Origin of the sequence: Nocardioides sediminis, assembly GCF_003047295.1 — a bacterium.
GTDB lineage: Bacteria > Actinomycetota > Actinomycetes > Propionibacteriales > Nocardioidaceae > Nocardioides > Nocardioides sediminis.
Genome location: NZ_PZYZ01000002.1, coordinates 793,677 through 848,331, shown reverse-complemented (window position 1 = coordinate 848,331; position 54,655 = coordinate 793,677). Strand labels below are relative to the sequence as shown.

The following is a 54,655-nucleotide window of genomic DNA, read 5'->3' as shown; positions in this document are numbered from 1 at the left end:
GGCATCTCCTCGGCCAGCAGCGCCGCGTCGGCCGCCGGGTGGATCGGGTCGGCGGGGTGCCCGACGACCAGCGCGGGTGCCTGGATCGTCCGTCGCTGGGCGGTCGACGGAGCGACCCGGCCGAAGAAGATCCCGTGCACCGCGGCGGCCATCGGAGCGGCGCGCTGGTTGCAGGTGTCGAGGCCGATCCCGACCCAGAACGGCACCAGCCCGCGCGGAACGACCTTGGTGACGCACCGCAGGGCCGAGACGGTCACCGGGAGGAAACGCGCGGCGAAGAGGAGCGGCGCGAAGGCCATGATCCCGGCCTCGAGCGCGTTGTCGAGGACCGGCATCTCCAGCAGCAGCCCGCGGACCCGCTCGGGCGCGAGGACGGCGACCTCGAGCGAGACGTTGGCCCCCAGCGACGTGCCGCCGATGATCGCCTGCTCGGCACCGAGGTGGTCGAGCAGCGCGACGACCTGCTCCGCGAAGGCGGTCATCGAGTAGGCCGTCGGGTCGGCCGGTCGGTCGGAGCGGCCGTGCCCGAGCAGGTCGAGGGTCACCACGTGCAGGCCCTCGGCCGCGAGGGCCCGGGCGAGCGGCTGGTGCATCCGGCGCGGCATGAGCTGGCCGTGCAGGAGCACCACCCAGGCGTCGCCCGAGCCGTACTCGGTGTACTCGAGGCGGTCCCGGCCCCCCGCGTGCTCGAGGAAGAACTGGCCGATCCGCTCGCTGACCAACATGGCGGCCAACCTAGGGCATCCCGGGGACGTCAGCGGCGGTTGACCGCGGAGATGACCGCCTTGAGGGAGGCCGTGACGATGTTGGCGTCGAGGCCCACGCCCCACAGCACCTTCTCGCCCACCGCGCACTCGACGTACGCCGCCGCGATGGCGTCGCCGCCGGAGGACAGCGCGTGCTCGTGGTAGTCGAGCACCCGGACGTCGAAGTCGTGGGGCAGGCCGTTGACGGCGTCGACGAAGGCCGCGATCGGGCCGTTGCCCTCGCCGGTGAGGGTGGTCGGCTCGCCGTCGACGTACACGTTGACGCTGAGCTGGTCCTTCTCCCCTGCGGCGCTGCTGGTGTGCACGGAGTCGAGCCACAGCGGCCGCTCGCGGTCGAGGTACTCGCGGCGGAAGGCCTCCCAGATGGCCGCCGGCGCGACCTCGCCGCCCTCGGCGTCGGTCTGCTGCTGGATGACCCGGCTGAACTCGATCTGCGCACGGCGCGGCAGGTCGAGCTTGTGCTCGTGCTTGAGGATGTAGGCCACCCCGCCCTTGCCGGACTGGCTGTTGACCCGGATGACCGCCTCGTAGCTGCGGCCGACGTCCTTGGGGTCGATCGGCAGGTAGGGCACCGCCCACTCGTGGTCGTCCACGGGTACGCCGGCACGCTGGGCGTCGCGCTCGAGCGCCTCGAAGCCCTTCTTGATCGCGTCCTGGTGCGAGCCGGAGAAGGCCGTGTAGACGAGGTCGCCGCCGTAGGGATGGCGCTCGTGGACCGGCAGCTGGTTGCAGTACTCGACCGTGCGGCGTACGTCGTCGATGACGGAGAAGTCGATCTGCGGGTCGATGCCCTGGGTCAGCAGGTTGAGGCCCAGCGTCACGAGGCAGACGTTGCCGGTGCGCTCGCCGTTGCCGAACAGGCAGCCCTCGATCCGGTCGGCGCCGGCCAGGTAGCCGAGCTCGGCGGCCGCGACCGCCGTACCCCGGTCGTTGTGGGGGTGCAGGGAGAGGACGACGTGCTCGCGGTGGTGCAGGTGGCGGCCCATCCACTCGATGGAGTCGGCGTAGACGTTGGGCGTGGCCATCTCGACCGTCGCCGGGAGGTTGATGATCACCGGGCGCTCGGCCGTGGGGCCGAAGACGTCGAGGACCGCGTTGCAGATCCGGACGGCGAACTCCAGCTCGGTGCCGGTGTAGGACTCGGGTGAGTACTCGTAGAAGACGTCGGTGCCGGGGACGAGCTCCTCGTACTTCTTGCAGATCTCCGCCCCGCGGACGGCGATGTCCAGGATCCCGTCCTCGTCGAGGCCGAAGACCACGCGGCGCTGCAGCGTCGAGGTGGAGTTGTAGAGGTGCACGATCGCCTGCTTGGCGCCGCGCAGCGACTCGTAGGTGCGTTCGATGAGCTCCTCTCGCGCCTGGGTCAGGACCTGGATCACCACGTCGTCGGGGATCAGGTCCTCCTCGATGAGCATCCGCACGAAGTCGAAGTCGGTCTGCGACGCGGCGGGGAAGCCGACCTCGATCTCCTTGTAGCCCATCCGCACCAGGAGCTGGAACATCTCCTTCTTGCGGGCCGGGCTCATCGGGTCGATCAGGGCCTGGTTGCCGTCACGGAGGTCGACCGCGCACCAGCGGGGCGCCTGCGTCATCCGCTTGGTGGGCCAGGTGCGGTCGGTCAGGTCGACCGGGAGGAACGGCACGTAGCGCTCGTGCTTCATGCCGCTGGGCTGCTGGGGGTTGCGCTCGTGGGGCGGGGTGCTGCTGATCATGAGGTCCTCGATCTCGCTGGTGACGGGCGCCGGTGCACAGCACGCTCTCCGCAGCGAGGAGGCCGGCGGTGTCTAGGCCTCGCTGCGGCAGCGAAGAAGGAGGCTGCGCGTCATGATGCGTCCAGCGTAGACCCGTGGGCCCGGGACCGCCTCCCGGTCCCCGGTCCGTGAGACGCGGGCACCTGGTCCTGTACGACGCTCAGGCGCGGCCGCGGGCGGCGAAGGCGACCGCGGTGAGGTCGAAGGGGCCGTCCCCGAGCCGCTCGCGGCAGGTGGCCCGCACCTGCTCGCGGCGGACGGCGTCGAGCGCCGCGACGGCCTCGCCGACGGGACCCACGCCGTGCAGGTAGGGCTCCCACCACTCCTCGAAGCTCGGGTGCGTCACGGTGACGGCCATCTCCGTGCCCTCCACGTCGTGGAGGCCGGCCCGCTCCAGGATCTCGACCAGCTGGCCCTCGGCCCCACCTGGCAGGTCACGCTCCCCGGGGTGGTCGGGGTCCACCCCCTCCAACGCGGTCCACATCGGCGCCATCGGCTCGCGACGGCCGCGCAGGTCCCAGACCGTCGCCCCCACCAGGCCACCGGGCCGGGTCACGCGCGCCATCTCGGCGAGGCCGGCGACGGGGTCCTGCATGAAGTGCACGACCAGGCAGGTCCCGGCGAGGTCGAAGGAGTCGTCGTCGTGGGGCAGCGCCTCGGCGGCGGCCAGCCGGACGTCGACGCCGGGGAACCGGGAGCGGCACGCCTCGACGAACGGGGGCGACGGGTCGACGGCCGAGACGTGCCCGGCGCCGAGGCGGTCGACGAGGTGTCCGGTGAAGGCCCCGGGGCCGCACCCGACGTCGAGGGCGCGGTGCCCGTCGGACGCCTCCAGCCAGTCGACCAGGCGCCCGGCGAGGGGGCGCGAGTAGCGGCCCATGAACCTGTCGTAGGCCTCCGCCGCCACCTCGAAGCTCATGACTGCGGACGCTACTCCTCGGTGGGCCGCTCGTCGTCCCACGGCCGCGTTAGCCTCGCCCCATGGCCCGCCTGCTCGTCGTCCACCACTCCCCCACCCCGGTGGTGCGGGGGCTGACCGACGCGGTGCTCGCGGGTGCCCGCGACGACGCGGTCACGGGCGTGGAGGTCGTGGAGCGCGAGGCCCTGGCGGCGACGGCGGCAGACGTCCTGTCCGCGGACGGCTACCTGCTCGGCACGACGGCCAACTTCGGCTACATGTCGGGGGCGCTCAAGCACTTCTTCGACACGATCTTCCTCGAGGCCGGCGGGGCGCTGACCGAGGACGGGTCGGCGTCGGGCGGCTCGGGGGGCAAGCGACCCTTCGGGCTGTGGGTGCACGGCCGCTACGACACGACCGGCGCGGTCCGCTCCGTCGAGTCCATCGTCGGCGCGCTGCCCTGGCGGCAGTCCGCGCCGGTCCTCGAGGTGCTGGGCGAGGTCGGCGACCGCGAGCGCGAGGCGGCGTACGAGCTCGGCGGCACGATCGCCGCCTTGCTGAGCGAGTGATGCCCTCGTGATGCTCCGCCTGCTCGCGGTCCTCGTCCCCGCGCTGCTCCTCGCGGGGTGCACGGACGACGGGTCCTCGCCGTCGCCGTCGTCCTCTCCCTCCTCGCCGCCCCCTGCCTCCTCGCCGTCACCGACCGCCGTGGTGTCGCCGGAGCGTCCGGAGAAGAGTGGCTGCCACCGCCTGTCGTACGACGAGGCGATCGCGCCGGTCGTCGTCGGCACCGACGTCCCCTGCCGCCAGCGGCACACCTCCCAGACCTTCGAGGTCGGCCGTCTCGACCTCGTCAGCGACGGACACCTCCTTGCGGTCGACTCTCCCGACGTCCAGGACCGGGTCGCCCGCCGGTGCACGTCCCGGCTCGGACGGCATGTCGGCGGCACGGCGGAGGAGGTCAGGTTGAGCATGGTGCAGGCCGTGTGGTTCACCCCCTCGGTGGAGGAGGCCGCGTCGGGCGCGGACTGGTACCGCTGCGACGTCGTCGCCCTCGCGGGTGAGGGCGAGCTGCTGGCGCTGCCGCGGTCCTCGCGCGGCATGCTGGCCTCGTCGGACCGCTTCGCGATGTGCGGCACCGCCGCGCCTCGCGCCGCGTCGTTCGAGCGGGTCCCCTGCGGCGTCGGTGACCCCTCGTGGCGGGCGGTCGCGACCGTCGACCTGCCGGGGTCGGCGTACCCGACGGCCGCGCAGGCCGGCTCGCGGATGGAGTCCGCCTGCCGCGCCGCGGCCCGCAGCCGGGCGGACGACCCGCTGGACTTCACGTGGTCGGAGGAGCGTCCGACGCGGGCGCAGTGGAACGCCGGTCAGCGGTACGGGATCTGCTGGGCGCCGGACTGATCCGCGGGTCGGGAGGTCGAGGGACGAGCGTCAGCGAGCCCCGAAACCCCCGACACCACCGTCCACAGGGGCCGTTCTGCGCCGGCGCGATGTCGGTGGGCCCTGCTTGAGTAGGACCTATGAAGACGCCGACCGCTCCCGCTCTACCGGATACCCCGGCCGAGCTGCTGCGCGCGGTGCGCGAACGCAAGCAGGCCGCCGATCGCAACGACGTGGAGATGATGCGGCTCGGGGTGCACTGGGCCGACCTGCACCTGGCCGACCCGGAGCACGCGGAGGCGTGCTTCACCTCCCCGAAGACCTTCGCGGGTGAGGGGTCCCCGTCGATCGATGAGTTCTGCGTCCCGGAGTTCGCGACCATGCTCGGTCGCACGTGCGACAGCGCGGGGCGGTTCCTGACCGAGTGCGTGGAGGTGGCCTACCGGCTCCCGCAGCTGTGGGGCGCAGTCCAGGCCGGACTCGTCGCGGGGTGGCGGGCCCGGGTGATCGCGCAGACCACCCTCGACCTCACCCTCGAGGCCGCCACCTATGTGGACGAGCAGACCTTCTGGTGCGCCAACCGCCTCACCCCCTCCGCCCTGGGCAGGGTGGTCGACGAGGCCCGGGTCAGGTTCATGCCCGAAGAGGTCGAGAAGGCGCTGGAGAAGTCGGCGGACAAGCGCAACGTCACCTTCGACACCCAGCAGGTCTCCTTCGACGGCACCATGCACCTCGAGGCCGACCTGGAGATCCCCGGCGCCCTCGCCCTGCGCGAGGCGGTCGCATCGGGCGCGGAACACCTCGCGAAGCTGGGGTCCACCGACACCGTCGACGGGCGTCGGGCCACGGCGCTGGGTGACCTCGCCCTGCGGCAGCTGACCATCGGCTTCGACACCGACGAAGATCACCGCGATCCATCGGCGGTCGAGGAGCTCGCGCAGCGAGCCTCGAAACCAGCCGCTCCCGTGACGCAGGTCGTCATCTACGCCCACTTGTCCGCCGACGCGATCACCAGCCCGCTCGGGAACGGGTCCGGCACCGGCGAGGTGTTGTGTGCGCGAGTCGAGCAGGCCGGCCAGCGCCTGCTGTCGGTGGAGCAGGTCCGCGCGTGGTGCGGCCGCCCCGACGCCGCGGTGGTCGTCAAGCCGGTCATCGACCTCCGTGAACGGCTCGAGACCAAGGGCTACATGCCCACCGCGAGGATGCGGGAGTACGTGATCGTCCGCGACGGGACGTGCGTCTTCCCGTGGTGCGGCCGCAACGCCCGCCACGGCGACATCGACCACATCGTCCCCTACGACCACGACCACCCCGACCGCGGCGGACCCACGTCCACGGACAACCTCGCCGCGCTCTGCAGGCGGCACCATCGGCTCAAGACCAAGGGCCGCTGGCGGTACGTGATGACCGAGCCGGGTGTGTTCGAGTGGACCAGTCCGCTGGGTTGGACCTACCGCTGCGACCACACCGGCAGCCGGTGCACCGGACGCGCCTGGCCCGAATCCGGCCCTGCTCTCGGGGACGATCAGCCCGGGATGCCGGACCTGCACCCGCCCGACCAGTAGCCACCACGCCCCGCACCCCGCCACCAGCACCATCGGCGGGGCCACAGGCGCGTCCGGGCGGGCTGAGGTGGACTCAGCGCGGACCGCCATGTCCGGAGCACGTCCTCCGCGCACGTTCCCTAGGGTGCGTCCCGTGCCTACTCCTGTCGCCATCGCCGTCGCGGCCCTGGTTCGCGACGGGCGCGTGCTGATGGCCCACAGGAGTCCCGAGCGACGGTGGTACCCCGACTGCTGGGACCTCGTCGGCGGCCACGTCGAGCCGGGCGAATCTCCGGTGCAAGCCGTGGTCCGGGAGTGCCGCGAGGAGATCGGAGTCCGCGTTCTCGACCCACGACCGATCCCGATGGCGTTCACTGATCCCGGTATCGACATGCACGCATTCGTGGTCGAGCACTGGGAGGGCGAGCCGGTCAACGCCGCGCCCGACGAGCACGACCAGCTCCGGTGGTTCGGCGCAGCCGAGCTGTCGAGGCTGAAGCTCGCCGACCCTGCGAGTCTCACCGACATCGTGAGGGTGATCCGCTCGAGGCAGTCCGGCGGGCACCCCCGCCAGGATTCCTGATCCGCGGCCGACGGGCGCACCGATGGGCGCCACGTGCAGGACAAATGGGTTCGCCGTACGGCCGCGACCCTGGAAGGGTCGACCCATGGCGACGATCGCGCGGCTCGGGCCCCACGACTGGCAGGAGTTCCGCGAGATCAGGTTGCGCGCCCTGGCCGACGCCCCCACGGCGTTCAGCATGACGCTGGCCGACGTCGAGCAGCAGCACGACGACACGTGGCGCGACCGCCTGGAGCAGGGCGACCCGATCCTCGGCGTGCGCGACGACGACCACGAGGGCCTCGCCGCCATGGGCGCCGGCTGGCACCCGCCGGAGCACCCCGGGCGGATGATGGTCTGGGGGATGTGGACCGCTCCCGAGGCGCGCGGCCGCGGGCACGCGCGGTCGCTCCTCGAGTGGCTGGTCGACCACGCCCACGGTCGCGGTGTCACGACCGTCGAGCTGCACGTGACCGAGGGCAACGAGGTCGCTCGACGGCTCTACGAGCAGTGCGGGTTCATGGCCACCGGCGAGTGGGAGCCGCTGCGCGAGGGATCCGCGTTGCAGATCGAGCTGATGCGCCGCGACCTCGACCCCGCACGGTCCTGAGCCACCGGGCCACGGCAGGATCGCGGCCCATGTGGACCCATGAGCCGCCCGGCTACGACTGCCCGTTCTGCCGGATCCAGCGGGGAGTCCACGACGACCGCAACCAGCCCGGGGACGTGGTCGCGGTGACCGAGCTGGCCTACGCGCGCATCGCCCCGAAGTGGTGGCCGGGCAACGCGGGTGCCGCCCTGGTCATCCCCCGCGACCACCACGAGAACCTCTACGCGATGCCGCGCGACGCCGGACACGCCGTCTGGGACCTCACCCAGGAGGTCGCGACCGCGATCAGGACGACGTACGGCTGCGACGGCGTCTCCACCCGGCAGCACAACGAGCCGGTGGGCAACCAGGACGTCTGGCACCTGCACGTCCACGTGTTCCCGCGGCACGACGACGACCGGCTCTACGTCCGCCATCGCGAGGCGGCGTACGTCGATGCTGCGGCCCGCGCGCCGTACGTCGACCTGCTCGCCGGCGAGCTGGACCTCCCCCGCACCTTCGACTGACGCCGGACGGCCGGGCGTCAGAAGCCCAGCTTGCGCAGCTGCCGCGGGTCCCGCTGCCAGTCCTTGGCGATCTTGACGTGCAGGTCGAGGTAGACGGGCGTGCCGAGCAGCTTCTCGATCTGGGTCCGGGCGGCGGTGCCGACCGAGCGGAGGCGCGAGCCCTTGTGGCCGATGACGATGCCCTTCTGGGAGTCCCGCTCGACGTAGAGGTTGGCGTGGATGTCGAGCAGCGGCTTGTCGGCGGGGCGGCCCTCGCGCAGGTTCATCTCCTCGACCACGACGGCGATCGAGTGCGGCAGCTCGTCGCGGACGCCCTCGAGGGCCGCCTCGCGGATGAGCTCGGCGACCAGGATCTCCTCGGGTGCGTCGGTGAGCTCGCCGTCCGGGTAGAGCGGCGGCCCCTCGGGCAGCAGGCCCAGCAGCAGGTCGGCGACGAGGTCGACCTGGGAGCCGGACACCGCGCTCACCGGCACGATCTCCGCCCACTCGGTGCCGGTCTCCTCCCCCAGTGCCTGGATCGCGAGGAGGTGCTCGCCCAGCTGCTCGGGGGTCGCGAGGTCGGTCTTGGTGGCGACGGCGATCTTGGTCGTGCGCCGCACCTTGGCCAGCTCGTTGACGATGAACCGGTCGCCGGGACCGATCTTCTCGTTGGCCGGGAAGCAGACCGCGACGACGTCGACCTCCGCCCAGGTCGTCTTCACGATGTCGTTGAGCCGCTCGCCGAGCAGCGTGCGCGGACGGTGCAGGCCCGGGGTGTCGATGAGGATCAGCTGCCCGTCGGGGCGGTGGACGATCCCGCGCACGGCGGTCCGGGTGGTCTGCGGCTTGGACGAGGTGATGGCGACCTTGGAGCCGACGAGCGCGTTGGTCAGGGTCGACTTGCCCGCGTTGGGTCGGCCGACGAAGCTCGCGAAGCCGCTCCGGAACCCCTCGGGCCGGGTGCCGTAGATCGGACCCGCGGGGGCGACGCCGCTGACGTCGAAGTCCTTGTCGTGCTCGCTCATGGCGTCTTCTCCCGCGCTGCGTCGTAGTCGGCCCAGATCTCCTGGTCACTCTTCCCTGCCGCCTTGCCGGCGCGCCAGATGGGCCCCGGGTCGACGGCGCGCGGCTGGCGCTTCTGGCCGCCGCCGCGCCAGTAGCCCATCACGTCGTACGCCGCCGACGGCAGCGCGCGCTCGCGCATCAGGTGCTTGCGGATCGCCCGCATCTGGGCGGACTCGCCGGCCATCCAGAAGTAGCCCTCGCCCTCCGGCCAGTCGATGGCGGTGACGACGTCGGCGGTCGCGGTCTCGACGCCCTCGGGAGGCGTCGTCCACGTGACGTCCCCGGAGACGTAGTCGCGGATCGGCTCGTCGGGCGTCTCCACCCAGGCCGTGACCGGGACGGCGACCGACTCCATGATCCGGGCGATCGCAGGCAGCGCGGTGAGGTCGCCGACGAGCAGCAGCCAGGACGCGTCGGCCGGCATGTCGAAGGACCCCTTGGGCTCGCTCACCGTGACGGTGTCGCCCACGCAGTCCGTGGTCGCCCACTCGGTGACAAGCCCCGTCTCGTGGACCACGACGTCGAGGACGAGCTCCCCGTCGGCCCACGAGCGCACCGTGTAGTAGCGGGTCTGGAACTGCCCCGGCACGGTCAGCGCCACCCACTCGTCCGGGACGCCGGTCGAGGCGAAGCCCGCCAGGCCCGGCCCGCCGAGGACGAGGCGCACGAAGTGGGACGAGAGCTGCTCGCGGCGCAGGACCTGCGCGTCGTACCGGGCGGCTCGGGTGCTCATCCCGACAGGCTATCGGCGGGCCGCCGGCGTCATGGAATCGCCCGGTCGGCCTCCTCCAGCGCGACGGAACCGCCCGGTCACCAGTCGGGGCGCACCGGGAAGTCCGAGCGGCCGTCGGCGTGGTTGCGGGTCGCGAGGACGTGGTGGAGCTCGATCTCGTCGCGCTCGAACGCGACCCGGGACCCGGCCATGTAGATGCCCCAGACCCGCGCCGTGCCCTGACCCACCTCGGCGACGCACTCGTCCCAGTGCTCGGCCAGGTTGCGGTTCCAGTCGGCGAGCGTCCGGGCGTAGTGCATGCGCAGGTTCTCGGCGTGCTGGACCTCGAGGCCGGAGTCCTGCGCGGCCGCGATGATCCGGCCGGCGCCGATCAGCTCCCCGTCCGGGAACACGTAGCGGTCGATGAACGCACCCGTCTCCTGCCGCTTGTTGTGGTTGCGGGTGATGCAGTGGTTGAGCAGCCGGCCGCCGGGCCGCAGGCGTCCGCGGAGGTGGGCGAAGTACGCCGGGAGGTTGCGGACGCCGATGTGCTCGGTCAGGCCGATCGAGCTGACCGCGTCGAAGCCGGTCTCCATGACGTCGCGGTAGTCGAGGTGGCGCACCTCGGCGAGGTCGCCGAGCCCCTCCCGGTCGATCGCCTCCTTGGCCCACTGGGCCTGCTCGAGCGACAGCGTCACGCCGAGCGCCCGGACGCCGTGCTCCCGCGCGGCGTGCCGCACCATCCCGCCCCAGCCGCAGCCGACGTCGAGCAGCCGCTGCCCGGGCCGCAGCGCGAGCTTGCGGCAGACCAGCTCGAACTTCGCCGCCTGCGCCTCCTCCAGCGTGGTGTCCGGCTCCTCGTAGAGTGCGCACGTGTAGGTCATCGACGGCCCCAGCACCCGCTCGTAGAAGCGGTTGGAGACGTCGTAGTGGTGCGCGATCACCTCCGCGTCGCGGGCCATCGAGTGCCGCAGCCCCTCGACCGCTCGACGCCAGCGCGGCAGGTGCTCCTGCGGGGGCGGCGGTGGCGGCCGGAGGTGCGTCAGCCCCAGCCCGCGGGCGATCTCGACCGCCTCCGTCGGTGGCGGCACCCGGAACCGCGTGCGGTCCTTGAGCAGCACCAGCAGGTCGTAGGGGTCGCCCGGATGGACCCCCGTGACGTCGAGGTCCCCGCTCACGTAGGCGCGCGCCAGACCGAGGTCCCCGGGCGCGGTCATCAGGTGCGCCAGCCCCCGCTCGTTGCGCAGGTGCAGGCCCATCGTCGCGTCGGGCGGGCCCGCGCTGCTCCCGTCGTACGCCGTGAACCGCACCGGCATCCCGTCCCGCATCAGCCTGCCCACCGCGTCCCCGATGGCCATCCTCCGTCGAACGCCGCGCTGACTTCCCCGTTGGCTGCTCATCGTCCTCCCACCACCTTCTCGAAGAGATCCGTCATCCGACCGTCCGGGTCGTGCGCCGCCCGGACGCGCGCGAGGTTGGCCCCGTCGTAGAGCCGGTCGAAGTCGGCCCGCGCGTAGAACGCCTCGGAGTAGAGGCTCTTGTGACCGCCGAGCTCGTCGACCTTCGCCTCGATCGCGCGGTTGCGCGGCGCCGACGGCGCCTCGGGCCCGACCGGGACGTTGCCCCAGAACCCGACGTTGACGTACGTCGTGCCGCAGGTCAGCGGGTACGTCGGCCAGGGCCGCTCGGCGTCGTCGCGTCTCAGCGCGAGCGGGCACAGCCACACGGGCCGCATCCCCACCTCGTCGTCGAACCACGCGAGGAACTCCGCCAGCCGGTCGACCGGCACCTCGACGTCCTGGACGACCCGCTCCGCCTGCGGCCGCCCGGCCCGTCGGTCGAGCCGGTCCCCGACGTGCCAGCGCCGGTCGAGGGCGACCAGCCGCCAGTAGACGTCGGAGCGGCGCAGCCGACGCGGCCAGAGACGGCGTACGACGGGGTGCTGGGCGCCGAACGCCGCCGAGCACCAGAACCAGTCGGTGTCCCACCGCCACAGGTAGTCGTGCACCGTGAGCCGGTCCGTCGTCCGTCGCCGGAGCGATCGGTAGAAGACCTCCTGGCCCGTGTAGTCGCTGGTCGGCCCCGGCTCGTCGGTCCACCGGGCGAGCGTCAGGTAGAGCTCGTCGGGCGCGAAAGCCACCCCGTCCAGGCCGTCGACGCGCTCGCCGTCCCAGACCCGGTGCTCCACGATCGTCGACACCGCGGCGGCGAGGGCGTCGGCGCCGTCGAACCGGACGTGCCGCAACGCGACGTACTCCGGGACGCGCTCGAGCTCGATGCGCAGCCGGCTGGCGTAGCCCAGCGAGCCGTAGGAGTTGGGGAAGGCGTCGAAGAGCGCGTCGCCCGGCTTGGTGGTCACGACGTCGCCGGACCCGGTCAGCACGTCCATCTCCAGGACGGACTCGTGGGGCAGCCCGTTGCGGAAGCTGGTGGACTCGATGCCCAGCCCGGTGACCGCCCCGCCGAGCGTGATGGTGCGCAGCTGCGGGACCACGAGCGGGATCCGGCCGTGCCTGAGGGTGACCTCGACCAGGTGCTCGTAGGTGCACATGCCCTGCACCTCGGCAACGTCGCCGTCCACCTCGATCACGCCGGTGAGGCCGGAGACGTCGAGCCCGGGCCCGGCGCCGGCCCGGCCGCGGAAGAGGTTGGACGTCCGCTTGGCCAGCCGCACGGGCGCACCCGGCGGCAGCGCGGCGAAGGACTCCCTCAGCCTCGCCACGCCGACGGAGTGCTGCTCCCAGCCCACTGCCGTGCGCACGCCTCCACGGTATCCACCCGCACGGGCGGTGGAGCATCCCCCGGTTGGGGTGAGGTCAGGTGTGCAGCGGGGTGCCCAGGGTGCCCCGCGGGTCCCCGACGTGGACGACGACGCCGGGTCCGGCGAACTCGCGCACCGCCGCCAGGTCTGGCGCCTCGTCGCCGGTCCTCAGCACCACCGCCGCCTCCAGGCCGCGCGAGCCCGAGGCGATGGCCATCGCGACGCAGACCTCGAGCGCGGTGAGGGACAGCGACTCCAGGGCCACGCTCGCCGCGGCGTAGGTGCGCCCGTCGAGGTCGCGGACGGCGGCCCCCTCGGCGGCCCCCGTGCGGGCCCGCGTGGCGCGCGCGAGGGTGACGAGCTTGGCGTCCTCCGCGGACAGGTCGGCGTCAGTCATCGGTCGCGGTCTCCTCGTGCTCGGTGTCGTCCTCGCGGTCCTGGGCCAGGCCCACCAGCACGGTCCCGATCTTGTTGCGCCGGCCCGAGAGCCGCTCGGCCTCGAAGCGCAGGCCGTGGGCCTCCACGACCGAGCCGGGGATCGGGACCCGCCCCAGCTCCTTGGCCATCAGGCCGCCCACGCTGTCGACGTCCTCGTCGTGGACGGAGATCCCGACGAGCTCGTCGAGGTCGTCGACGGGGTAGCGCGAGGAGACCCGGAAGGTGCCGTCCTCGAGGTACTCGACGTCGGCCTCCTCCTCGTCGTACTCGTCGGTGATCTCTCCGACGATCTCCTCGAGCACGTCCTCGATGGTGATGAGGCCGGCCGTGCCGCCGTACTCGTCGACGACGACTGCGATGTGCTGGCGGCGCGCCTGGAGCTCGCTGAGCAAGGCGTCGACCGGCTTGGACTCCGGCACGTAGTGGACGGGACGCATCACCTCGTCGACCCGCTGGGTGAACTCGACGTCGGGCTGCTCGAAGTCGCGGCGGACGATGTCCTTGAGGTAGGCGATGCCGACGATGTCGTCGAGGTTCTCCCCCACCACCGGGACCCGGGAGAAGCCGCTGCGCAGGAAGAGCGACATGGTCTGGCGCAGGTTCTTGTGCCGCTCGATGTAGACGACGTCGGTGCGGGGCACCATCACCTCGCGGGCGATGGTGTCGCCGAGCTCGAAGACCGAGTGGATCATCTTGCGCTCGCCGGACTCGATGACCGAGGACGCCTCGGCGAGGTCGACGAGCTCGCGCAGCTCGGTCTCGGTGGAGAACGGCCCCTCGCGGAAGCCCTTGCCGGGCGTGATCGCGTTGCCCAGCAGGATCAGCCCCTGCGGCAGCGGCCCGAGCACGGTGGTGATCAGCGACAACGGACCCGCCGACAGGGTGGCGACCTTGCGGTCGTGCTGGCGCCCCACGGTGCGCGGCGCGACGCCGATGACGACGAACGAGACGACCAGCATGGCAGCGACGGCGGTGGCGTACGCCGGCCAGAAGTCGCCGCCGTAGAGGTCGTGGACCCACAGGGCGACCAGCACGATGGCCGCGATCTCGCACAGGAGGCGCAGCAGCAGCGCGGTGTTGAGGTAGCGCGCGGGGTCGTCGAGGATCGTCAGCAGCCGCTTGGAGCCCGACGCGCCCTCCGCGACGAGCTCCTCGGCACGCGCACGGGAGAAACCGCTGAGCGCCGCGTCGGCGGCCGAGAAGAGGCCGGCCGCCACGACCAGCACGGCTGCCACGACGAGCAGCCAGACGTCACCGCTCACCGGGTCGGACCAGGGGCGGACGCCCGCCACTCCTCCAGGAGCCGGGCCTGCAGGCCGAACATCTCCTCGTGCTCCTCCGGCTCGGCGTGGTCGTAGCCGAGGAGGTGCAGGATGCCGTGCACGGTCAGCAGCTCGATCTCCGCGACGGTGCCGTGGCCGGCTTCGGCGCCCTGCCGCTCAGCGACGGCGGGGCACAGCACCAGGTCGCCGAGGACGCCCTCCTCGGGCTCCTCGTTGACCTTGCCGGGTCGCAGCTCGTCCATCGGGAACGCCAGCACGTCGGTCGGCCCCTCCTTGTCCATCCACTGCGCGTTGAGCAGCGCGATGGTGTCCTCGTCGACGGCCTTGATGCACAGCTCCGCAAGCGGGTGCACGCGCATGCGGTCCATGACGAAGCGCGAGAGCGTCGAGAGGCGGCGTACGTCGAGCTCCTGCTCGGACTCGTTGAGGACCTCGATGCTCACCGGGTGGTCCCCCGCGGCCGCGAGTCGCGCTGGGCCGGAGTCGTCGGCTGCTGGGCGTCGAAGGCGTCGTACGCCGCGACGATGCGGCCCACGAGCCGGTGCCGGACGACGTCGTGGGACGTCAGCCGGTTGAACACGACGTCCTCCACGCCGTCGAGGATGCCCTCGACCACGCGCAGGCCCGACTGGACGCCACCGGGGAGGTCGACCTGGGTGACGTCACCGGTGACGACGATCTTGGAGCCGAACCCGAGCCGGGTGAGGAACATCTTCATCTGCTCGGGCGAGGTGTTCTGCGCCTCGTCGAGGATGATGAACGCGTCGTTGAGCGTGCGGCCGCGCATGTAGGCCAGCGGGGCGACCTCGATGGTGCCGGCCGCCAGGAGCTTGGGGATCGTCTCCGGGTCGAGCATGTCGTGCAACGCGTCGTACAGCGGCCTCAGGTAGGGGTCGATCTTCTCCGACAGCGTGCCGGGCAGGAAGCCGAGCCGCTCCCCCGCCTCGACGGCCGGGCGGGTGAGGATGATCCGGCTGATGTCCTTGGCCTGGAGGGCCTGCACGGCCTTGGCCATCGCCAGGTAGGTCTTGCCGGTGCCGGCCGGGCCGATGCCGAAGGTGATCGTGTGCTTGTCGATCGAGTCGACGTAGCGCTTCTGGTTGAGCGTCTTGGGGCGGATGGTGCGGCCCCGGTTGCTCAGGATGTTGAGGGACAGCACGTCGGCCGGACGCTCGGTGCTCTCGGCACGCATCATCGAGATGATCCGCTCGACGGTCTCGGACGTGACGCCCTGGCCGGTGCGGATGATGGTGACGATCTCGTCGAGGAGCCGCTCGGCCAGCGCCACCTCGGCGGGCTCGCCGGTGAGCGTGATCCGGTTGCCGCGGACGTGGACGTCGGCGTCGAAGGCGCGCTCGATGAGGCCGAGGTGCTCGTCGCCGGGGCCGAGGACGCTGACCATGTCGATGCTGTTGGGCACGACGACGGTGTGGGAGGGATGCGGAGTCTCAGTCATATGTGACTCCATGCTAGCGAGCGCGGCGGGGACGGCCCACCGGGTTCGCCGTACCGGGCGGACCGCGGACGTACCGTGTCCCCATGCCGGGTGCCGACCACGACGTCCACGAGTGGTACGACGAGGACCCCGACGACCACGACGACGACACCGAGCCGCAGTGGTTCCCCGGCCAGCACCTCCCCGAGGACGCCCGCCGGATGGGGCTGACCCACCACACGGTCGAGGGCGCCCTGCTCGACTTCGGCGGCCGCCTCGACTCCTCCAAGCCCTGGCACCGGATCACCGCCTGGGCCATGCTCGTCGTCTTCGGCCTGCCGGTGCTCTTCGCGGTGCTCCGGCTGCGCTACCTCTTCTGAGCCCCCTTCGGCGGCGGTCTACGGCTTGCTGACCTGCAGCATCCCCAGGCACATCTCGTCGGTGGTGCCCTCACCCCAGACGACGTAGCGGTCGGGCTGTCCCTCGAACGCGGGCAGCTGGTCGCGCAGCCACTGCACGTGCTTGCAGGTGACCTCCACGGTGTCGCCCGGCTGGAGCGACACGGGCTCGATGTCGCGAGCGCCCTGGTCGTCGAAGTCCCACACCGGGATGTCCAGCACGGTCTGCTCCCGGTCGGTGCCGGGGTTGGTGACCACCCGGATCTCCCGCCCGAGCAGGTGCATGTGCCCGCCCGCCGCGTGGATCGTCATCGGCTCGCGCACGGTCCGGGTGCAGCTCTGCACCTGTCCGGGGCGCGGCTCGCCGCCGCACAGCAGGTAGAGGACGTTGGCGGTGCGCGACCCCTCGGCGCCGAAGCGCTGCATGACGTCGAGCATCGAGCTGTCGCGGTCGCACAGCGGGCCGTCGTCGTACGCCGCGCGGCACGGCAGCTCGACGGGTGCCGGGAGCAGCATGGTGTGCAGCTCCTCGAGGTCGCGGGTGCCGGGCGCGAGCCGCAGCTGGGCGGCGGAGGTGTCGGGTTGCGTGCCGGCGAGCAGGTTGTAGTGCACCTGCATGACGATGCGGCTGCCCTTGGCCAGCCTGACCCCGTAGCCCGGCTTGCGCACCGACTCCTCGCCGCCCGGGGCCCAGGCCCCGATCCAGGAGGCGTCGTCGACGTCCTGGAACGTGTCGAGCCCGGTGCCGCCGAAGCACGTCCAGCCCTCGCCGTCCTCGGCCGCATCCTTCTCCTCGGCCACGGCGACCTGGGCGGCCGGCACCTGGAAGAGGATCACGTGGTGGACCACGTCCGGGTTGCCCGGCTGCACCGTCGTGCCGGTGAGCCAGGTGTCGCGCTCGAGCCCGGGGTCGAGGAGGAAGCAGCGGTAGTCGTCGGTGCCGCTGCCGTAGGGGGCGGACGGCGTGTAGGCAGCCGGCATGGTGAGGGTCTCGCGCCGCTCGCCCCTGCGCAGCGGCACCTCGGCGGCGGGCTCGGCGGACGCGTGTCCGTCGCCGTGCCCGGTGGCGCTGTCCTCGCCCTCCCCCGTCCGCTCGTCACCCTCCGCCGCGGCGGCGTCGGTCGCCTCGTGGCCGGAGGAGTGCTCCCCGTCGGTGCCCGAGCAGCCGGCGAGGAGGAGGACGAGGGCGGCGAGGGCCGCCGCGAGGCGGGTGCTCATCCCGGCGGCCACTGCAGCGAGCGTCCGCCGAGGACGTGCAGGTGGGCGTGGAAGACGGTCTGCCCGGCGCCGGCGCCGGTGTTGAAGACCGAGCGGTAGCCCTCGTCGATCCCCTCGCTCTCGGCCACGTCCGCCGCCGCCCGCAGCACGTCGGCGAGCCCGCTCGGCTCGTGGTGGGCCAGCTCGGCCGCGTTGGGGTAGTGGCTGCGCGGCACCACGAGCACGTGCGTCGGCGCCTGGGGGTTGATGTCGCGGAAGGCGATCGTCGTCTCGTCGGCGCGCACGATGTCGGCCGGGACGTCACCGGCCACGATCTTGCAGAAGAGGCAGTCGTCGGGACGTTCGGGCGCGGTCATGCTGCCCAGCGTAGATCCGCGGTCCCCGGCGTGTAACCGGAACGGGTCGCCGTACGTCCCACTAGCGTGAATCGCATGCGCACCGCTTCCCTGGCCCTGTACGCCGCCCTCACCGTCGGGCTGGCCTCGGGCCTGTCCGCCTGCTCGGAGGACGAGCCGGCCGACGACCGGGCCACGACCGGTGCCACCGCCACCGACTCGGCCACCGACACCGCGACCGACACGGACAGCCCCGAGCCCAGCGAGCAGCCGACGGAGGCCCCCTCGGACACGGGCTCGGAGTCGCCGGGTGAGGCCGCAGGTGCAGGCGGGACGGCCGTCCCGGTCTACTACGTCGGCGACACGCCGCAGGGGCCCCGGCTGTTCCGTGAGTTCCAGCAGGTCTCGGGCGACCCGCTGCTGGAGGCGGCCCAGCTCGTCGACGGCGGCACCCCGCAGGACCCCGACTACCGCACCGAGTGGCCGAGCGTGGGAATCGAGTCCGTGCAGGCGACCGACGGCGTACTGCTGGTGACCATCGCCGGCGACGGCTTCACCGACCGCCCCGACGGGATGTCCAAGCGCTCGGCGAGGCTCGCCGTGCAGCAGCTCGTGTACACGCTCCAGGGCGTCCAGCAGGAGCGGGTGCCCGTGGTCTTCCAGCGCAGCGGCGCCGGCTCCACCCTCTTCGGCATCGACACCGGCTCGCCCGTCTCCAACGCCCCGGCCCTCGACGTGCTGGGCCTGGTCAACATCACCTCGCCCGAGCAGGGCGAGGTGGTCGAGGGCGACACCCTCGAGGCGAGCGGGGTGGCGTCCTCCTTCGAGGCCACCGTGCCGTGGGAGATCCGTCGTGGGAACGAGGTCGTCCTCGACGGCTTCGCGACCGCGGAGGGCTGGATGGACCGGCTCTACCCGTGGGAGGCCTCCATCGACGTCTCCGGTCTCGAGCCGGGTGGCTACACCTTCGTCGCGCGCACCGACGACCCCTCCGGGGGCGCCGAGGGCGCCGGGCCGCACGAGGACAGCAAGGACTTCACCCTCCGCTGACCGGGCGCTGACCGGGCAGTTTCGTACCGCTGGAACCACGTGACCGGGCCGTACCTGACCGCTGGGTCGCAACCCAGGTGCATGGAAGTGCCCGGTCGGCACCATCCAGCGCGACGAAAGCGCCCGGTCAGCGCCAGCGGTCGGTTCGGGAGAGCAGCGCGGCGACGGCGACGACGCCCGCGGTCGACGTACGCAGCACCTCGTCGCCGAGGCGGACGGTGACGGCTCCGGCCGCCTCCAGTGCCGCCAGCTCCTCGGGAGCGATGCCGCCCTCGGGGCCGACCACGACGACGACCCGACCCGACGCGGGCACCTCGACGCCGGACAGCGGCACGGACGCGTCCTCGTGGAGCACGACGGCGAGGTCGGCCTCCGCCACCAGCTCGCGGACCGCGTCCGTGGAGGCGAGCGGTGTCACGGTGGGCAGCCAGGAGCGGCGCGACTGCTTGCCGGCCTCGCGGGCCGTGGCCTGCCACTTCGCGTGCGCCTTGACGGCGCGCTCGCCCTTCCACACCGCGACCGAGCGGGACGCGGCCCACGGGACGACGACGTCGACGCCGACCTCGGTCAGCACCTCGACGGCCAGCTCGCCGCGGTCGCCCTTGGGCAGCGCCTGCACGACGGTGAAGGCCGGCGACGGCTTGTCGGAGGACGCCACCGTGGCGACCTCGACCGTGAGGGAGCGCTTGCCGGTGGCCGTCACCGCCCCGGTCACCGAGCGGCCCTCGCCGTCGGTCAGCACCACCTGCTCGCCGACGCGCAGGCGGCGCACAGCGACGGCGTGGTGGGCCTCGTCGCCGGTCACCTCGACCGTCGCGCCGACGGCGACGCCGTCCAGCGACGGGACCAGGTGGACCGGGAGGCTCATGCGGCCGCGCCGCTCGGTGCTGCCATCAGTGCTGGTTGAACGCGTCGCGCAGCCGACCGAACATCGACTTCTGCGGCGCCTGGACAGCACCGTCCGGCGACTCCTCGCCGCGGATGGCGGCCAGCTCGCGCAGCAGCTCCTCCTGGCGGGCGTCGAGGCGGGTCGGGGTGTCGACGACGACGTTGACGACGAGGTCGCCGCGACCGCCGCGCAGCCCCGGGACGCCGAAGCCGCGGAGCACCTGCTCGCTGCCGGACTGGGTGCCGGGACGGATCTCCAGGTCGTAGTCGGTGCGCACCTCGGAGTCCTCGGGAGTCTCCAGGTCGGCCTCGAGCAGCGGCAGGGTCAACGTGGTGCCCAGCGCGGCGGCCGTCATCGGCAGCGTCACCGTGCAGTGCAGGTCGTTGCCGTGCCGGGTGAAGGTCGGGTGCGGCTCGACGTGGATCTCGACGTAGAGGTCACCGGGCGGGCCGCCGCCGGGGCCGACCTCGCCCTGCTCGCTGAGCTGGACGCGGGTGCCGTGGTCGACGCCGGCCGGGATCTTGACCGTCAGGTTGCGGCGCGACCGGACCCGGCCGTCGCCGGAGCACTCGCGGCAGGGGTCCGGGATGATCTGGCCGAAGCCGCGGCAGGCCGCGCACGGGCGCAGGGTGCGGATCTCGCCGAGGAACGAGCGCTGCACCTGGGCCACCTCACCGGCCCCGCGACAGGTCTCGCAGGTGATCGGCTGGGTGCCCGGCGACGCGCCGTCGCCGTGGCAGGTCGTGCACACGACCGCCGTGTCGACCTTGAGGTCCTTGGTGGTGCCGAAGGCAGCCTCGGCGAGCTCGATGTCGAGCCGGATGAGGGCGTCCTGGCCGCGGCGCACGCGCTGGCGGGGTCCGCGACCCTGGCCGCCGGCGGCGCCACCGGGCGCCCCGCCGCCGAAGAACGCGTCCATGATGTCGGTGAACGAGAAGCCCTGGCCCTGGCCGAAGCCTGCCGCGCCGCCGCCGAACGGGTCGCCGCCGCGGTCGTACGCCGCGCGCTTCTGCGGGTCGGAGAGGACCTCGTAGGCGCGGGAGACCTCCTTGAACCGGTCCTGGGTCTCGGGGTCGGGGTTGACGTCCGGGTGGAGCTGGCGGGCCAGCCCGCGGTAGGCCTTCTTGATGGTGGCCGCGTCAGCGTCGCGGGAGACGCCGAGCAGCTCGTAGAGATCCTGGGTCACTGGTGTCCTTCGTCGAGGATCCGGGAGACGTACCGCGCGACGGCGCGCACGGCAGCCATGGATCCGGGATAGTCCATGCGGGTCGGCCCCACCACGCCGAGCGTGGCGAAGGCCTGGTCTGCTGGGCCGTAGCCGGTGGCCACGACGCTGGTCGAGGAGAGCTCGGAGTAGGGCCCCTCGTGCCCGATGCGCACGGTGACGGCGTCGCCGCTGGTCGCCTCGCCGAGGAGCTTGAGCAGCACGACGTGCTCCTCGAGCGCCTCGAGCAAGGGCCGGACGGCGGTGTCGAAGCTGTCGCCGTAGCGGGCCAGGTTGGCCGCCCCGCCGACGGCGACACGCTCGTCGCTGCGGTGGTCCGACATCGCCTCGGTCAGCGCGGTGGTGAGGCCGCGCGCGAGCGCGGCCGCGTCGGGAGGCACCTCCTCGGGGAGGCGGCCCAGCGCCTGGATGGCCTCGGCGATCCGCTCGCCCGCTGCCGCCTGGTTGATGCTCACGCGCAGGTCGGCGAGCTGCTCCTCGCTGACCTCCGCACCGTGCTCGACCAGCCGCTGCTCGACGCGCCCGGTGCTGAGGATGAGGATCACCATGACGCGGGTCGGGGTCAGCGACACCAGCTCCACGTGGCGCACCGTGCTGCGCGACAGCGTGGGGTACTGCACGATCGCGACCTGCCGGGTGAGCTGGCTCAGCAGCCGCACCGAGCGTCGTACGACGTCGTCGAGGTCGACCGCGCCGTCGAGCAGCGTGGTGATGGCGCGGCGCTCGGCCGCGCTCATCGGCTTGACGCCGGTGAGCCGGTCGACGAAGAGCCGGTAGCCCTTGTCGGTGGGCACCCGCCCCGCGCTCGTGTGCGGCTGGTGGATGAAGCCCTCGTCCTCGAGCGCCGCCATGTCGTTGCGCACGGTCGCCGGCGACACCCCGAGGCTGTGCCGCTCGACGAGGGCCTTGGAGCCGACCGGCTCCTCGGTGGCGACGTAGTCCTCGACGATCGCCCGGAGGACGGCGAGCCTGCGGTCCTCGCTCATGCGTCCCTCCTGTCCGGTTGCTCGTCTGGCACTCGCTGATCGTGAGTGCCAAGCCTACTAGGGTCGGTCCCATGACTGACACCAGCGAGCCGTCCTTCGTCGAGGTGGCCGACCGCGTCTGGGTCGCCCACCACGACTGGATGCACGTCAACATCACCCTGGTGGGCGGTGCGGACGGCCTGGTGATGGTCGACACGCACGGGTCCGCGCACGCGGCACGCCAGGTCGCGGACGCCGTACGACGCCTCGGCGCCGGGCCCGTGACGGCGCTGGTCAACACCCACGACCACTGGGACCACTGGTTCGGCAACGACGTGATGGTCACCGCGCTCGGCGACGTGCCCATCCACGCCACGGACTTCGCGCTCGAGCAGATGGCGCGCACCGGAGACCGGCCCGACGCCGAGCAGTTCACCGGCAACGCCCGGGCCGAGGAGATCCTCGACACCCCCCTGCGGCCCGCCACCCACGGCTTCTCCTCCGCCGTCGCCCTCGACCTCGGCGACCGGGCCGTCGAGCTCATCCACCCCGGACGCGGCCACACCGCCGGCGACCTCGTCGTCCGGGTTCCCGACGCCGACGTGATCGTCGCCGGGGACCTCGTCGAGGAGTCGGACAAGCCGTTCATCGGCGACGACTCGTTCCCGCTGGAGTGGCCGCTGACCCTGGACCTGGTGCTCGGCCTGACGACCGACGCGACCGTCGTCGTCCCCGGGCACGGTCGGCTCGTCGACAAGGACTTCGTGCACGAGCAGCGCACCGAGCTCGGGATCATCGCCGAGACGGTCCGCGACCTCGCGAGCCGCGGCGTGCCGGTCGGGCGGGCCCTCGACGAGGGCGAGTGGCCGTGGGACCGGAGCCTGCTCGCCTCCGCGGTGCGGCTGGGCTACGAGCACCTCCCCCGCAGCCAGAAGCGGCTGCCGCTCATCTGACCCCGCCCATCCGTCGGGGGGTTTACGCGGCGGCGGCGCTCGCGTAGGAACGACGCATGACCGAATCCAGCGATGTGCCCCAGGCCAGCTCGACCACCAGCGAGGCCGACGCCGACCACGAGGGCGGCTCCGCGTCCCCCGACGACCAGCAGCTCGCCGGCGTCTCCGACGACCAGCTGCCCGAGGACCTCCAGCCCGGTGAGGACAACCCGCTCGCCGAGCCCCTCGATCCCGACGACGAGGCCACCAAGGACCGCGACGAGCTCGGGATGGACGACACGCAGGACGACACCACCGGCACCTACGAGTCCTCGGGCGAGACCCCGAGCACGGAGGACTCCGACTCGGGCTCCGACGAGGAGACCGACCCCGAGTCCGTCAGCGGCGACGGCGCCCAGGGCGCCGGCATCTCCGGCTGACGACCGGCTCGCGACGTGACCCGGCGGCGTGGCACCCCCACGCCGCCGGGTCGCCCGCCTAGCGTTGTGCGGTGCCTTCCCCCGCAGACCGCTACGGCTCCGACGTCCTCGCCACCGACTGGCGCGCCCCGAGGAACGGGCGTGCCGCCGAGACCCCGGCCGAGCTCGGCCAGGTCGTCGAGGAGGTCACCACCGACTGGTGCGGCGAGGTCGTCGCCGTCGACCGGGACCTCGACACGCTGACGCTCGAGGACCGACGCGGCAAGCGGCGTACGTTCCCGCTCGGCCCCGGCTTCCTGCTGGAGGGCCGTCCCGTGGTGCTGACCCGCCCCGTCACCCGCTCCGCGCCGGCCCGTCCCACGCGTACGGCGAGCGGCTCGGTCGCCGTCCACGGCGCCAAGGCCCGCGTCGCCCGGGCCAGCCGGATCTTCGTCGAGGGCCGCCACGACGCCGAGCTCGTCGAGAAGGTCTGGGGCGACGACCTGCGCATCGAGGGCGTGGTCGTCGAGTACCTCGGCGGCGTGGACGACCTGGCCGACCACCTGCGCGACTTCGGACCCGGGCCCCAGCGGCGGGTCGGGGTGCTCGTCGACCACCTGGTCCGGGGCTCGAAGGAGAGCCGGATCGCGGCCAGCATCGCCAAGTCCGAGGTCGGCAAGCACGTGCTGATCGTCGGCCACCCGTTCATCGACATCTGGCAGGCCGTCAAGCCGCAGCGCCTCGGCTTCGAGCGCTGGCCCGACGTGCCCCGGTCGATCGACTGGAAGACCGGCACCTGCCAGCAGCTCGGCTGGCCGCACCGCGACCAGGCCGACATCGCGCGGGCCTGGAAGCACATCCTGGGCGGCGTGCGCGGCTTCGAGGACCTCGACCCCGCGCTGCTCGGGCGGGTCGAGGAGCTGATCGACTTCGTCACCGCTCCCGGCTCCTGAGATCGATCCGCGCCGGGTAGTTTGGGGCGATCTCGTAGGCGGAACCGCCCTCAGACCACCGATTTCGTCCCAAACTACGTGGGTCAGGCGGTGAGGTCGCGCACCACGGCGTCGGCGAGCAACCGACCACGCCGGGTGAGCACGAGCCGCTCGGTGACCAGCTCGACGAGCCCCTCCTCCACCAGCCGCGCCACCTGGGCGCGACCGGTGCGGCCCAGCGCCAGCACCGGCAGCCCGTCGCGCAGCCGGATCTCGAGCAGGATCCGCTCGAAGCGGCGGTCGGCCTCGGAGAGCAGCTCGCGACCCTGCGCCGGGCTCAGGCCGGCGGCCAGCCGGTCGGCGTACGCCGCGGGGTGCTTGACGTTCCACCACCGCACGCCACCGATGTGGGAGTGGGCCCCCGGGCCGGCACCCCACCAGTGGCCGCCGGTCCAGTAGAGCATGTTGTGGCGGCAGCGGCTCTCGGGCCGTCGCGCCCAGTTGGAGACCTCGTACCACTCCAGCCCGGCGGCGGTGAGGCGCTCGTCGGCGAGGTCGTACTTGTCGGCCGCGTCGTCCTCGTCGGGCACCGGCAGCTCCCCGCGCCGGACCCTTCGGGCCAGCGCGGTGCCCTCCTCGACGATGAGGGAGTAGGCCGAGACGTGGTCGGGCTCGCAGGCCAGCGCGGCGTCCAGGCTGGTCTCCCAGTCGGCCAGCGACTCCCCCGGCGTGCCGTAGATGAGGTCGAGGCTGACCTCCTGGAAGCCGGCCGCCCGGGCCCACTGCACCGCGGCGGGAACCCGCAGCGGGTCGTGGGTGCGGTCCAGGACGGCGAGCACGTGGTCGACGGCGGACTGCATGCCGAAGCTGATCCGGTTGAAGCCGGCCGACCGCAGCTCCTCGAGGTCCCAGGCCGCGACGCTGTCGGGGTTGGCCTCGGTGGTGATCTCGACGTCGTCGGCCAGCCCGAACTCGGCGGCCGCGCTGGCGATCACCGCGCCGAGGTCCGCCGGCCGAAGCAGGGTCGGCGTACCCCCGCCGAAGAAGATCGTCTCGATCTTGACGTCGCGGTGCCCGAGGACCTTGCGGGCCAGCCGGATCTCGTCGATCACGGCCCCGGCGTACGACGACCGCGAGGCGCCGGGGGTGTCCCCGAGCTCCTCGGCGGTGTAGGTGTTGAAGTCGCAGTAGCCGCAGCGCACGGTGCAGAAGGGCACGTGGACGTAGAGGCCGAACGGGCGGTGCCCGAACTCCGCCCACGCGTCGTCGGGGATCGAACCGTCCGACGGCGCGGGGTCACCGACGGGTTGAGCGGGGGGCACTCGCCCATCCTGTCACCGAGGGGGGTCGGACGGGCACATCGAGGGTCGCGACGTGTCCGCCTCGACCGAGCCGGGAACGCGAACGGGTGCCGGTGGTCTCCCACCGACACCCGTTCGGCGTCGCGATCCTGTGCGGTCCTGTGCGGGGACCCGGAGCAGGGCCAGAGGTCAGGCGTAGAGCTTCTCGATCGTGTCGTGGTAGTTGTCCTCGACGACGTTGCGCTTGACCTTCATCGACGGGGTGAGCTCGCCCGACTCGACGGTGAGGTCGTGGTCGAGGAGCTCCCACTTCTTGATGGTCTCCCAGCGGTTGAGCTTGGCGTTGAGCTCCTCGACGTACCCCGCGACCATCTCGCGCACCTGCGCGCTCTGGACGATCTCGGTGTACGAGGCCCCCTCCATGCCGTTCTCGGCGGCCCAGCCGGCCATCGCGTCGGGGTCGAGGGTGACGAGCGCGACGACGTAGTTGCGCTCGTTGCCGAACACCATGAACTGGCTGGCGTAGGGGCAGATCGCCTTGAACTTCGACTCGATCGCGGGCGGGGCGATGTACTTGCCGCCGGAGGTCTTGAAGAGCTCCTTGATGCGGCCGGTGATGGTGAGGTAGCCGTCGGCGTCCAGCGAGCCCTTGTCGCCGGTGTGCAGCCAGCCGTCGGCGTCGAGCGCCCGGGCGGTCTCCTCGGGGAGGTTGTGGTAGCCGTCCATGACGTGCGGCCCGCGCAGCAGCACCTCGTCCCCGTCCCCGATCTTGACCTCCGCACCCGGGAGGGCCTTGCCGACGGTGCCGATGCGGTTGTCGCCCGGCCGGTTGACGGTCGCGCCGGCCGAGTTCTCGGTCATGCCGTAGCCCTCGAGGATGACGATGCCGGCGGCGTTGAACCACTCGGCGATCTCCGAGTTGAGCGCGGCGGCGCCGGAGATGAAGAAGCGCACCCGTCCACCGAAGCGCTCGCGGACCTTGCTGAAGACCAGCTTGTCGAAGAGGCCGTGCTGGAGCTTGAGGGTGAGGGGGACAGACTTGCCCTCCCGCTTGAGCGCCTCGACCTTGAGGCCGGTCTCGAAGGCCTTGTGGAAGATCTTCTCCTTGGCGCCACCCTCGGCGGCCTGCATGGTCTGGATCCGGCTGTAGGCCTTCTCGAAGATGCGCGGCGCGGCGCCCATGAACGTCGGCTTGACCGTCGCGCAGTTGTCCACGATCTTCTCGACCCGGCCGTCGACGGCGGACGCGAAGCCGCACGCGAGCTGCGTGGACAGCAGGACCTTGCCGAACGAGTGCGCCAGCGGCAGCCACAGGAACTGCAGGTCGTTCTCGTCGAGGATGTCGAGGACCCGGATGGCCTCGCCCTCGAAGACCCAGGACCGGTGCTGCAGCCGGACGCCCTTGGGGCGGCCCGTGGTGCCCGAGGTGTAGATCAGCGTGGCGAGCTGGTCGGGCGCGATGGCCGCGGCCTTCTCGGCGATGACCCCCGGGTGCTCGGCGAGGTAGGCGGTGCCGAGCTCGGCGAGCTGGTCCAGGGAGATGACCCAGTCACCGTCGGTCGCCCCGTCGAAGGTGATGACCTTGACGAGGTGGGGCAGCTCGGCCTTGCGCTCCCGCAGCTTGGCGACCTGCTCGTCGTCCTCGGCGAAGACGAAGTGCGACTCGGAGTCGCTGAGGATGTACGCCGTGTCCTCGGCGTTGGTGGTCGGGTAGACGGTGGTCGTGGCGCCGGCGGCGCACATCACCGCGAGGTCGGCCAAGATCCACTCGTAGCGCGTGCCGGACACGATGCCGACCCGCTGCTCGGGCTCGAGGCCGAGGGAGAGCAGCCCGGCCGCCAGCGCCTCGACACGGTCACCGGCCTGCTGCCAGGTCACGGACTCCCAGGCCTCGCCCTTGGGGTAGCGGAAGGCCTCGCTGGAGGGGGACTTGGCGACGCGGTCGAGGAAGAGGACCGCCACGTTGGGCTTGAGGTTGTCGACGAAGCTCGTGTCGTGCTGGATCGGCATGGGACTCCCTGGGTCGATCGGGTGGGTGCTCACCCGGGTGAGGGCTGACGTGCTTGGGGAGTAACCTAGATCACCCGGTTACGCGGCGGTAGCAAACTCGCGGACTGGTCATCCCACCCCTGCGGGTCGGGCGTCCCGGCCCGGGCACCCGTCACGGCAGCAGCACGTGCCCGTGGCGCATCTTCCACAGGAAGTACTTCTCGAAGCCGAGCTTCATCAGGTGCGCCTGCGGGCCGGGGATCAGCATCCCGTGCTTGCGCGGCGGGAGCATCTTGTCGGCCAGGATCACCACACCGTTGTTGCCCGCGTCCATCACGCAGATCGCGGGGATGTCGCCGAACTCCTTGTGCTCCCCGGGTTCCTCGCCCCGGACCTGCGCGGCGATGTTGCGCGCGGCGACCTTGGCCTGGGTCTCGGTGGGGAACCCGGTCTTGGGGATCCCGACGGGCGTCGGGGTCTGCCACGGCACCTCGACGGCGGCGGCCACGCCCACGGCGTACACGTCGTCGAAGGCCTGCGACTGGTAGGTGTCGCGGACCGGGACGTAGCCCTTGGCGTCCACCAGGCCGGGGGTGCCGGCCAGGAACTCCTGCCCGAGGAACGGCGGGACCACCATCCCGAAGGCGAACGGCAGCACCTCCCCGTCGCCGAGGACCAGCGCGCCGTCGTCGACGTGGTCGATGGGGGTCGCGAGCCGGGTGTCGATCCCCTCCTTCTTGAGGAACATCCCCAGGAGGCTCTCGCCGTGCGGGAGCCCACCGATGCCGAAGTGCCCGAGGAACGGCTCGGCGGTGACGTAGGTGAGCGAGACGTCGTTGTGGAGCCCGGCCTTGCGCAGCTGGTACGAGGTGTTGAAGAGGAACTCGTACGCCGCCCCGAAGCAGCCGGCGCCCTGGGTGGCGGCGATGACCACGTCGCCCGGGTTGTCCAGGAACTTCTGCCAGGCCAGCGCCGTGCGCTCGGCCTCGGCCAGCGTCGTGATGGTGACGGCGTTCTCGGCGAAGCCGGGCACCACGTCGGCCTGGTTGCGGTAGCCGGTGGCGATGACGAGATAGTCGTAGCCGAGCACCTGGCCGTCGTCGAGGGTCACGCGGCGCGTGGTCGCGTCGACGTGCGTGGCCGCGGCGTGCTCGAACCCGACCCCGTGCTCCTCCAGGGTGGGCACCACGTCGAAGGTGATGTCCTCGCGGTCGCGCTTGCCGAACGGCAGCCAGATGAGGCTCGGCGTGAACAGGAACGTCCGCTCCGGGCTGACCACGGTGACGTCGACGTCCCCGTGCAGCTCGTGCCGGACGGCCAGTGCTGCCGTCAGGCCGGCGAAGTTCGTGCCGAGGACAAGGACCTTCGTGCGCATCGTGCACCTCCGGGGGTGGGGAATCTCCTACCTCCTTGCTACCGGCGTGCGCATGTGCCGGAGCAGGGCTGATGGACCCGCGCTCGGTGCCGGAGGTCCCGGGTCCCCGGTCCTTCAGTGGCCCCGTCCGGGTCAGTCCTGGACGGCCTTGGCGATCGCGATGCACCGGGTGATCCACTCCCGCTCGCCGGCGTCGAGGTCACGCCCGGCCCGCTCGGCGTCCTGGACCGACCAGTGCGCGTTGAGGACCATCCGGACCACCACCCAGTCGCGCGCCCGGTGCTCGTCGAGGCCGGCGGCGTCGACGACGGTGTGGAAGCGCCGGCGCAGTCCCTCGCGGACCGACTGGCCGACCGCCAGCTCGTCCCAGCGGTTCCAGAGCAGGGGGGCCGGCTCGTAGTGGGGGTCGCCGTCCATCGGCTTGGGGTCGATGGCCAGCCAGGGCTCGCGGTCGGCGGCCAGCACGTTGGCGTAGTGGAGGTCGCCGTGGACGATGACGCCGCTGCTGGACTCGTCGGCGACGAGGTCGCGGGCCAGCGCGAGCGCCTGCTCGACCAGCCGGCGCGGAACGGGTGCGTTGCGCGGCATCCGGGCGAGCGCGGCGGTCCACCGCTCGACGTACGACGTGACGGTGCGCAGCTGCGGCAGTGCAGGCACGTGCAGCCGGCGGTAGAGCCCGGCGACCACCTCGCACGCCTCGACGTCACACAGGTCGCCGAGGTCCTCGGTGTGCAGGCGCTCGAGCAGGAGCGCCCGCCGGTGTGGGTCGGCGCGCAGCAGCAGGACCGCGCCGTCGCCGTGCCAGCGCTGCAGGGCGAGGCCCTCGTGGAGGGACTCGTCGTCGCCGTCGAAGGAGACCTTGAGCACCGCGGGACGGCCCCCGGTCGTCCGCACGGGCTGGGCGAGCGAGCAGTAGCCGTGCATCGGCGGCCCGTCGAGGGTGAGCTGCCACTCCTCGACGACGTCTGCGGCCAGGCGCGGCAGCCGGTCCAGCCAGGCCGCCCAGTCCGGCCCCAGCCCCCGCTGGGCGTCCAGGCCGGGCGGAATGGGGAACGGCATGGCGGCAACCCTAGGCTTCCGCGCATGACCGACCCCCGCGACGTCCTCTCCCCCGCGATCTCCGCCGCGATCGGGCGTGCGCTGGGCCCCGAGCACGAGGGGGCCGATCCGGTGCTGCGCCCCAGCCAGTACGCCGACGTGCAGGCCAACGCCGCGCTCGCGCTCGCCAAGCGGGTCGGCACCTCCCCGCGGGAGGTGGCCGCCCGCGTCGTCGCGGAGCTGGACGACCTGCCGGCGACGGTCGAGATCAGCGGGCCGGGCTTCCTCAACATCACCTTCGACGACGTCTGGGTCGCCTCGCTGCTCGGCGGCCTCGCCGCGGACCCGCGGCTGGGCGTGCCGACCCAGGAGGCGCAGGTGGTCCCGATCGACTACAGCGCCCCCAACGTCGCCAAGGAGATGCATGTCGGCCACCTCCGCACCACGGTCGTCGGCGACGCGCTCGCGCGCACCCTGGAGCACCTCGGCCACCGGGTCGTGCGGCAGAACCACATCGGCGACTGGGGCACGCCGTTCGGCATGCTCATCGAGCACCTGCTCGCCGTGGGCGAGGGCTCGGAGGAGGCGCTGCTCCTCGAGAGCGACCCCAACGCCTTCTACCAGGCCGCCCGGGCGGAGTTCGACGGCGACGAGGACTTCGCCACCCGTTCCCGGGCGCGGGTGGTCGCGCTCCAGGCGGGCGACCAGGAGACGCTGCGGCTGTGGGCCGAGCTCGTCGAGCTCTCGCGCCACTACTTCAACCGGATCTACAGCACCCTCGGCGTGACCCTCACCGACGACGACCTGGCGGGCGAGTCGACGTACAACGCGGACCTCGCAGGCATCTGCGACGAGCTCGAGGCGAAGGGGCTCGCCACGGTCAGCGACGGCGCGCTGTGCGTCTTCCTCGAGGGCCACACCGGACGCGAGGGCAAGCCGGTGCCGCTGATCATCCGCAAGTCCGACGGCGGCTACGGCTACGCCACCACCGACCTGGCCACGATCCGGCACCGGGTCGAGCGGCTCGGCGCCGACCGCTGCCTCTACGTCATCGGCGCACCCCAGGCGCTGCACCTCGAGATGGTCTGGGAGACCGCCCGCCTCGCGGGCTGGCTGCCCGACGACGTCGAGGTCGTGCACGTGAAGATCGGCAACGTGCTCGGGGAGGACCGCAAGATCCTGCGCACCCGCTCCGGCGCCCCTCTTCGGCTGATGGCGCTGCTCGAGGAGGCGCAGGCCAACGCGCGTCGCGAGGTCGACTCGACCCGCCCGGAGCTGGCCGAGGAGGTCCGCGCCGCCATCGCCCCGGTGGTCGGCATCGGGGCGGTGAAGTACGCCGACCTGTCGGTCGCCCACGACTCGGAGTACGTCTTCGACCTCGACCGGATGCTCGCCTTCACCGGCAACACCGGCCCCTACCTGCAGTACGCCGCCGCGCGCATCCACTCCATCTTCCGCTCCGCCGGCGTCGTCCCGTCGCACGCCGCCCCGATCGTCCTGGGTGAGCCCGCCGAGCGGGCGCTGGCCCTGCAGCTCCTGCGGTTCGGGACCGTGGTGGCCGAGGTGGGCGACACCCTGGAGCCACACCGGCTGTGCACCTACCTGTTCGACCTCGCCCAGGACTTCTCGGCGTTCTACGAGCACTGCCCGGTGCTGCGGGCGGCGACGCCGCAGCTGCGCGAGTCGCGGCTGTCACTGGCCGGGCTGACGCTGGCGGTGCTCGTCCAGGGGCTCGACCTGCTGGGGATCGAGACGCCCGAGCAGATGTGACTACGCCTGGTCGAAGGCGGCCACCAGGTCGCTGAGGTACTTCTGGAAGCCCGGGCACGTCGAGATGTCGTGCGCGCGGCAGCTGAAGGCGTGCTCGGTCATCGCCCGGGAGATGCGCATCTCCTCCATCCGCCGGTCGAGGTCGTCGAGGTGCGCCTGGAGGACCGCGTGGCGTTCCGGCGCGTCCGCGTGCAGCATCACCGAGACCTGGTCGAGCGACATGCCGGCCGCCTTGCTGCGCTGGATCGCCGCGACGCGCGAGACGTCGTCGAGGCCGTAGCGACGCCGGCCCGCGCTGTCGCGAACCGGCTCGAGCAGGCCCACCGACTCCCAGTGTCGGAGGACGTTGGTGGGCAGGTCGAAGCGCTCGGCGACCTCACCGACGGACCACGTGCGATCACGGCTTGACTTCATCCCGACATGAAGTCACAGGCTGCTCCCACCTGACAAGCCCAGCACCGATCCAGGGAGATCACATGTACGACGCACTCGTCATCGGCGGCGGTCCCGCCGGCCTCCAGGCGGCCCTGACCCTCGGCCGGATGCACCGACCCACGCTGCTCCTCGACTCGGGGGCCTACCGCAACACCCCGGTCGACGCCATGCACAACATCCTCACCAACGACGGTCGGGACCCGGCGGAGTTCCGCGCGATCGTCCGCGGCGAGCTCGAGGAGTACTCCGACGTCGAGGTCCGCGACGTCGCGGCCTCCACGGTCGCGCGCCGGGACGACGGGACCTTCTCGGCCACGCTGGCCGACGGGACGGTGGTGGGGTCGCGCACGGTGGTGCTCGCCACCGGCGTGCGCGACGTCATGCCCGACGTCCCCGGCTTCGCCGAGCAGTGGGGCCGCACCGTGCACATGTGCCCCTTCTGCCACGGCCACGAGATGTCCGGGAAGCGCGTCGCCGTCCAGGACTCCCCCGCCGCCGGGCACCAGGTGGCGATGCTGTCGCCGATCGCCGCCTCGGTCGAGGTCGTCCCGCCGGTGACCGCGGTGGAGATGACCTCCGAGGGCCTGCACGTCGAGTCGGAGTCCGGCAAGGTCGTCGTGGACGGCCTCTTCGCGCACCCCGCCTTCGAGCAGGCGGCGCCCTTCGCCGCCCAGCTCGGCCTCGAGCTGCGCGAGAGCGGGTGCGTCGCGGTCAACCTGCTCGGCCAGACCAGCGTCCCAGGCGTGTACGCCGCCGGGGACCTCGCGCACGTCGCCGACCTGCCGATGCCCATGGCCTCGGTGCTCGCGGCGGCGTACGCCGGTCAGCTGGCGGGCGCCTCGGTCCTGCGGGACATGGTCATGCCGGCGCACTGACGCCGTCGCCGGTCCGGGTCAGGCGCGGTGGCGGCCGGCGCTCGGGGCGGGGGCGGAGTGGAGGAGCTCGAGGTCCGTGAACTCCTCGCACATCCCCCGCACGTCCTCCGGGCTGTCCGAGGGACCGAACGCCATCACCGCGACCCCGGCGGCGTTGAGCCGCTGGACGAGCGGGTAGGCGGAGGTGAGGTCACCCACGAGCACCACCGCGTCCACGGCGTCGTCGCGGGCCAGGTCGACCGCGTCGACGGTCAGGGCGACGAGCGACCTCTCGTCCTGGGCCCGGCCGTGGGCCGGGGCGAACTGGTGGCACGGCTGGATGCCGTGGTGCCGCAGCCGAGGCATCAGCTCCTGGCCCTCGGGTGACGACCAGTCGCCGTACGCAGGGGCGACGTTGACGGAGCCGTGGTCGGCCAGCAGGTCGAACACCTCGTCGGCCGACTCCGCCGTGACCACCCGCGCGTCGATGAGCACCGCCAACCGCCGCGCGAGCTGCGGCCGCGTCCGCCCGCGGCGTCGACGGGGCAGGGCGACCCGGGCGACGCCCTCGCGATCCTGCCCCTCGTCGAGGCCGAGGGCAGCCGCGCCCTGCGGATCGACGACGCGCTCCGGGTACTCGACGGTCGACTCGGGCGCCACCAGCGCCGGGTCGAGCGCGGCGCTCGCGTCACCGCCGCGCTGCCCGCGCGACGGTCCCCCGCGGTCCTGCTGCTCGAGGTCGTCGCTGACCGCCAGCCACCGCCTGACCAGCGCGCTAAGCGACACCTTCGGCTCGGTGACCAGCGATCCCTGTCGGGTGGCCGGCGGCCACTCCTCAACATGTGTCATGTGTGCACATCCCCCCGGACGTCTTCGACACCCCGACGATGACGCGTCGCCGCCGTCCGCGACGTGGGAATCACCCGAACGGGTGTGTCTGTCTGGACCACTCGTCTCGGTTCCCGAGACGAGTCCGCAGCCGGGTCACGGCACCGGCGCCGCGACGTCCGGCCGCTGGGGGTCCGCCAGCTCGGGCAGGACCAGGTTGAAGCGTCGGCGTTGCGCGCTGATCACGACGTCCTCGGACTCGGCGAACCCCGTGTGCGGGTCGAGTGCCGTGAGGACGTAGCGACCCAGCGGCGGCAGCCCGAGCTCGTAGTGACCCCCCTCGTCGGTCCGGGTCGCGCCCACGGACTCGCCCGAGGCGTCGGTGAGCACGACCAGCGCGTCGTCGATCGGCCACCCGCCGCGGGAGACGACGCCGGCGACCGTGAGCCGTTCGTCGAGCTCGAGGACCGAGTCGGTCCCGGACGAGAGCTGGCGCAGCTCCGACCGCGGGGCCCAGCCCTCCGCGGAGAAGACGACGAGGTACTCCCCCGGCCCGGGCAGCACCACCGACCAGCGGCCGTCGTTGTCGGCGCGTGCCCAGTCGGCCTGCCGGCCGCCCCGGTCCAGCACGGAGACCACCGCCAGGCGCGCCGGCCTGCCGTCGGTGCGCTGCACCCGACCGCGTACGACGACCTCGGCACCGACGTCGGCCCGGCGCACGGCGTCGCCCCGCGCGACCGCGGGTCGTTCGCCGGGGACCGTGGGGCGGGCGGCGAGGACGGGCGCCGGCCGGGCCGGGATGAGGAACCCGACCGCGGCACCGAGGAACGCGGCCACCGCGGCGATCCAGCTCATGGCGTGCAGCGCCGCCTCGGACGGGTAGGCGCTCCCCACCGCGACGCCCGCCGTGAGGACAGCGGCGACGGTCGCCGAGCACGTCGAGGTCCCGATGGAGCGCACCACCGTGTTGAGCCCGTTGGCGGCGGCGGTCTCGCTGATCGGCACCGACTGCATGATGAGCACCGGCATCGCTGCGAAGCCGACCGCGACGCCGACCGAGATGATCGAGACGCCGACCATGAGCTCGACGAGCGAGCCGTCGAACAGCACCCGCACGACGTACCCGAAGCCCGTGATGCACAGCCCGGCGATCAGGGTGGTGCGCGCGCCGAACCTCCGGGTGACGGATGCGGACACCGGCGCCATCAGGACCATCAGCACGCCGCCGGGCAGCATCGCCAGACCGGCCTCGGTGACCCCGAGGCCGAACCCGACACCCGACTCGACGGGGATCTGCAGCTGCTGGGTGGCGACGAGCAGGTTCGCGAACATGGCGAAGCCGGCCAGCAGCGACGCGACGTTGGTGAGCAGCACCGGGCGGCGCGTCGAGGTGCGCAGGTCGACGAGCGGCTCGCCGGTGCGCAGCTCCCAGGGAGCCCACAGCGCGAAGAACAGCACCGCCACCGTGAAGGACAGCAGGGTCCACTGCGACGTCCAGCCCCACACGCCGCCCTTGGAGATGCCCAGCAGCAGGGCCGTCAAGGCGATGGACATCAGGATGGCGCCCAGCCAGTCGAAGCGCCCGGGCGTCCGCACGCCCGATTCGGGCACCACGGTGAGGACGAGCGCCAGCATCACGACGGACATGACCACGCTGCCCCAGAAGACCGCCTGCCAGCCGAATGCCTCGTAGATCACCCCGGAGAGCGGCAGCCCCACCGCTCCGCCGATGCCGAGCGTCGCGCTCATCAGCGCGACCGCCCCGCCGATCCGCTCCGGCGGCAGCTCGTCGCGCATCGTGGAGATGCCGATGGGGATCAGCGCGGGGGCGAAGCCCTGCAGCACCCGGGCGGCGATGAGCACCTCGAGCGAGTCGCCCACGGCACCGAGCAAGGAGCCCGCGAGCAGGGCGACCAGCGAGACCAGGATCATCCGGCGCTTGCCGTGCATGTCGGCGAGCCGGGAGAGGATGGGCGTCGCCACCGCGCTGGTGAGAAGGGTGACCGTCACCAGCCAGGAGGCGTTGTCGGAGCTGGTGTCCAGCAGCCGGGGGAAGTCCGGCAGCAGCGGCACGACCAGCGTCTGCATCAGCGACACGGCCGTGCCGCACAGCGACAGGACCAGGACGATCAGCCCCGAGCGACGCGGGCGCTCGGTCTCGACGGTCGTCGTCGTGGCGGTCACGGGCAGCCCGGACGCACGTTGACTCCGAGGGCGACAGGCATGGAGCCGACCCTAGCGTCGCGCGCTGCCCCGAGCCGTCCGTGCCCCAGGCGCGGTGCCGGGGAGAATGACACCGTGCTCCCGACAGCGATCAGCTACGTCATCACCTCGCCGCTCTCCCTGGCGCGCGTGCTCTGGTGGTACGGGGAGGACGCCCTGTGGCCCGTCGCCCTGGAGCTCCCGGCGTCGGTGGTCGCCGACCTCGCTCCGCGCTTCGCGGAGCTCCGGTCAGCGCCCGAGGGGATGGAGCTCCTCTGGCCGGGCGCGCCCCTGGCGGACGCGCACCTCGTGCTCGGTGTCATCGAGCACGTCGAAGGGCGTCCGCGGCCGGCCGCTCGCCGGCACCGACGCGGCGGACCGATGCCTGCCCTGCTCGATGCGGACGAGGACGAGCGCTGGCACGACCCGACGCTGGCCGAGGTGCTCCGGCTGGTCCACCAGCGCACCGCGACCTCCGGGGAGGCGCCGGTGCCGTCGCGTCTCGGGCGGCTGCACGGCCGCTACTCGTGGTGGTGACGTACGCCGATCTCAGCGGCGCGGCTGGTCGCCGAGGAACTCCCCGGGCGTCATCCCCGTGACCGTCCGGAAGTCATGGGTGAAGTGGGCCTGGTCGGCGTACCCCAGCCGGGCGGCCATGTCGGCCAGCGACTGCTCGCCGGCCTTGAGGCCCTCGACGGCGTCGTGCAGGCGGCGGCGCTGGATCAGCCACTTCGGGCTGAGCCCGACCCGTTGCTCGATGAGGCGCTGGAGGCTGCGCTCGCTCAGGCCCGCGTGGGCGGCGAGGTCGGCCACGCGGGTCACCTCGGGGTGCTCGCGCAACCACGCGACGAGCTCGTTGACGAGCAGGCCCTGCTCGTCGACCGGGAGGTGGGCCGCCAGGCGCTGCTCGACCGCCGCGACCGCGAGCGTGTGGGCGTCCGGGTCGTGGGGGTCGGTCGCCATGGCCGCCCGCACCTCGGCGACCAGCGCGTGGGCGTCGAGGGAGGCCACCTCGGCCAGGTCGAGGTGGGTGTCGGTGACCGTGGCCACGGACCGCCCGAGGACCAGGCGGCCGGCGGCCGGGGTGAGCATCGTGCCCACCGCCCAGCCGTCGCCCTCCAGCGTGACGCTCGAGCGGCCGCGCACCACGCCGTACATCCGGGCGTAGGTGTTGCTGACCACCAGCAGGCAGACGGGGTGCTGGAGCGTGCTCTGCGTCGACGGCTCGGCCAGCGACCACACGGGGATCCAGTAGCGGTCGACCAGGTCCGCGAGGTGCGGCGACGGCCCGTAGCGGTGGATCGGCGGCGAGGGGCGGGTCACCCCCGTCAGGTGGGCGCGGTCGACCGGGTCGACGGGTCGCGCTCCCCCGGTGGCCGGCATGTGTCGGATTATCACAAGATCCACCGACGGCGGCCTGCGAGCGTGGCGACATGACATCGACAGCGACGCAGACAGCACAGCACTTCACCGACCGGGCCACGACCTTCGCGGCCATCCTCGACGCCGCCGGCGAGCGGTGGGACGCCGCCACCCCCTGCGACGGGTGGACCGTGCGCGACGTCGTCGCCCACACCATCGGGACCGAGCGTGACTTCCTGGCCCGCCAGGGCCTCGACGTCGGCGTCGCGCCCGACCTCGGCGACCCGGCCGCCGCGTGGCGCACCCACGCCGCCGCCGTCGCCGACGTGCTGGCCCGGGACGGCGTGGCCGAGCGGGAGTACGACGGGTACTTCGGGCGTACGACGATCGCGGCGACCATGGCCGACTTCTACGGCTGGGACCTGGTCGTGCACGGCTCGGACGTCGCCCGAGCGACCGGCCAGGACTGGTCGGTCAGCGAGGGCGAGGCCGCCGCCCTGCACGCGACGGCCGACGGCTGGGGCGACGCGCTCTACTCCGAGGGCGTCTGCTCGGCCGCCGTCCCCGTCGCCGACGACGCGTCGGCCACCGACCGGCTGCTCGCGCGACTCGGGCGCGACCCGGGCTGGCGTCCGTCCTGAGGACAGCACCTGTCCTCCTCGGTCACTAGCGTGGCCGCGTGACCCTCACGTGGGAGGACCTGGCCGGCCTCGCGCTGGCCCGCCAGTTCCCGGCCACCACCCCGGAGGTCCCGGGGATGATCGACCTCGTCGGTCCGGTGCAGTCCCAGACGGCCCGCTCCCCGTTCCTCGGGCTCGCGGCCCGGTTCCCGGGGGTGACGCGCGACGCCGTCGGCGCGGCGTACGAGGACGGCACCATCGTGCGCGGCAGCACCATCCGCGGCACGGTCCACACCGCGACCCCCGAGCAGTACGCCGTCCTGGGCGCGGCCACCCGCGTCGGCCAGCGCACCCTGCGGCAACGCATGCTCGGGCTCGAGCGGAGCACGGTCGAGGACCTGTGGGCCGACACCGAGCGGTTCGCGGCGGACTGGCGCAGCACCGACGAGCTCCAGGAGCACCTCCACCGGTGGCTGCTGGCGCACGAGGGGCGTGACGACGTCACCGGCCAGCAGGCGGGGCGATACCTCGCCTTCGGGCACGGCGGGCTCGTCCGGCGTCCGGTCAACGGCGACTGGGCCGGACAGGGTGCGCCGGTCTACCGCACGCTCCTCCCGGCCGTGCCCGCGACGCCGGCCGACGCCGTGCACCTCCACCTGCGGTGCCACGGTCCCGCGTCCCGGCAGGACCTGGCGTGGTGGTCCAAGCTGGGGCTGCGCGTCGTCGACGAGGTCCTCGACGAGCTGGGCCTCGACGGCGAGGTCGGCCCCGACGGCCGGACCTACGTCGACCTCCCGGATGCCCCTGCGCCCCGCGCGGTGGACGGGGTGCGGCTGCTGCCGGAGTTCGACGCCCTCATGTGCGGCTACGACCCCGCCGCCCGGGAGCGGTTCGCCGAGCCCGCCCACCTGCGACGGCTGTGGATCCAGAACAACGGGATGGTGCTGCCGCCGCTGCTGGTCGACGGCCGGATCACCGGCTGGTGGCGGGCGGCCGGCTCCGGCACGCGACGGCCGCTGGAGGTCGTCTGGTTCGCCGGCACCCGCAGGCCGCGCAAGGCCGAGCTCGACGGGCCGGTCGCCGGGCTCGAGGCGGCGCTCGGCATCACGGTCACCGACGTGATCCTCACCCGCGAGCGGGTCTAGCGGCGCTGGAGGGTGACCACGGCGAGCGTGCACCGGCCGGAGACGTCGCCCGGCCCCACTACGAGGTCGTACGCCGCCGCCTCGGCGTCCCCGGCCGACGCCCGGCCCTGGAGCACCAGCGCCGCCTGGTCGTCGGCGAGCGGGAGGGCCGAGGTGCGCCCGAGCTCGAGCACCGTCACGAACGCCTCGACCGCCGGCTCGGCGATCACGTTGAGCACCCGCACCGGCCCCTCCGGGACGGAGGCCGAGACCTCGGCGCCGCCGTCGAAGGCGAACGGCCGGCGCGGCTCGACGAGGACCTCCTCGCCGTCGACGACCAGCCGCAGCACGGGCCCGTCGACCACGGTGAGCAGGCGGTGCCGGCCGGGGAAGGTCGAGAACGGGCCGTCCGTGTCGACGTCGGCCAGGCTGACCCGCCACGACCCGTCGGGGCCGAGCAGCAGCTCACGCGTCGTACCCCCGCCGTTCGTCCACGGCTGAGGTGCGACGTCGGCAGAGCGGACCACGGTCGCCACTACTTCTTCGTCTTCTCCGACGGCTGCGTCGTGGAGAGCGCGGCCACGAAGGCCTCCTGGGGGACCTCGACGCGGCCGACCATCTTCATCCGCTTCTTGCCCTCCTTCTGCTTCTCCAGCAGCTTGCGCTTGCGGGTGATGTCGCCGCCGTAGCACTTGGCGAGCACGTCCTTGCGGATCGCGCGGATGTTCTCGCGCGCGATCACGCGCGCGCCGATGGCGGCCTGGATCGGCACCTCGAACTGCTGGCGCGGGATGAGGTCCTTGAGCTTGCCGGCCATCATCACGCCGTAGCTGTACGCCGCGTCGCGGTGCACGATCGCCGAGAACGCGTCGACCGGCTCGCCCTGGAGCAGGATGTCGACCTTGACCAGGTCGGCGGCCTGCTCGCCGGTCCGCTCGTAGTCGAGCGAGGCGTAGCCCTTGGTGCGGGACTTCAGCTGGTCGAAGAAGTCGAAGACGATCTCGCCCATCGGCAGCGTGTAGCGCATCTCGACCCGGTCCTCGGAGAGGTAGTCCATCCCGAGCAGGCTGCCCCGCTTGGCCTGGCACAGCTCCATGATCGTGCCGATGTAGTCGCTGGGGCTGAGGATCGTGGCCCGTACGACGGGCTCGCGGACCTCGGCGATCTTGCCCTCGGGGTACTCGCTGGGGTTGGTCACCGTCAGCTCGGAGCCGTCCTCCATGAGCACCTCGTAGACCACGTTGGGCGCGGTCGAGATGAGGTCGAGGTTGAACTCGCGCTCGAGCCGGTCGCGGGTGATCTCCATGTGCAGCAGGCCCAGGAAGCCGATGCGGAAGCCGAAGCCGAGCGCGCCCGAGGTCTCCGGCTCGAAGGTCAGGGCCGCGTCGTTGAGCTGGAGCCGCTCGAGCGCGTCGCGCAGCGTCGGGTAGTCGTCGCCGTCGATCGGGTAGAGGCCCGAGTAGACCATCGGGTTGGGGTGCTTGTATCCGCCGAGCGGCTCGGAGGCGCCGTGGTGCTGGCTGGTGACGGTGTCACCGACCCGCGACTGGCGCACGTCCTTCACGCCGGTGATCAGGTAGCCCACCTCGCCGACGCCGAGGTCGCCGGCCTTGACCGGCTCGGGGCTGATGACGCCCACCTCGAGCATCTCGTGCACCGCTCCGGTCGACATCATCTTGATCCGGTCGCGGTGGGTGAGCTTGCCGTCGACCACGCGGACGTAGGTGACCACGCCGCGGTAGGTGTCGTAGACGGAGTCGAAGATCAGGGCCCGGGCGGGCGCGTCGGCGTCGCCGACGGGAGCCGGGGTCTGCTTGACGATCTCGTTGAGGAGCCCGGGGACGCCGACGCCGGTCTTGGCGCTGACGCGCAGCACGTCCTCGGGCTCGCAGCCGACCAGGCCGGCCAGCTCCGCGGCGTACTTCTCGACGTTGGCGCCCGGCAGGTCGATCTTGTTGAGCACCGGGATGATGTGCAGGTCCGCGCCCATCGCCAGGTAGAGGTTGGCGAGCGTCTGGGCCTCGATGCCCTGCGCGGCGTCCACGAGCAGGATCGCGGCCTCGCACGCCTCGAGGGACCGGGACACCTCGTAGGTGAAGTCGACGTGGCCCGGGGTGTCGATCATGTTGAGGACGTAGGTGCCGGGCTCGGCGCCCTCCTCGTTGTCCCCCGGCACGGTCCAGGGCATCCGGACGGCCTGCGACTTGATGGTGATGCCGCGCTCGCGCTCGATGTCCATCCGGTCGAGGTACTGCGCCCGGGCGGCCCGCTCGTCGACGACGCCGGTCAGCTGCAGCATCCGGTCGGCCAGCGTGGACTTGCCGTGGTCGATGTGGGCGATGATGCAGAAGTTGCGGATGATCGCCGGGTCGGTCTGGCCCGGCTGGGGCGCGTTGGTCAAGGACACGGGCGACTTTCTGCAACGACTACATGAGGACGGTACGACGGTCGCGCCATTCTTCCACGCCACGCTGCGGCGCCACGAACCCTAGGACCGCAGCGCCGCCGCGCTCCGGACCAGGTGGTCGCGCTCGGGGGCGCTGGTGGTGAGGCCCGCTGCCTCGGAGTACGCCGCCGCCGCACCGTCGCGGTCGCCGGCCAGCTCGAGCAGGTGGGCGCGGACCGCGTGGAACTGCGCGGTGGTGCCCACCTCGTCCTCCAGCGCCGCGTGCTCGGCGAGCGCCGCCGCCGGGCCCTCGGCGTGGGCGAGCGCGACCAGGCGGCCGAGTCGGGCGATGGGGTTGCCGGCGAGGGCGACCAGGTCGTCGTACCAGCCGAGGACTTGCGGCCAGTCGGTCTCCTCCCAGGTGGCGGCGTCGTCGTGCAGGGCGGCGATCGCGGCATGGAGCTGGTACTCCCCCGGCCGCCCCTGCGCCAGCGCCGACTGCACGAGCCCCACGCCCTCGGCGATCTCCGCGGTGTCCCACAGGCTCCGGTCCTGGCGGTCCAGCGGCACCAGCCGCCCCTCGTGCCACCGGGCCGCGTCGCGCGCGTGGTGCAGCAGCATCAGGGCGAGCAGCCCGCGGACCTCGGGCTCCGGGCTGGCCAGGGTGAGCTGGCGGGTCAGCCGGATGGCCTCGGCCGCGAGGTCGACCTGCCCGCGGTGGCCGGTGTGGAAGACCAGGTAGAGCACGCGGAGCACTGCGGCGAGGTCGCCCGGCCGGTCGAGCGGCACGTCGCGGATGGTCGCCTTGGCCCGGCTGATCCGCTGCGCCATCGTCGCCTGCGGGACGAGGAACGCCTCCGCGACCTGGGCCGTCGTCAGGCCGCCGACCGCACGCAGGGCGAGAGCCACCGCGGAGGTCGGCGAGAGCGACGGGTGGCAGCACAGCGTGAGCAGGAGCAGGGTGTCGTCGGCCTGCTCGGTGGGGCCCGGCTCGGGCTCCTCCGCCTGCGCCTCCTCGCGGCGGCGCCGGGCGGCCTCACTGCGTCGTACGTCGACCAACCGGCGCTGGGCGACCGTGAGGAGCCACGCCCGCGGGTGCGCCGGGGGCGCCTGCGGCCAGACCCGCACCGCCTCCACCAGCGCGTCCTGGACGGCGTCCTCGGCCGTCGCGAAGTCGTTGCCGCGACGGACGAGGACGCCGATCACCTGCGGCACCAGGGTCCGCAGCAGGTCGTCGTCCACGGTGCCCACGGCAGCGACTCAGGCCTCGCCCGGGTCGCTGCCGTCCATGACCTGCCGGACCTCGATCCACTCGTGGAACGGGTTGCCGTCCTGGTCGGGGCCGGACGAGACGTGGGCGGCGATCTCGAGCGCCCGTTCGCGGGACTCCACGTCGACCATGTACCAGCCGGCGACGAGGTCGCTGGTCTCCGGGTAGGGCCCGTCGGTGGTCACCGGCGCCGCGCCCTCGCCGCCGTACTGGACGTAGACGCGGCCCGGGTGCAGCGCCTGTCCCTCGACGAGCTCGCCGCTCTCCTCGAGCATGCGGGAGGTCTCGCCGAGGAACCGCATGTGCGCGTCGACCGCCTCGGGGGCCCACTGGTCCATCGGGACGACGGGGTGGTGGTGCTCGGGACCACCGCGGTAGTGCTTGAGCAGCAGGAACCTGGGCATCTGTCTTCTCCTCGTATCGGGGCCCCGGTCGGGCCCTCTCACAGGTGGGACGGAGCCGACCGGCCGGCCTCGACATCCGCCCGGGATCTTTCCTCCGACGTGCTCCGAGGTCCCATCGGCACCCAGTAGCGCAGCTTGGCGCCGCGCTGGTCCTCGAGCACCCCGCCGGCGGCCTCGATCACCCGTGCCGACGCGACGTTGTCGTCGTCGCACGTCAGCAGGGCCGACTCGATGCCGAGGGCGCGCGCGTGCGGCAGCACCTCGCGCAGCATCCGGGTGGCGTGCCCCCGGCGACGGGCGCTGGGCCGGACCTCGTAGCCGATGTGACCGCCGTACTCGCGCAGCCACTCGGTCAGGTCGTGGCGCACCGAGATGCGACCGAGGTACTCCTCGCCGTCCACCAGCCACCACGTGCTCTGGGGGACGTGGCCCGTGGGGCGCTCGGCCTCGGGCCGGGCGTCGGCCTCGAGGTGGGCGACGAACTCGGCGAACCCGTCCTCGGTGTGCCACCGGTCGGAGAAGAGGTCCATCCAGCGCTTGAGCATCGACCCCTCCCCGGTGCGGCCCTCCGCGACCAGCTCCTCGACGGACTCGAGGAAGGAGCGGCGTACGACGGGGGTGGGGGCGACCAGCTCGGGCATTGCCCCAGTATCCCGTTCGCCCGGACCGGGGCGCGCCGGGGAGGATGTCGCCCATGACCCTGAGCCCCGGCGCCTACCCCGCTCCCCCCGGTGCGACCGCCCGACGCCTCGAGTGGGCGTTCCTGCCCCCCAACCTGCGTTCGTACGTCGAGCGCAGGTGCGGGTCCGTCGTGGTCGAGGCGGTCTCCCAGACCTCGGGCTTCACGCCCGGCTTCGCGTCCGTGCTGACGTGCGAGGACGGGTCCCGGCACTTCGTCAAGGCCGCCTCGGTCAAGGCGCAGAGGACGTTCGCCGACTCCTACCGCGAGGAGGGTCGCAAGCTGGCCGCCCTCCCCGGGTCGGTGCCGGCGCCGCGCCTGCTGTGGATGCTGGACGACGACTGGGTGGTCCTCGGCATCGAGCACGTCGAGGCCCGGCCTCCGCGGCGTCCGTGGCGACAGGCTGACCTCGACGCCACCCTCGACGCGCTAGAGGTGGTCGCCGACCAGCTCACCCCTCCGCCCGCGGGGCTGCACCTGGAGAGCGCCGAGGACGACCTGGCGCCCCTCGTCGACGGCTGGACCGTGATCAGGGCCAGCCGACCGGACCTGCCCCACCTCGACGAGGCCGAGGGCCTCGCCCGTCGCATCGCCGAGGTCTGCGGCGGCGACACGTTGGCGCACACCGACATCCGCTCCGACAACGTGCTCATCGACGCCGACGGTCGCGCACTGATCTGCGACTGGAACTGGCCGGTGCGCGCGTGCGACTGGTTCGACTCCTTCGCCGCCCTGATCGGTCCGCGCGGTGAGGGGGTCGACGTGGAGGCCGTGATGTCCCGGCGGCGCCTGCTGCGCGACGTGCCCGCCGAGTCGGTCGACATCATGCTGGCCCTGTACGTCGGCTACTTCCTGTCGGCCTGTGAACAGCCGGTGCCGGCCACCTCGCCGCACCTGCGCGACCACCAGCGCTGGCAGGGCGAAGTGTGCTGGGACTGGCTGGCGCAGCGGCGCGGGTGGTGAGCGCGCCGCGCGCCGTCGGGGCGCGGATCCCCTACACCGCCGTCCCTGTGCGGGTGCGCGCCTGGGTGGAGGCGACGGTCGGCTCCGTCGTCGTCGAGACCCACGAGCAGGTGGGGGGCATGTCACCTGGCTGCGCCACCCGGCTCGTGTGCGCCGACGGGACGCGGGTGTTCGTCAAGGCCGTGGGCACCGAGCTCAACCCCCACACCCCGGTGCTCTTCAGGCGGGAGGTGCTGGCGCTCGAGCTGCTCGGCCGGCACCCGCTCTGGGCGGCCATGCTGGCGTCGTACGACGACGGCGACTGGGTCGCACTGCTGCTCGAGGACGTGGAGGGGACGCACCCTGACCTGTCCTCCGACGCCGAGATGGAGCGGCTGGTGCGCCAGACCGACGAGCTCACAGCGGTGATGAACGAACGCGTGCCGTCGCTGGCGTCGGCGGTCCCGGCGGACGAACCGCACGCGCTCTACCGGCCGGGACCGACCGACTTCGCCGCCACCACCCGGGGCTGGCTGGCGGCCTTCGACCACCACCACGAGGTGCCCTCCGACCTCATGCCCGCGTGGGTCCTCGCGCGCCACGACTCCCTGCGCGCGATGGCGGCACGGCTCGCAGAGGTCCCGACGGACTCGGTCGTGCACTTCGACATCCGCAACGACAACCTGGTGCAGCGCGTCGACGGCGACCTGGTCTTCGTCGACTGGGGTGCGTTCGGCCGGGGTCCGGACTGGCTCGACCCCTTGGTCGCGCGGCTCGAACGCGTGGACAGCACGTGGTTCGACGCGTCGCTGTCCTCGTCCCCGACGCTGCGCGCCGCCGGGGACGACCTGGTGACCGCGTGTCTCGCGGCGATGGGGTCCTACCTCGCATGGCGGGCGCACACGGCCGTCGACGTGAACCTGCCCACCCTGGCCGCGTTCCGGCGCAAGGAGTCGAGACGCTTCCTGGGAGCCGCAGCCCGTAGGATCGGGGTCGCGTGAGCGGCTCTCGGCTGCCCCGACGGACGATTTGGGCGCTCCCGCGCGCGAGCGGTAGTGTCTCTCCTTGCATGTCCGGCGCCGCCCCGCGCCCCGGATCCCCACCGATCCGTTGCGAGGGCAGTCGGCAGCCGAGACACCGGTCTTCGACCATCCAGGCTTTCCCTGACCAGCACGAGCGAGCAAAGGTTCACCTGTGGCCAACATCAAGTCCCAGATCAAGCGCAACAAGCAGAACGAGAAGCGTCACGAGCGCAACAAGGCTGTCAAGACCGGTCTGAAGTCCGCCGTGCGCAAGTTCCGCGAGGCCGCCGAGGCCGGGGACAAGGACGCTGCTGTCGCCGCAGGCGCCGTGGCCGCCCGCAAGCTCGACAAGGCCGCCTCCAAGGGCGTCATCCACAAGAACCAGGCCGCCAACCGCAAGTCGGCCATCATGAAGAAGGCCGCCTCCCTCTGAGGTGACCCGCTCTGCTCGACCCGTCAGGTGACACCTGGCGGGTCGTTCGCATTTGCCGGCCTCCCCCCTTCCCGATGAGGCGGTCGACGGGGTCGACGGGTCCTCAGTAGACCTCCTCGCAGCTGTGCCAGGCGACCAGCCAGTCGTTGCCGTCGTCGGGTTCGCCGGCGCCGCTGTGGTCCCCGCCCCAGGTCTCGTGGACACGGTCGTAGCCAGGTCCGCAGAAGAACTGCGTCATGCCCCACGCCTGCGCGATGCCGATCCTGACGACGTCGTTCCCGAGGCCCGTGTGCACGAGATCGCCGAGCCGGCTGTGGACCTGGTCGGGTCCGGGTCCGGCGTACACCGTGTCGCGCTTGTCGTCGCGGCCCGTGTGGACGCGGTCGGCGCCGGCCTCGGCGTGGATCTCGTCGGCCCCGCCGTAGCCGTGGATGAGGTCCGCCGTCGGGGTGCCGACGAGCGTGTCCGGACCGTTGGTGCCGTTGATCTCCGTGGCGGCTGCGGGTGCCGCGGGGCCGAAGGCGAGCAGAGCGGTGACGGACAGTGCGCGCAGCACCTTGCTCACTGCAGGCACGGCCGCAGGGTGTCGAGCGATGGTGCCTTGCCCTGGTTCGGGAATCCGGTGACGGTGACGATCGTGACGGCCGCGTCGCCCACGTCGAACCGCACCGGGCAGCCGGTGCCGCCGGGCTCGCCGGCGGGGGCCCAGCTGGAGTAGGGACCCAGTGTGGGGCCTCGCCACATCATCAAGGTGTAGCGCCCCGGGCTGACGGCCAGCGGCTTCCCCTGCGAGCTGTCTGGGCCCCAGGGCGGCTGGTCGGCGACGACCGCGACGGCGGAGAACGGGTCGTCGGTCACCTCGAGCAGGAACCCGCCGAGCGCGTACTTCGCGTACGGCTTGTTCCCGCTCATCAGCACACCTGCGATGCGCTCGCCCTCGGCGTCCGCGACGTCTCTCATACGGACCTCGACCTGCTGGTCCGCGGAATGGTCAGGAGACTCGGTGGCGGTGGCCGTCGGGGAACCCTGCGTCCTCGCGGGCTGCTCGCTGGTGTCCCCGGCGTCGCCGCCGCAGGCAGTGAGTGCCACCAGGAGCCCGACCACCGCGCTAGGCGCGGCCAGGGTGCGCACTGCTCGTCCCGTCGACATGGCGACCTCCACTGCGAGGCCCTGCCCGCAGGGCGGCCCCTGGACCTGCCTTCCATGCTTGGTCGCGCCGGGTCCCGTCACCAGAGGCGATCGTCCTTCCCCGTCCCGCGTGCCTCCGGGACCGGAGCAGGCCGCCGGCCGCTCCGACCATGTCGGCGCGGGCCACCCGACCGCGCCGCAGGCCGTGCGCTTCCAGGAAGTGGCCGGTCGGCGTGCTCCAGCGGTCCGGAACCACCTGTCAGCGCGACGTGCGCAGGCCGGTCACGGTGAGGACCAGCCGCTCGAGCGTGTACGACGCGTCGTGGGCCTGGCCCTTGATGTCGGCATCCGCGGTGGCCACGGCCCGCAGCGCCGTGGCGATCGCGTCAGGCGTCCAGGACCGCGACTGGTCGCGCACCTGCTTGACCTTCCACGGCGGGACGCCGAGGTCGCGGGCCAGGTCGTTGTCGCGAGCACCCCGCGCGGCACCGAGGTAGCGGGCCAGGCTGCGCGCCGAGCTGGCCATCGCGGAGGTGATCAGCACGGTGGCGGTGCCGCCGTCGAGTGCCCAGCGAAGCTCCTCCAGCGCCACCTCGCGCCGCCCGGAGAAAGCGGCGTCGGCCACCGCGAACGACGTGGCCTCGGCGCGGCCGCCGAAGTAGCGCTTGACCTTGTCCACGTCGATGGGCTCGCCGGGGAAGTCGTTGGTCAGCTGGTGCGCGGCGGCGGCGAGCGAACGGAGGTCCTGCCCCACGGCGGTGACGAGGAAGGCCGCGGCGTCGCCGGTGATCCTGGCGCCGTGGCCGGCGAACTCGGAGGTCACGAAGCCGGTCAGCTCGCTGCGCTTGACCTCCTCGGACTTCACCTCGGTCACCGCGGACAGCTTGCGCAGCTTGGCGAGCACCCCGCTCCCCTTCTGTCCGCCGCCGTGCACGAGCACCAGCGCGACGTCGTCGGCGGGCACGGCGGCGTAGTCGAGCAGCCCGTCGACCGACTCGTCGGGGAGGTTCTCCAGGCCGCGCACGATGACGCAGCGGGTGGTGGAGAACAGCGACGGGGCCGCCATCTCACCCAGGGTCGCCAACGTGAGGTCGGAGGCGGTCGCCTCGCCGATCTCGGCCTCCGGGTCGTGGGACCGCACGGCGTCGCGCACCGACCCGACCGTGCGCTCGCTGAGGAACTCCTCCTTGCCGGTCACGAGGACGACGCGACCGAGGACCTGCGCGGCGGTGGGGGTGCGACTCATGGTGGGCCCACCCTAGCCGCGGGCACGGACACCGAGCGCACCGTCGTCCGCACCCACGCGGACGGTCACCAGCACGTCCCCGTCGAGGTCCGTGCGCCGCACCTGCGCGCCGGTCGCGGTGAGGGCCGCGAGGAGGTCGGGCGCCGGGTGGCCGTAGTCGTTGTCGGCGCCGACGGAGACCAGTGCCAGCCGGGCCCGCAGCCCCAGGAGGAAGTCGAGGTCCTGGTGGCGCGAGCCGTGGTGCGGCACCTTCAGCACGTCGACCTCCACGCCCGCGAGCACCCGCGACAGCGCCGCCTGGGCGGGCGGTTCGACGTCCCCGGTGAGCAGGACCCGGACGCCGCGGACCTCCACGAGCAGCACCACGCTCGCGTCGTTGGCGGCGCTGCCCTCGCCCTCCTCCCCCGCCGTCGTCCCGTCGACCCCGGCCGGCCACACCGTCTGGAGGGTCGCCTCGCCGATGCGCGTCGTGGTGCCGTACGACGCGACGACCGGGTCCGCGCCCGACGCCGCCGCCGCGCGCTCGACGAGCGCGACCCCGGAGGCCGGGTCGGGCAGCCCGGTCACCTGGATCTCGCCGACCTCCCGGTCCTCGAGGACCCCGGCGAGCCCGCCGACGTGGTCGTCGTGGAAGTGGGTGAGCACCACCAGGGGCACCCGGCTGACCTCGAGCCGCCGCAGGCAGTCGTCGATGAGGACGGGGTCCGGGCCCACGTCGACGACGATCCCCTCCCCCGGGCCGGAGCGGACCACGAGCCCGTCGCCCTGGCCGACGTCGCACATCGCCAGCACCCAGTCGGCGGGGGGCCACCCAGGCGTCGGCGGCCGGGTGAGCACGGTGACCACGAGCAGCACCGAGCAGCCGATCCCGGCGCCGCGGTGGCGGAGCACCCGCGGCGCCACGACCACCGCGGCCAGGCAGAGCACTGTGACGACCACGAGCGCCAGCGGACCGGTCCCCCACGTGACCGACGCCGTGGGCAGGGCGGCACCCCGCTGCGCGACCTCCACAATCCAGGCGACGGACCAGGCGGCGGGGGCGGCGACGACCTGCCCGAGCGGGGGCCACACCAGGCCGACCAGGCCGCCCGCCAGGCCGAGCACGGTCGCCGGGGCGATCGCCGGGGCGGCCAGCAGGTTGGCCACCACCGCGACCAGGCTGATCTCCCCGGAGAGCGCCGTGACGACCGGCGTGCACGCCACCTGGGCGGCGAGCGGCACCGACACCGCCTCCGCGGCCCACCGCGGGAGCCACGTCATCAGCGCGTCCCGCCACGCCGGCGCGAGGAACAGGATGCCGCCGGTCGCCAGCACCGACAGCGCGAAGCCGGCGGACACGGCCAGCTCCGGGACGACCAGCAGGAGACCGAGGACCGCGACCCCGAGGCACCGCGAGCCGCGCTCGCGACCATTGCTGCCCATGCCCACCAGGGCGACGGTGCCCATCGCGGCCGCCCGGACCACGCTCGGCTCGGTGCGGGCGATCAGCACGAACCCGACGATGCCGAACGCGGCGACCGCGTAGGTCCACCAGCCACGTACGCCCACCCAGCGAGCCACGATGAGCAGGAAGCCGACCAGCAGCGTCAGGTTGGTGCCGCTGACCGCGAGCAGGTGGGTCAGGCCCGTCGTCCGGAAGTCGTCGGCCAGCTCCGGGTCGAGTCCGCTGTCGTCGCCGACCACCAGAGCTGGGACGAGCTCACGCGGATGCTCCCCACGTGGGGCGACGGCGGTGCGGATGGAGTGGCGCACGGCCGCCGCCGCACGCCACCACGGGTCCGGCCCCTCCACCACCTCGGGGTCCCCGCGCGCGCTCAGCAGCGCGGCGGCCCCGTCGTCGGCCGGGCCCAGGCGACCCGACACGCGGACGCGTTCACCGAGCGCGACGTCCTGCCATCCCTGGTCGGCCAGCACCACGACGGGGCTGCGCACCGTCCAGGCTCCGCCGCGCCCTGCCAGGTGCACCACGTCGCCGCGGACCACCACGACGTCGCCGAAGCGACCTGCGCTGACGCGCGGGTCGCTGGTGACCACGACCTCGGCCGCCACCATCGCGCGCTGCCCGGCCAGGGCGTGCACCGGACCACTGGTCGTCCCGGCGACGCCCAGCAGGGCGACCCCGGCCACCGCGGCAGCGGCGACCGCCGCGCCGACCGCCCACGGCTGCCTGCTCAGCACCGCGACGAGGAGCCCGAGCACCACCAGCCCGAGAGATGTCCAGGCGGGCAGCACGGCGGCGCCGATCCCGCCGAGCCACGCCCCCGTCCCGAGCATCGGGGTCCGGAGGTCGCGCACCGAGTCTCAGATCGTCACGTGCGGCGCGATCTGCGCCAGCGTGGCATCACCGATCCCGTCCACCTCGAGCAGCTCCTCGACGGCCGTGAAGCCGCCGTGCTCGTCACGCCAGCCGATGATCGCCCCGGCCGTCACCGGTCCCACGCCGGGCAGGGTCTCCAGCGTCGCCGGGTCGGCGGTGTTGATGTTGACCAGGGCACCCGTCGTCGGCGCGCCACCGGGATCGCCGACCGTCGCAGGCACGCCCGCCGCATCCGGCACGCCCACCAGGATCTGCTCCCCGTCGACGAGCGGCCGGGCGAGGTTGAGCGCGGTCAGGTCGACGCCTCGGCGCGCGCCGCCGGCGGCCTCGAGGGCGTCGACCACGCGCGCCCCTGCCGGGAGCACCGCGATGCCGGGGCGGCGTACCTTGCCGGCGACGTCGACGGTGAGGTCCGGCGATGCCGAGGGCGACCCGGACGCCGGGGTTCCCGTCGCGCCGGAGGCACCCGCCGCTGGCGCAGTCGCGTCCGCCTCGGCGGGCGGGAGGTCGGCCAGCGGCTCGGCGACGGGCGAGAGGGGAGCGACCGGCACCGGCTCGGCCTGCCCGCGCACCACCGACCACGCCGCCACCCCGACACCGAGGGCGACGAGCAGCGCCAGCACGGCCAGGTGCACTTGGGTCAGCCGGACCCGGTCCGCCAGTCGTCGCGACGCATGGCGTCCCGGGACGGGCACCACCGGCACGGGCCCGGCCGGTGGGACCTCGTCGTCCCTCGGTGGAGGCTGCTGGCGGATCCGCGTGTGCTGGTGCCCGGGCACCGGGTCGCCCCGCACGGACGCGAGCTCGGCACTGAGCGTCGCCAGGCGGCGCGAGACGGCCTCGGCGTGCTCGGGAGAAGGAGGGCGGCGTCGCATTCCTCGAACCTAGGGAGACGCGACCGACACCCGCCACGGCTGCGCCGCGACCTGTGGACAACCCGCGCCTGCAGCGGGACGGTGGACGCCACCGGGGCCGCGACCGGTGGGCTCAGCGCGGCGCGACGCAGACGGCCACCATGCCGGGACCGACGTGGGCGCCGAGGACGGCACCGAGCTCGGCGCACCACACCTCGCGGCCCTCGAGGGACCCGGCCAGCCGGGCCGACAGCTTCTCCGCGAGGGCTGCGGCACGGTCCGGGCTGGCCAGGTGGGCCACGCACACGTCCACCGGCGACTCCCCCGCCGCCTCGACCGCGAGGTCCTCGAGCCGGCTCAGCGCACGCCCGGCGGTGCGCACGCGTTCGAGGTTGGCGACCTTGCCGTCCTCGATGCAGAGCAACGGCTTGACCGAGAGGGCGCCACCGAGGATGGCCGCCGCGGCGCCGATCCGGCCGCCGCGACGCAGGTACTCCAACGTGTCCACGTAGAACAGCGACGACGCCCCGGCCGCTCGGGCCCGGGCGGCCTCGGCCGCGTCGGCTCCGGAGGCCCCGGCGCGCAGCGCCTCGGCCGCCGAGACGGCCGCGAAGCCGGTCGCCACCCCCACCTGCCGGGAGTCCACGCAGTGCACGGGCACGTCCACCTGCCGGGCCGCGAGCTGGGAGGACTCGAACGTCCCGCTCATCTCGCCGGACAGGTGGATGGACACGATCTCGTCCGCTCCCGCGCGCGCCAGCCGGTCGTAGACGTCGGCGAGGACGGCCGGCGAGGGGCGCGAGGTGCTGACCGGCACGAAGTCGCGCAGCGCCTGGGCGACGAGCTCGGGCGTGGCGCCCTCGGCCCCCTCGTCGTACACCTGCGCCCCGATGACGACCTGGAGCGGCACGACCTCGATCCCGTGCTCCTCGGCGAGGTCGGCGGGCAGCGATGCGGTCGAGTCGGTGACCACGACGACGGACATGGCCGAAGGCTAGTCGCTCGACCGCCGTGGCCGTCGCGCCTTGCCGCGCCCGCCCGGCTGACGGTTGGATGTGTCGGGTGTCCGATGCTTCCGGGAGCTTCGCCCACGTGCTGCGGCACGCCGTCGAGCGGCGCGGTCTCGCCCTCGAACGCGTCCGCGACCACCTCGCCGCCCGCGGGGTCTGCGTGAGCGTGGCGACCCTGAGCTACTGGCAGTCGGGGCGCAGCCAGCCGGGGCGGAAGGCGTCCCTGGCGGCCATCCCGCACCTCGAGGAGGTCCTCGGCCTCGATGCCGGGGCGCTGCTGCGCACCGTGCCCGCGACCCGCGACCGCGCCCGTCGTACGCCGGTCCGCGAGCTCGACGTGCTGTGGCCCGAGCCATCGCGCAAGGGCATCCTCGGCCGTCTCGACACGCGCTGGGACGCGGACCTGGACCGCGTCACCCTGCACGACGTGCTGCGCATCGGCGCCGACCGGCGACAGGCGGGCCTCACCGTGCGCCAGGTGATGCGGGCCCGCGTCGACGGCCCGGACCGGCGGGTGGTCATGCACAGCCAGGACGACACCACGGTCTCGCTGCCCGCGATCCGGGTCGTGCAGGGGTGCGAGCTCGGACGCGTGGAGTGGAGCCACGAGGACGGCGTGGTCGGCGCCGAGCTGGTCTTCTTCCGGCCGTTGCGGCGCGGCGAGACCGTGGTCGTGGAGTACGACCTGGTCTCCCCCGTCCCCGGAGCCGCGGACAGCGAGTACGTGCGCCGCCTGCGCTCGCCGATGCGCGAGTACCTCCTCGAGGTCGAGTTCCACCCGGACGCCCGCCCCCGGTCGGTGGTGGGCTTCACCGAGGAGCGCCGTACGCCGATCGAGCTCGACCCCTGCCACCGCGGCCACCTCGCGCACACCGACGCCACGCCGGGCACGACCGGCATCCGCTGGACGTGGGCCGAGACGAGCCCCGGGACGAGCCCGTGAGTTAACTGTTAACGAGGACCGCACCCTTGCCGGGACGCAGCGCGGACGACGAAGGTCGTCCGCGTCCATCTTTCTCGGGAAGGAACGTCCATGAACCACTCACCCCAGCGCCTGGGTGCCGGCCTCGCCGCCTCCCTCGCCGCCGCGGCCCTGGCCCTCGTGCCCGCTGCCTCCAACGCCGCGGACCAGCCGGCGTCGCGCCAGGCGACCGGCACCGACCAGCGCGACGACGGCCGCGCCCCGGTCATCGGCACCGCCGCCGACGACCGCTACATCGTCGTCTTCGACAAGGACGCCCGCGGCGCCCAGGTGCGGTCGGCCCGCGCCGAGGCCAAGGCCGACGGCGCCCAGGTGACGCACACCTACAGCACCGCCCTGGACGGCTTCGCCGCCCGGCTGTCCCCGCAGGCGCTGCGCGGGCTCCGCAACAACCCCCACGTCGCCTACATCGAGGCCGACCGCGAGGTCCGGGTCAGCGAGACGCAGTCGCCCGCCACCTGGGGCATCGACCGCATCGACCAGCGCGACCTGCCGCTCAGCGGCTCCTACACCTTCAACCAGTCCGGCGCCGGCGTCACGGCGTACATCATCGACACCGGCATCCGGCTCGCCCACAGCGAGTTCAGCGGGCGCGCGGTCTCCGGCTACACCGCCATCGCCGACGGCCGTGGCGTCGACGACTGCAACGGCCACGGCACCCACGTCGCCGGCACCGTCGGTGGCGAGACGTACGGCGTGGCGCAGGACGTGCGCCTCGTCGCTGTCCGCGTGCTCGACTGCAACGGCAGCGGCTCCAACTCCGGGGTCATCGCAGGCGTGGACTGGGTGACCCAGAACCACTCCGCCGGCGCCCCCGCCGTGGCCAACATGAGCCTCGGCGGCGGCATCTCCTCGGCACTGGACACGGCCGTGGGCAACTCCATCGCCGACGGCGTGACCTACGCCCTGGCCGCGGGCAACGACTACGGCGCCAACGCCTGCAACAGCTCGCCCAGCCGGGTCGCGGCCGGCCTGACGATCGGCTCGACCACCAGCACTGACGCGCGCTCGGACTTCAGCAACATCGGCT

The 54,655-nt window shown here is 72.9% G+C and carries 56 protein-coding genes (2 of these 56 only partly in view); 21 read left to right on the top strand and 35 right to left on the bottom strand.

What is annotated here, in order from left to right; genetic code table 11:
- The 3 genes from DAI17_RS08795 to DAI17_RS08785 all read right to left on the bottom strand — a co-directional run.
- Nucleotides 1-725 carry the 5' portion of an alpha/beta fold hydrolase gene (locus DAI17_RS08795; RefSeq protein ID WP_199905009.1) on the bottom strand. The gene continues 133 nt to the left of window position 1, outside the view, so only the first 725 of its 858 coding nucleotides appear in the window; its start codon is at nucleotides 723-725; its stop codon lies beyond the left edge, outside the window.
- A gap of 29 nt (nucleotides 726-754) precedes the next feature.
- Nucleotides 755-2,479, bottom strand: a complete 1,725-nt coding sequence (gene leuA, locus DAI17_RS08790) for a 2-isopropylmalate synthase (protein ID WP_107772475.1) — start codon at nucleotides 2,477-2,479, stop codon at nucleotides 755-757.
- A gap of 199 nt (nucleotides 2,480-2,678) precedes the next feature.
- Nucleotides 2,679-3,437, bottom strand: a complete 759-nt coding sequence (locus DAI17_RS08785) for a class I SAM-dependent methyltransferase (RefSeq protein ID WP_107772474.1) — start codon at nucleotides 3,435-3,437, stop codon at nucleotides 2,679-2,681.
- A gap of 62 nt (nucleotides 3,438-3,499) precedes the next feature.
- On the opposite strand from DAI17_RS08785, the gene DAI17_RS08780 reads away from it, so the two are divergent.
- From DAI17_RS08780 to DAI17_RS08755, 6 genes are all read left to right on the top strand, one after another.
- The gene (locus DAI17_RS08780; protein WP_107772473.1) at nucleotides 3,500-3,985 is read left to right on the top strand and encodes a flavodoxin family protein; all 486 of its coding nucleotides are present in this window, start codon (nucleotides 3,500-3,502) and stop codon (nucleotides 3,983-3,985) included.
- A gap of 10 nt (nucleotides 3,986-3,995) precedes the next feature.
- On the top strand, nucleotides 3,996-4,817 hold the full coding sequence (locus DAI17_RS08775; protein ID WP_107772472.1) for a septum formation family protein: 822 nt from the start codon (nucleotides 3,996-3,998) through the stop codon (nucleotides 4,815-4,817).
- A gap of 119 nt (nucleotides 4,818-4,936) precedes the next feature.
- A complete protein-coding gene (locus DAI17_RS08770) occupies nucleotides 4,937-6,361 on the top strand; it encodes an HNH endonuclease (protein ID WP_107772471.1) in 1,425 nt (474 codons plus the stop codon).
- 133 nt (nucleotides 6,362-6,494) lie between these two features.
- On the top strand, nucleotides 6,495-6,923 hold the full coding sequence (locus tag DAI17_RS08765) for an NUDIX domain-containing protein (protein ID WP_107772470.1): 429 nt from the start codon (nucleotides 6,495-6,497) through the stop codon (nucleotides 6,921-6,923).
- Nucleotides 6,924-7,008: 85 nt separating this feature from the next.
- The gene (locus DAI17_RS08760; protein WP_159081429.1) at nucleotides 7,009-7,512 is read left to right on the top strand and encodes a GNAT family N-acetyltransferase; all 504 of its coding nucleotides are present in this window, start codon (nucleotides 7,009-7,011) and stop codon (nucleotides 7,510-7,512) included.
- A gap of 29 nt (nucleotides 7,513-7,541) precedes the next feature.
- Nucleotides 7,542-8,018, top strand: coding sequence for an HIT family protein (locus DAI17_RS08755; protein WP_107772468.1), 477 nt, complete (start codon nucleotides 7,542-7,544; stop codon nucleotides 8,016-8,018).
- 17 nt (nucleotides 8,019-8,035) lie between these two features.
- Here DAI17_RS08755 and era read toward each other — a convergent pair whose 3' ends face one another.
- The 8 genes from era to DAI17_RS08715 all read right to left on the bottom strand — a co-directional run bounded on the left by era (nucleotide 8,036) and on the right by DAI17_RS08715 (nucleotide 15,712).
- Nucleotides 8,036-9,022 (bottom strand): GTPase Era, encoded by a 987-nt coding sequence (gene era / locus DAI17_RS08750; RefSeq protein ID WP_107772467.1) that lies wholly within the window; start codon nucleotides 9,020-9,022, stop codon nucleotides 8,036-8,038.
- Nucleotides 9,019-9,795 carry a siderophore-interacting protein gene (locus tag DAI17_RS08745; RefSeq protein WP_107772466.1) on the bottom strand — a complete coding sequence of 259 codons (777 nt, stop codon included), beginning with the start codon at nucleotides 9,793-9,795 and terminating at the stop codon, nucleotides 9,019-9,021. The genes era and DAI17_RS08745 overlap by 4 nt, the downstream gene beginning before the upstream one ends.
- 77 nt (nucleotides 9,796-9,872) lie before the next feature.
- Nucleotides 9,873-11,132 (bottom strand): class I SAM-dependent methyltransferase, encoded by a 1,260-nt coding sequence (locus tag DAI17_RS08740; RefSeq protein ID WP_199905007.1) that lies wholly within the window; start codon nucleotides 11,130-11,132, stop codon nucleotides 9,873-9,875.
- 38 nt (nucleotides 11,133-11,170) lie between these two features.
- Nucleotides 11,171-12,535, bottom strand: coding sequence for an FAD-binding oxidoreductase (locus tag DAI17_RS08735; protein ID WP_234412396.1), 1,365 nt, complete (start codon nucleotides 12,533-12,535; stop codon nucleotides 11,171-11,173).
- Nucleotides 12,536-12,590: 55 nt separating this feature from the next.
- A complete protein-coding gene (locus DAI17_RS08730; protein ID WP_107772463.1) occupies nucleotides 12,591-12,932 on the bottom strand; it encodes a cytidine deaminase in 342 nt (113 codons plus the stop codon).
- The gene (locus tag DAI17_RS08725) at nucleotides 12,925-14,235 is read right to left on the bottom strand and encodes a hemolysin family protein (RefSeq protein WP_107772582.1); all 1,311 of its coding nucleotides are present in this window, start codon (nucleotides 14,233-14,235) and stop codon (nucleotides 12,925-12,927) included. The genes DAI17_RS08730 and DAI17_RS08725 overlap by 8 nt, the downstream gene beginning before the upstream one ends.
- The gene (gene ybeY / locus DAI17_RS08720) at nucleotides 14,232-14,699 is read right to left on the bottom strand and encodes an rRNA maturation RNase YbeY (RefSeq protein ID WP_107772462.1); all 468 of its coding nucleotides are present in this window, start codon (nucleotides 14,697-14,699) and stop codon (nucleotides 14,232-14,234) included. The genes DAI17_RS08725 and ybeY overlap by 4 nt, the downstream gene beginning before the upstream one ends.
- Complete coding sequence (locus DAI17_RS08715) at nucleotides 14,696-15,712, bottom strand: PhoH family protein (RefSeq protein WP_107772461.1); 1,017 nt, start codon at nucleotides 15,710-15,712, stop codon at nucleotides 14,696-14,698. Before DAI17_RS08715 ends, ybeY begins: the two co-directional genes overlap by 4 nt.
- An 83-nt stretch (nucleotides 15,713-15,795) precedes the next feature.
- On the opposite strand from DAI17_RS08715, the gene DAI17_RS08710 reads away from it, so the two are divergent.
- Nucleotides 15,796-16,071, top strand: coding sequence for a hypothetical protein (locus DAI17_RS08710; RefSeq protein ID WP_107772460.1), 276 nt, complete (start codon nucleotides 15,796-15,798; stop codon nucleotides 16,069-16,071).
- 18 nt (nucleotides 16,072-16,089) lie between these two features.
- On the opposite strand, the gene DAI17_RS08705 is transcribed toward DAI17_RS08710, so the two are convergent.
- Nucleotides 16,090-17,307 (bottom strand): hypothetical protein, encoded by a 1,218-nt coding sequence (locus tag DAI17_RS08705; RefSeq protein ID WP_107772581.1) that lies wholly within the window; start codon nucleotides 17,305-17,307, stop codon nucleotides 16,090-16,092.
- Complete coding sequence (locus tag DAI17_RS08700) at nucleotides 17,304-17,663, bottom strand: histidine triad nucleotide-binding protein (protein ID WP_107772459.1); 360 nt, start codon at nucleotides 17,661-17,663, stop codon at nucleotides 17,304-17,306. Before DAI17_RS08700 ends, DAI17_RS08705 begins: the two co-directional genes overlap by 4 nt.
- 75 nt (nucleotides 17,664-17,738) lie before the next feature.
- On the opposite strand from DAI17_RS08700, the gene DAI17_RS08695 reads away from it, so the two are divergent.
- On the top strand, nucleotides 17,739-18,692 hold the full coding sequence (locus DAI17_RS08695; RefSeq protein ID WP_107772458.1) for a Gmad2 immunoglobulin-like domain-containing protein: 954 nt from the start codon (nucleotides 17,739-17,741) through the stop codon (nucleotides 18,690-18,692).
- Nucleotides 18,693-18,819: 127 nt separating this feature from the next.
- On the opposite strand, the gene DAI17_RS08690 is transcribed toward DAI17_RS08695, so the two are convergent.
- Genes DAI17_RS08690 through hrcA form a run of 3 tightly spaced genes read right to left on the bottom strand, consistent with a single transcriptional unit; the run spans nucleotide 18,820 to nucleotide 21,792 of the window.
- On the bottom strand, nucleotides 18,820-19,560 hold the full coding sequence (locus DAI17_RS08690; protein WP_107772457.1) for a 16S rRNA (uracil(1498)-N(3))-methyltransferase: 741 nt from the start codon (nucleotides 19,558-19,560) through the stop codon (nucleotides 18,820-18,822).
- 25 nt (nucleotides 19,561-19,585) lie between these two features.
- Nucleotides 19,586-20,767, bottom strand: a complete 1,182-nt coding sequence (gene dnaJ / locus DAI17_RS08685; protein WP_107772456.1) for a molecular chaperone DnaJ — start codon at nucleotides 20,765-20,767, stop codon at nucleotides 19,586-19,588.
- Nucleotides 20,764-21,792: a heat-inducible transcriptional repressor HrcA gene (hrcA, locus tag DAI17_RS08680; RefSeq protein ID WP_107772455.1), complete on the bottom strand. Its 1,029-nt coding sequence runs from the start codon at nucleotides 21,790-21,792 to the stop codon at nucleotides 20,764-20,766. The genes dnaJ and hrcA overlap by 4 nt, the downstream gene beginning before the upstream one ends.
- Before the next feature lie 71 nt (nucleotides 21,793-21,863).
- Between hrcA and DAI17_RS08675 the strand changes: the two genes are divergently transcribed.
- The 3 genes from DAI17_RS08675 (at nucleotide 21,864) to DAI17_RS08665 (ending at nucleotide 24,075) form a co-directional block, all read left to right on the top strand.
- Nucleotides 21,864-22,724, top strand: coding sequence for an MBL fold metallo-hydrolase (locus DAI17_RS08675; protein ID WP_107772454.1), 861 nt, complete (start codon nucleotides 21,864-21,866; stop codon nucleotides 22,722-22,724).
- A 56-nt stretch (nucleotides 22,725-22,780) separates the two neighbouring features.
- A complete protein-coding gene (locus tag DAI17_RS08670) occupies nucleotides 22,781-23,143 on the top strand; it encodes a hypothetical protein (RefSeq protein ID WP_159081428.1) in 363 nt (120 codons plus the stop codon).
- Nucleotides 23,144-23,214: 71 nt separating this feature from the next.
- Nucleotides 23,215-24,075: a DUF3097 domain-containing protein gene (locus DAI17_RS08665; protein WP_107772452.1), complete on the top strand. Its 861-nt coding sequence runs from the start codon at nucleotides 23,215-23,217 to the stop codon at nucleotides 24,073-24,075.
- Between the two features lie 83 nt (nucleotides 24,076-24,158).
- Here DAI17_RS08665 and hemW read toward each other — a convergent pair whose 3' ends face one another.
- The 4 genes from hemW to DAI17_RS08645 all read right to left on the bottom strand — a co-directional run bounded on the left by hemW (nucleotide 24,159) and on the right by DAI17_RS08645 (nucleotide 29,778).
- On the bottom strand, nucleotides 24,159-25,376 hold the full coding sequence (hemW, locus tag DAI17_RS08660) for a radical SAM family heme chaperone HemW (protein WP_107772451.1): 1,218 nt from the start codon (nucleotides 25,374-25,376) through the stop codon (nucleotides 24,159-24,161).
- 168 nt (nucleotides 25,377-25,544) lie between these two features.
- Nucleotides 25,545-27,365: an AMP-dependent synthetase/ligase gene (locus DAI17_RS08655; RefSeq protein ID WP_107772450.1), complete on the bottom strand. Its 1,821-nt coding sequence runs from the start codon at nucleotides 27,363-27,365 to the stop codon at nucleotides 25,545-25,547.
- Between the two features lie 151 nt (nucleotides 27,366-27,516).
- Nucleotides 27,517-28,719 (bottom strand): NAD(P)/FAD-dependent oxidoreductase, encoded by a 1,203-nt coding sequence (locus tag DAI17_RS08650; RefSeq protein ID WP_107772449.1) that lies wholly within the window; start codon nucleotides 28,717-28,719, stop codon nucleotides 27,517-27,519.
- 132 nt (nucleotides 28,720-28,851) lie between these two features.
- Nucleotides 28,852-29,778, bottom strand: a complete 927-nt coding sequence (locus DAI17_RS08645; protein WP_107772448.1) for an aminoglycoside phosphotransferase family protein — start codon at nucleotides 29,776-29,778, stop codon at nucleotides 28,852-28,854.
- Nucleotides 29,779-29,802: 24 nt separating this feature from the next.
- Between DAI17_RS08645 and argS the strand changes: the two genes are divergently transcribed.
- Entirely contained in the window at nucleotides 29,803-31,527 is a 1,725-nt protein-coding gene (gene argS / locus DAI17_RS08640) for an arginine--tRNA ligase (protein ID WP_107772447.1), read from the top strand.
- On the opposite strand, the gene DAI17_RS08635 is transcribed toward argS, so the two are convergent.
- On the bottom strand, nucleotides 31,528-31,941 hold the full coding sequence (locus tag DAI17_RS08635) for a helix-turn-helix domain-containing protein (protein WP_107772446.1): 414 nt from the start codon (nucleotides 31,939-31,941) through the stop codon (nucleotides 31,528-31,530). It abuts the gene before it with no gap.
- Between the two features lie 62 nt (nucleotides 31,942-32,003).
- Here DAI17_RS08635 and DAI17_RS08630 point away from each other — a divergent pair, with 62 nt between their 5' ends.
- Nucleotides 32,004-32,837, top strand: a complete 834-nt coding sequence (locus tag DAI17_RS08630; protein ID WP_107772445.1) for an NAD(P)/FAD-dependent oxidoreductase — start codon at nucleotides 32,004-32,006, stop codon at nucleotides 32,835-32,837.
- An 18-nt stretch (nucleotides 32,838-32,855) separates the two neighbouring features.
- Here DAI17_RS08630 and DAI17_RS08625 read toward each other — a convergent pair whose 3' ends face one another.
- Nucleotides 32,856-33,665, bottom strand: a complete 810-nt coding sequence (locus DAI17_RS08625; protein ID WP_107772444.1) for an NYN domain-containing protein — start codon at nucleotides 33,663-33,665, stop codon at nucleotides 32,856-32,858.
- A 135-nt stretch (nucleotides 33,666-33,800) separates the two neighbouring features.
- The gene (locus DAI17_RS08620) at nucleotides 33,801-35,828 is read right to left on the bottom strand and encodes an MFS transporter (protein ID WP_199905005.1); all 2,028 of its coding nucleotides are present in this window, start codon (nucleotides 35,826-35,828) and stop codon (nucleotides 33,801-33,803) included.
- 114 nt (nucleotides 35,829-35,942) lie between these two features.
- On the opposite strand from DAI17_RS08620, the gene DAI17_RS08615 reads away from it, so the two are divergent.
- Nucleotides 35,943-36,383, top strand: a complete 441-nt coding sequence (locus DAI17_RS08615; RefSeq protein ID WP_107772443.1) for a hypothetical protein — start codon at nucleotides 35,943-35,945, stop codon at nucleotides 36,381-36,383.
- A gap of 12 nt (nucleotides 36,384-36,395) precedes the next feature.
- Here DAI17_RS08615 and DAI17_RS08610 read toward each other — a convergent pair whose 3' ends face one another.
- Nucleotides 36,396-37,229, bottom strand: a complete 834-nt coding sequence (locus tag DAI17_RS08610; protein WP_107772442.1) for a helix-turn-helix transcriptional regulator — start codon at nucleotides 37,227-37,229, stop codon at nucleotides 36,396-36,398.
- 50 nt (nucleotides 37,230-37,279) lie between these two features.
- Between DAI17_RS08610 and DAI17_RS08605 the strand changes: the two genes are divergently transcribed.
- Both DAI17_RS08605 and DAI17_RS08600 read left to right on the top strand, forming a co-directional pair.
- Nucleotides 37,280-37,849 carry a TIGR03086 family metal-binding protein gene (locus tag DAI17_RS08605; protein ID WP_107772441.1) on the top strand — a complete coding sequence of 190 codons (570 nt, stop codon included), beginning with the start codon at nucleotides 37,280-37,282 and terminating at the stop codon, nucleotides 37,847-37,849.
- Between the two features lie 38 nt (nucleotides 37,850-37,887).
- Nucleotides 37,888-38,973 carry a winged helix DNA-binding domain-containing protein gene (locus tag DAI17_RS08600; protein ID WP_107772440.1) on the top strand — a complete coding sequence of 362 codons (1,086 nt, stop codon included), beginning with the start codon at nucleotides 37,888-37,890 and terminating at the stop codon, nucleotides 38,971-38,973.
- On the opposite strand, the gene DAI17_RS08595 is transcribed toward DAI17_RS08600, so the two are convergent.
- The 5 genes from DAI17_RS08595 to DAI17_RS08575 form a co-directional block, all read right to left on the bottom strand.
- A complete protein-coding gene (locus DAI17_RS08595) occupies nucleotides 38,970-39,488 on the bottom strand; it encodes a HutD/Ves family protein (RefSeq protein ID WP_199905004.1) in 519 nt (172 codons plus the stop codon). The two genes, DAI17_RS08600 and DAI17_RS08595, sit on opposite strands and share 4 nt — an antisense overlap.
- Entirely contained in the window at nucleotides 39,488-41,353 is a 1,866-nt protein-coding gene (gene lepA, locus DAI17_RS08590) for a translation elongation factor 4 (RefSeq protein WP_107772578.1), read from the bottom strand. Before lepA ends, DAI17_RS08595 begins: the two co-directional genes overlap by 1 nt.
- Nucleotides 41,354-41,440: 87 nt before the next feature.
- Complete coding sequence (locus DAI17_RS08585; RefSeq protein WP_325049859.1) at nucleotides 41,441-42,589, bottom strand: RNA polymerase sigma factor; 1,149 nt, start codon at nucleotides 42,587-42,589, stop codon at nucleotides 41,441-41,443.
- 9 nt (nucleotides 42,590-42,598) lie between these two features.
- Nucleotides 42,599-43,012 (bottom strand): YciI family protein, encoded by a 414-nt coding sequence (locus DAI17_RS08580; RefSeq protein ID WP_107772439.1) that lies wholly within the window; start codon nucleotides 43,010-43,012, stop codon nucleotides 42,599-42,601.
- A 38-nt stretch (nucleotides 43,013-43,050) separates the two neighbouring features.
- Entirely contained in the window at nucleotides 43,051-43,653 is a 603-nt protein-coding gene (locus DAI17_RS08575) for a GNAT family N-acetyltransferase (protein WP_107772438.1), read from the bottom strand.
- Nucleotides 43,654-43,706: 53 nt separating this feature from the next.
- Here DAI17_RS08575 and DAI17_RS08570 point away from each other — a divergent pair, with 53 nt between their 5' ends.
- From DAI17_RS08570 to rpsT, 3 genes are all read left to right on the top strand, one after another.
- Nucleotides 43,707-44,654, top strand: a complete 948-nt coding sequence (locus DAI17_RS08570) for a protein kinase family protein (RefSeq protein ID WP_107772437.1) — start codon at nucleotides 43,707-43,709, stop codon at nucleotides 44,652-44,654.
- The gene (locus DAI17_RS08565) at nucleotides 44,651-45,634 is read left to right on the top strand and encodes a hypothetical protein (RefSeq protein WP_159081427.1); all 984 of its coding nucleotides are present in this window, start codon (nucleotides 44,651-44,653) and stop codon (nucleotides 45,632-45,634) included. Before DAI17_RS08570 ends, DAI17_RS08565 begins: the two co-directional genes overlap by 4 nt.
- A 193-nt stretch (nucleotides 45,635-45,827) precedes the next feature.
- Nucleotides 45,828-46,088 (top strand): 30S ribosomal protein S20, encoded by a 261-nt coding sequence (gene rpsT, locus DAI17_RS08560; RefSeq protein ID WP_107772435.1) that lies wholly within the window; start codon nucleotides 45,828-45,830, stop codon nucleotides 46,086-46,088.
- A gap of 103 nt (nucleotides 46,089-46,191) precedes the next feature.
- Here the strand turns inward: rpsT and DAI17_RS08555 are convergent, their stop codons facing one another.
- From DAI17_RS08555 to DAI17_RS08530, 6 genes are all read right to left on the bottom strand, one after another.
- On the bottom strand, nucleotides 46,192-46,662 hold the full coding sequence (locus DAI17_RS08555; protein WP_199905003.1) for a hypothetical protein: 471 nt from the start codon (nucleotides 46,660-46,662) through the stop codon (nucleotides 46,192-46,194).
- Entirely contained in the window at nucleotides 46,650-47,048 is a 399-nt protein-coding gene (locus tag DAI17_RS08550; protein WP_159081426.1) for a hypothetical protein, read from the bottom strand. The genes DAI17_RS08555 and DAI17_RS08550 overlap by 13 nt, the downstream gene beginning before the upstream one ends.
- Nucleotides 47,049-47,475: 427 nt before the next feature.
- Nucleotides 47,476-48,462, bottom strand: a complete 987-nt coding sequence (gene holA, locus DAI17_RS08545; RefSeq protein WP_107772432.1) for a DNA polymerase III subunit delta — start codon at nucleotides 48,460-48,462, stop codon at nucleotides 47,476-47,478.
- A gap of 12 nt (nucleotides 48,463-48,474) precedes the next feature.
- Nucleotides 48,475-50,757: a ComEC/Rec2 family competence protein gene (locus tag DAI17_RS08540; protein WP_234412370.1), complete on the bottom strand. Its 2,283-nt coding sequence runs from the start codon at nucleotides 50,755-50,757 to the stop codon at nucleotides 48,475-48,477.
- 6 nt (nucleotides 50,758-50,763) lie between these two features.
- Nucleotides 50,764-51,654 (bottom strand): ComEA family DNA-binding protein, encoded by an 891-nt coding sequence (locus DAI17_RS08535; RefSeq protein ID WP_107772431.1) that lies wholly within the window; start codon nucleotides 51,652-51,654, stop codon nucleotides 50,764-50,766.
- A 112-nt stretch (nucleotides 51,655-51,766) separates the two neighbouring features.
- Nucleotides 51,767-52,618, bottom strand: coding sequence for a DegV family protein (locus tag DAI17_RS08530; RefSeq protein ID WP_107772430.1), 852 nt, complete (start codon nucleotides 52,616-52,618; stop codon nucleotides 51,767-51,769).
- A gap of 77 nt (nucleotides 52,619-52,695) precedes the next feature.
- On the opposite strand from DAI17_RS08530, the gene DAI17_RS08525 reads away from it, so the two are divergent.
- Together DAI17_RS08525 and DAI17_RS08520 are read left to right on the top strand one after the other, a co-directional pair.
- Nucleotides 52,696-53,586 carry a helix-turn-helix domain-containing protein gene (locus tag DAI17_RS08525; RefSeq protein WP_159081425.1) on the top strand — a complete coding sequence of 297 codons (891 nt, stop codon included), beginning with the start codon at nucleotides 52,696-52,698 and terminating at the stop codon, nucleotides 53,584-53,586.
- Nucleotides 53,587-53,676: 90 nt separating this feature from the next.
- A protein-coding gene (locus tag DAI17_RS08520; protein ID WP_107772428.1) for a S8 family peptidase crosses the window boundary here: on the top strand, nucleotides 53,677-54,655 show its 5' portion. 596 nt of this gene lie beyond the right edge of the window; 979 of the gene's 1,575 nt are visible here — the first part of the coding sequence; its start codon is at nucleotides 53,677-53,679; its stop codon lies beyond the right edge, outside the window.

What these genes read in the sequence shown, in the direction of transcription:
- DAI17_RS08550 (WP_159081426.1), bottom strand. Translation starts at nt 47,048, where the DNA reads ATGAGAGACGTCGCGGACGCCGAGGGCGAGCGCATCGCAGGTGTGCTG.
- DAI17_RS08635 (WP_107772446.1), bottom strand. Translation starts at nt 31,941, where the DNA reads ATGAAGTCAAGCCGTGATCGCACGTGGTCCGTCGGTGAGGTCGCCGAG.
- DAI17_RS08780 (WP_107772473.1), top strand. Translation starts at nt 3,500, where the DNA reads ATGGCCCGCCTGCTCGTCGTCCACCACTCCCCCACCCCGGTGGTGCGG.
- DAI17_RS08690 (WP_107772457.1), bottom strand. Translation starts at nt 19,560, where the DNA reads ATGAGCCTCCCGGTCCACCTGGTCCCGTCGCTGGACGGCGTCGCCGTC.
- holA (WP_107772432.1), bottom strand. Translation starts at nt 48,462, where the DNA reads ATGAGTCGCACCCCCACCGCCGCGCAGGTCCTCGGTCGCGTCGTCCTC.
- DAI17_RS08755 (WP_107772468.1), top strand. Translation starts at nt 7,542, where the DNA reads ATGTGGACCCATGAGCCGCCCGGCTACGACTGCCCGTTCTGCCGGATC.
- DAI17_RS08645 (WP_107772448.1), bottom strand. Translation starts at nt 29,778, where the DNA reads ATGCCGTTCCCCATTCCGCCCGGCCTGGACGCCCAGCGGGGGCTGGGG.
- DAI17_RS08535 (WP_107772431.1), bottom strand. Translation starts at nt 51,654, where the DNA reads ATGCGACGCCGCCCTCCTTCTCCCGAGCACGCCGAGGCCGTCTCGCGC.
- DAI17_RS08670 (WP_159081428.1), top strand. Translation starts at nt 22,781, where the DNA reads ATGACCGAATCCAGCGATGTGCCCCAGGCCAGCTCGACCACCAGCGAG.
- DAI17_RS08710 (WP_107772460.1), top strand. Translation starts at nt 15,796, where the DNA reads ATGCCGGGTGCCGACCACGACGTCCACGAGTGGTACGACGAGGACCCC.
- DAI17_RS08625 (WP_107772444.1), bottom strand. Translation starts at nt 33,665, where the DNA reads ATGACACATGTTGAGGAGTGGCCGCCGGCCACCCGACAGGGATCGCTG.
- leuA (WP_107772475.1), bottom strand. Translation starts at nt 2,479, where the DNA reads ATGATCAGCAGCACCCCGCCCCACGAGCGCAACCCCCAGCAGCCCAGC.
- DAI17_RS08630 (WP_107772445.1), top strand. Translation starts at nt 32,004, where the DNA reads ATGTACGACGCACTCGTCATCGGCGGCGGTCCCGCCGGCCTCCAGGCG.
- argS (WP_107772447.1), top strand. Translation starts at nt 29,803, where the DNA reads ATGACCGACCCCCGCGACGTCCTCTCCCCCGCGATCTCCGCCGCGATC.
- DAI17_RS08700 (WP_107772459.1), bottom strand. Translation starts at nt 17,663, where the DNA reads ATGACCGCGCCCGAACGTCCCGACGACTGCCTCTTCTGCAAGATCGTG.
- DAI17_RS08785 (WP_107772474.1), bottom strand. Translation starts at nt 3,437, where the DNA reads ATGAGCTTCGAGGTGGCGGCGGAGGCCTACGACAGGTTCATGGGCCGC.
- DAI17_RS08775 (WP_107772472.1), top strand. Translation starts at nt 3,996, where the DNA reads ATGCTCCGCCTGCTCGCGGTCCTCGTCCCCGCGCTGCTCCTCGCGGGG.
- DAI17_RS08610 (WP_107772442.1), bottom strand. Translation starts at nt 37,229, where the DNA reads ATGCCGGCCACCGGGGGAGCGCGACCCGTCGACCCGGTCGACCGCGCC.
- DAI17_RS08580 (WP_107772439.1), bottom strand. Translation starts at nt 43,012, where the DNA reads ATGCCCAGGTTCCTGCTGCTCAAGCACTACCGCGGTGGTCCCGAGCAC.
- DAI17_RS08770 (WP_107772471.1), top strand. Translation starts at nt 4,937, where the DNA reads ATGAAGACGCCGACCGCTCCCGCTCTACCGGATACCCCGGCCGAGCTG.
- DAI17_RS08655 (WP_107772450.1), bottom strand. Translation starts at nt 27,365, where the DNA reads ATGCCGATCCAGCACGACACGAGCTTCGTCGACAACCTCAAGCCCAAC.
- DAI17_RS08745 (WP_107772466.1), bottom strand. Translation starts at nt 9,795, where the DNA reads ATGAGCACCCGAGCCGCCCGGTACGACGCGCAGGTCCTGCGCCGCGAG.
- DAI17_RS08740 (WP_199905007.1), bottom strand. Translation starts at nt 11,132, where the DNA reads ATGGCCATCGGGGACGCGGTGGGCAGGCTGATGCGGGACGGGATGCCG.
- DAI17_RS08570 (WP_107772437.1), top strand. Translation starts at nt 43,707, where the DNA reads ATGACCCTGAGCCCCGGCGCCTACCCCGCTCCCCCCGGTGCGACCGCC.
- DAI17_RS08705 (WP_107772581.1), bottom strand. Translation starts at nt 17,307, where the DNA reads ATGAGCACCCGCCTCGCGGCGGCCCTCGCCGCCCTCGTCCTCCTCCTC.
- DAI17_RS08575 (WP_107772438.1), bottom strand. Translation starts at nt 43,653, where the DNA reads ATGCCCGAGCTGGTCGCCCCCACCCCCGTCGTACGCCGCTCCTTCCTC.
- DAI17_RS08715 (WP_107772461.1), bottom strand. Translation starts at nt 15,712, where the DNA reads ATGACTGAGACTCCGCATCCCTCCCACACCGTCGTCGTGCCCAACAGC.
- DAI17_RS08650 (WP_107772449.1), bottom strand. Translation starts at nt 28,719, where the DNA reads ATGCGCACGAAGGTCCTTGTCCTCGGCACGAACTTCGCCGGCCTGACG.
- DAI17_RS08760 (WP_159081429.1), top strand. Translation starts at nt 7,009, where the DNA reads ATGGCGACGATCGCGCGGCTCGGGCCCCACGACTGGCAGGAGTTCCGC.
- hrcA (WP_107772455.1), bottom strand. Translation starts at nt 21,792, where the DNA reads ATGAGCGAGGACCGCAGGCTCGCCGTCCTCCGGGCGATCGTCGAGGAC.
- DAI17_RS08530 (WP_107772430.1), bottom strand. Translation starts at nt 52,618, where the DNA reads ATGTCCGTCGTCGTGGTCACCGACTCGACCGCATCGCTGCCCGCCGAC.
- era (WP_107772467.1), bottom strand. Translation starts at nt 9,022, where the DNA reads ATGAGCGAGCACGACAAGGACTTCGACGTCAGCGGCGTCGCCCCCGCG.
- DAI17_RS08695 (WP_107772458.1), top strand. Translation starts at nt 17,739, where the DNA reads ATGCGCACCGCTTCCCTGGCCCTGTACGCCGCCCTCACCGTCGGGCTG.
- DAI17_RS08730 (WP_107772463.1), bottom strand. Translation starts at nt 12,932, where the DNA reads ATGACTGACGCCGACCTGTCCGCGGAGGACGCCAAGCTCGTCACCCTC.
- DAI17_RS08675 (WP_107772454.1), top strand. Translation starts at nt 21,864, where the DNA reads ATGACTGACACCAGCGAGCCGTCCTTCGTCGAGGTGGCCGACCGCGTC.
- DAI17_RS08605 (WP_107772441.1), top strand. Translation starts at nt 37,280, where the DNA reads ATGACATCGACAGCGACGCAGACAGCACAGCACTTCACCGACCGGGCC.